The following is a 57,258-nucleotide window of genomic DNA, read 5'->3' as shown; positions in this document are numbered from 1 at the left end:
TATGAACTAGCAGACGAAGGAAATATAGTAACTTTAGTTTATAGAAAAGATGAGTTTACAAGATTAAACCCAGAAAATGAAGATATTCTTTACCAATATAATGGTCAAGAGAAACTAAGGCTTAGAATGGATACAGACATTTTATCTTTAGAAAATGAACATGGGAAAGTAAAAGTAAATTTTAATGATGGCTACTATACTATTTATGATAGAATTGTTTATGCAATAGGTGGAACAGCTCCTATTGACTTTCTAAAAAAAGTGGGAATAGAAGTGGACGAAAAGGGTAAACCTATTTACAATGAACATTACGAAACAAATATTCAAGGTTTGTATGTAGCTGGAGATATTGCTTTTAATACAGGTGGTTCAATAGCAGCTGCACTTAATCATGGTTATCATATAGTAAACTCTTATTTACAAAAAAGTGGGAAAATCTATTCACATACTCAAAAAGTTGAAGAGTTTTTTGAAAACAACCCGCAATTCAAGGCATAAATTATGGAAGAAAAGCTTTCATCACTAAAGCTTTTTTTCTTAATAGTTATTACACTATTTTTCTTTTCAACCAGCTCTTTATTAGCAAGAGCTGCCTTACTTAATAATAATATTGATGCCTATAGTTTTACTTTTTTTAGATTATTATTTGGAACTATTACTTTATTTATTATCTTTTTTTTCAAAAATAAAACAATCGATTTAAAACTAAAGAGCAATTGGTTTAGCTCTAGTTTTTTATTTATTTATGCCTTAACATTTTCATATGCATATATTAATTTGGATGCAGGGATAGGAACTTTAATACTTTTCGCAGTAGTACAACTACTTATAATGCTTGTTGCTATTATAAAAAAAGAAGTAATAACAAAACAAAAACTGCTTGGTCTAAGTTTTGCTTTTATGGGACTTATTTATTTATTATTACCGGATGAAAAACTAAATATTTCTATATTTCATGCAATACTAATGATAGTATCAGGTATAGCCTGGGCATTTTATACAATACTTGGTAAAAATACAAAAACTGCGTTAACACATACAAGTGACAATTTTTTAAAGGCTACATTTATTAGTATTGTTTATTATCTTATATTTGTTGAAAGTATTAATTTTAATTTCTATGGAGTTTTTTTGGCATTTCTTTCTGGTGGAATAACTTCCTCAATAGGTTATTTGATGTGGTATTATATATTACCTAAAATTACAATGGTAACATCTGGTATTGTTCAATTAATAGTTCCACCACTATCAATCTTTTTAAGTGTATTTATTTTAGATGAACTATTTACTTTTAAACTGTTTTTATCAACAGATTTAATACTGTTTGGAATAGCTATTGCTATACTAAACTCAAAAAGTAAGTGATGCGTTAGTTATTTTCTCACATCCAGTACAAATTAAATCTCTTTCATCTTTTAAACAATCAACACAAGCAGTAATTATAGTATCACAGAAATCTCTTTTCAATTCACATTTTGGATTTTTTGATGCTATATAACTAACATTTAATACAGGATCCAAAGCAAGATTATTTGCTATTTTTGAGTCAATATTAATATTTTTTGCAACAGCTCTTCTAACATTCATTGATGGTGATTTATGTAATATCCATAACTCTTTAAGGTCATTACTTACTGTTGCTCTTTCAAGCTGATGATCTCTTGTATTTTCATGCATTGTCATCTTTTTTCCTTAAAATTTAATAATTAATTTTATTCTTACTGAACTTATGTTCAGTTTAAAAAATAATACATTTTGGTAACAAATCATAAATTTAACTTAAATTTATATAGTAATATTAAAATATAAAACACTTTAATCTTTATAGATATAATATTAATAAAAAGGATAATCAATGCCACATTTACAATTTGAAATTAACAAAAAAATTGAAAATAGTATAAAAGAGCAATTTATAATAGATATTCAGAATACATTTGCAGAAGTTATGAACACAAAAACTGACCATATAGCTATTTCAATTAGAGAATATGACAAGTATTCTATATCTATAGGACGAGCTAACAATTTAGATAATATTTGTCTAATGAATCTTGATATCAGAGAAGGTAGAACTGTAGAACAAAGAAGAGAATTAGCTTTAAGATTTATGAGTATAGTTAATACACTATTAAAAATAGAAAATAAAAATCAATATATTACTTTTACAGAACATAAAGGGGAAGATTTTCATTTAATAGAAAAATATTTATCAGAATGGAAAATAGGAGAAGACCCTCTTGTATAACAATTAGAAACTGTAACTTTAAGTAAAATAATAAAAAAATTTATCTAGTTAGGATATATTAAAATAAACTTTAAATGAAATTCTAATATTATAATGAAACTTATTGTAAAGGAATTAAATGAGAAATTCGGAAAATCTTGTATTATATAATTCTTTTAATACTAAGATTAATGAATTTATTAAATCTCCTACAGAATATAGTTTTGATTTAAAATCTCGTTTTCTAAGACAAATATACAATGAAAAGAACTGTTTTATTATTTGGTTTTTTATCTCCCTTTTTATAAATCTAATATTTTTTTTAATATTTTTTAAATCAACAAATAAAATTGATTCAGCGTCACTATTTGCTATTTTTTCTTTATTAATAACTGTACTTGCAAGAAATAATACTGTAAATTTTATACTATTTGAAACTATAGGAGCAAGAGGGAAATATTATGTATTTCATCAACTTTCAAACTCAATTGGATATTTACATAAAATAATGGCCGTATCTGCTTTAGTATGGTTTACTGTACATTTATGTTATGCACTAGACAAGGTAGCACCTGAATATCTTTCAATTGGAATTAACCTTTTAATTTTATTTATGATTATAATAGGAACTTCTTTAGCATTTTTTAGAAGAAAATATCATAATACCTTTGAAAATATACATCGATATTTTGGTTATATTGCTATATTTTTACTAACAATTTATTATTTACAAATAAACTTTGCATTAGGAAATAATCTTTCACAAATATTATATAAGCCTCAATCTCTTTTAATATGCATAATAGTTTTATTACTAATTACTCCTTGGATAGGTACAAAAAAGATATATCCAAAAATAGTTCACACTGCACCCCATGTAATAGGGATACAAATTTCTGGAAAACCATCATTTGGTACTTATTCAAAAATAACCTTAGCAAATGGTTATTACCATCCATTTGGAGATTCTATGATAAATTTTAGTGATTTAAAAAATAGAACCTTATATATAACTCCCGCTGGAGATAGAACAAAGAAAATCGTTAAAGATCTAAACAAAGGGCAACATACCCTAAACAAGTGCATTATTAAAAAACAAAGAAACAGAGGTTTTATGTACAATCATAGCGTTTATGACCATGTACTAATAGTTGTAACAGGTGGTGGTATTGCTCCAATTATTCCTTGTATGGTATTAAATAAAAAAACAAAAATGGATGTAATATGGATTGGAAGAGCACAAGATAAAGAGTTTACAACAGAATTATTATCAAAACTTACTCAAAGTATCTCAAATCATGAGATTGGTTTACATATATTGGATACTACAAGTAATGAATTAAAAAATTTTAAAACAGCAAATTATATTAATTTAGCACTAAAAGCAGTTAAACACTATAAACCTGAAGTTGTGTTTATAATGTCTAACCAAAAATTTACTATAGATATGACATATGCATTAAAAAAACAAGGGGTAAAAACTTATGGAGCAAATTTTGACTCCTAGTTTTTCATTTAAAAGATATATAAATATTAATCACAATATAATTGCATATGGAAGAAAAAATATTTACAAAAATTTTTACAGATGAAAACTTACCCTATTTAGAACTTCGATACTCAAATAATACAAAACACTATAAAAAACACATACATGATACCTTGTCAATTGGTATAAATATAAAAGGTAAAACTGTATACACAAATAAAGATAGAATTTATGATTTTGATATTGGGATGATAGCTTTAGTAAATCCGAATGAGATTCATTCATGTAATCCCATAGATAAAACCCCAAATCTTTATTATATGCTCTATTTAGATCAAAACTGGTGTTTTGGTATTCAAAAAACTATTTGTGAAGATATAGAAGAGTTTATACCCTTTAAAAAAGAGTTTTTAGATGATATGAGCACCTATGAAGAGTTTAAAACTTTGTGTAAAACAATTTTTAGTGAAATCACATACCAAGAAAAAGAGGAAGAGTTAATTCTTTTTTTTACAAAACTTTTTAAAAGCTATTTAAAAGATTTTCATAAAAAACCTACTAATGAAGATGATATGAAGTTTAAAAAGATACAAGAGTATATTCAAAAAAACTATAAAAAGAATATCTCATTAGATGAATTATCAAACGAATTTCAATTAAACCAGTTTTATATTATTAAACTATTTAAAAACAAACTAAATATGACACCCCATGCTTATTTAATAAATTTAAAAATAAACAAAGCAAAAGAGTATTTAAAAGAGGGTAATAGTTTAGTAGATACAGCTTTAGAGTGTGGATTTGCAGACCAAAGTCATTTCCATAGAAATTTTTTAAAAATAGTTGCAACTACACCAAATCAATATAAACTCAATTTTGTACAAGATTAAAATAAAAATATAATCTATAATTCCCTTTAAAATAAGGGGATTTATGGATAATTATTTAATGGGTTTTTTAGCCCTTGCACTTGCACACTTTATGGCCTTGTTAAGTCCAGGAGTTGATTTTTTTATCATTCTATCAAACTCTTCAAAATATGGAAGAGTAAGTGGCATTGTCACATCTGCTGGAATTGCAATAGCAAATTTAGTATATATTTTACTTGCATTATTTGGAATAACTCTTATAAAAAACAATGAATTGATTTTTATGATAATAAAGATTCTTGGGTCTATTTATCTTTTATATATTGGGTTATTACTACTTAAATCTAAAAAAAGAAAACTTTTTGAAGAAAAGATTGAAAAGAAAAAAAATAAAAAAGATATTCTAAAATACTTTTCTATGGGATTTTTTTCTGCCATATTAAATCCAAAAAATTCAATATTTTATTTTACAATGTTTTCAATCTCTATTCAAAATAGTACGCCATTTTTTGTTCAAACATTTTATGCAGCTTGGATGTTTTTTGCTGTACTTTTTTGGGATATATTTATTGTTTATCTAGTTACAAATAAAAAAAGTAAAAACTTTTTAGATAAATACTCAAATCATATTGAAAAAATATCTGGTTTAATCTTATTTTGTATTGGTACTTCAATACTAATAGGTACAATTATTTCTTAGAATGTGGACAATTGTTACAATCTAATTTTAATTCATCAACATCACATTTTACACATTGTGTCAAAATTTTTTCATCAAAAACTCTTTTTTGTGTTATATTAGGATTTAGTGAAGCTATATATGATACATTTAATACTGGATCAAAAAGTAATTTATTTGCAATAAATGCATCTATATTATTGTTTTTAGCTAAGGCTCTGCGAACATTCATATGCTCAGAATTAGAAAGTTTTCTAAGTGTATTTATATTGTCACTAGCTATTGCCACTTTTATTTGTTCAAAAATAGTCTTCTCATTTATACTCATAATAGACTCCTTTAAATAAATATATGCAAATATTATTCCAATAAATAAAAGTTCTAATCTAATAATCTTTTTCTTTTTTGTTCTAAATTAGATTTATAATAAATTTAACTATAATTCTAAAAAAGGGAAAGGAAGATTATGAGTATAGGATTTATAGGATTAGGTAATTTAGGAACTGCTATTGCAAAAAGACTTACAGACACAGGTGAAGAATTAACAATTTACAATAGAACAAAATCAAAAGTTGAACATTTAGGATATCCAATTGTTGATTCACCAAAAGAGCTAATTGAAAAATGTGACATAATATTTATATGTTTATTTGAATCAAGTGCAGTTGAAAATATATTTAAGATGGAAAATGGTTTATTAAGTGCTGATTTAACAGGAAAAACAATTATTGACTTGACTACAAATCATTACGAAAAAGTATTAGAGTTTCACAAACTTGTAGATGAAAAAGCTGGAGAGTATCTAGAATCACCAGTTTTTGGAAGTGTTGCACCTGCTTTACAAGGTTTAGTTACAATAGTTACATCTGGTAAAAAAGAAACTTTTGACTCTTGTAAACCACTATTAGAAAAAATTGGTAAAGAGATATTTTATCTTAAAGATGAAGGGAAAGCTTCAAAAATGAAACTTATCAATAATCTTTGCCTTGGTTCATTTATGGCTACAATTGCTGAATGTACTGCATTAGGTGAAGCTTGTGATATTGAAAAAAGTTCTCTACTTGAAATCTTAGGTGTAGGTGGTGGACAATCACTTGTATTAAAAGCAAAAACACAAAAACTTTTAGAAGAGGACTTTTCTGCACACTTCTCAAACAATGCAATCTACAAAGATTTACATACTCTTCAAGATTTAGCATATAGCTTAAATCAACCATTATTTACAGCTTCAGTTCCTAAAGAATTGTTTGGAAAAATGAAAAAAGATGGTAAAGGTGAAGAAGATTTCTGCTCAATTTACCAATTGTTTAAAGATTAAAACTTATGTTAAAAGGTTTGATAACACTACTAATCTTCCAATTTCTTGGGGGATGTGTAGTTAAATTTTTTGATTTAATTGTACCAGGTCCAGTTGTAGGAATGGTATTTCTTTTATTTTTTCTTATGATTAGAAAAGGAAGTTTTCATTCACTTGATAATGCAGCATTTTTACATTTAAGATATCTACCACTTTTATTTATTCCTGCGGCAATGGGGATTATTACACAAGTAGACACTATTTCAAAAGAGTTTTGGGCAATTGTAGTTTCCCTATTTTTTGGAACACTTATTGCCCTTGCATTTAGTGCAAAATTAATAGATATTTTAACTATAAGAAAAGAGAATAAAAATGAATTATGATGCATTAGTGGAATATATCACTTCAACTCCTCTTACTTGGTTAATCTTTACACTTGGCTCATATAAATTAGGAATAATAATCTATGAAAAAGCAAATAAACATACTTTGCTACAACCAATTGTAATAGCATATATTTTAATTATGAGTGCTGTTTTAATAACAGGAACTTCCTATAAAGAGTATTTTAAATCTGTAGAGATAATACATTTCTTTTTAGGACCAGCAACTGTTGCTTTAGCTTTACCTCTATACAAAAATTTAAAATATATAAAATCACTTTTTTTCCCTATAGTAATTACTCTTTTTGTAGCTGGAACATTTTCTGTATTTATAGCACTTATATTACTTTGGTCTTTAGATGCAAGCTTAAGTACAATGTTATCAATGACAACAAAATCTATAACTGCACCAATTGCAATAATTACTTCAGAACAAATAGGAGCAATTCCATCTTTAGCGGTTGGATTTGTGATTATTACAGGTATTATTGGAGCACTTTTTGGAAGTTTAGTTTTTAAAGTGATGAAAATAAAACACGATACTTCAAAAGGTTTTGCATTAGGTTTAATCTCTCATGGAATAGGTACAGCAAGAGCTGTAGAAATGGGAGAAAAGACAGCAGCCTTCGGAGCACTTGCTATGGGTCTTTGTGGAATATTTACAGCTATTTTATTACCCATTGTAATAGGATTTCTAAACTAATATATTTTTATATTAGTTTAGTTATATTTTGTAAATATAATTAGAAATCTCTATTAAATTTCCATCTGGATCTCTTAGATAAATAGAATTAATCTCACCCATTGCTCCTGTTCTTTTTACAGGCCCTTCAATAACTTCTATTTTGTTATCTTCAATATGCTTTTTAAACTCTTCTACACTAGTTTCAGTGATAAAACACAAATCAGAACTTCCCTCTTTAACATTTTGTGCTTTTGGCTCAAATTCGTTTCCTAGTTGGTGTAGGTTTATTTTCTGATGACCAAATTTTAAAGCAACTCTTGTTTCTTTAAAAATCTCTTTTTCCATACCTAAAATATTTGTATAAAACTCTACAGTTTTATCGATATCTTTTACAGTTAGAACCAAATGGTCTAAAGATTTAATTTTAAACATAAAATCTCCTTTTTTATTTTCTAATTACATCATATATATCAGTTCTTCTATCTTTTAGATTATTTACACTTCCTATATTATGTAATTCATTTAAAAGTTCTAAGTCTACATCAGCTATTAATATCATTTCAGTATTTGGTGTTGACTCTGCTTTGATACCATTTGCAGGAAAGGCAAAGTCACAGGGTGTAAATACTGCTGATTGGGCATATTGAATATCCATATTAGCAACTTTAGGAAGATTTCCTACGCAACCTGCAATTGCCACATAACACTCATTTTCTACTGCCCTTGCTTGAGCACAAACTCTAACTCTTGAGTATCCATTTTGAGTATCTGTTAAAAATGGTACAAATAAAATATTCATCCCATCTTGGGCAAGTATTCTACTTAACTCTGGGAACTCTGAATCATAACAAATCAATACACCAATTTTTCCACAATCCGTATCAAAAGTTCTAATCTCATTTGAACCTTTTAGACCCCAAACTTTTTCCTCATCTGGAGTTACATGAATTTTTGAGTATTTTTCAACCGTACCATCTCTTTTACATAAAAATCCAACATTATATAAAACCCCATCAACAAGTTGTGGCATACTTCCTGTTATGATATTTATATTATAAGATATTGCTAATTTTGAGAACTCCTCTTCAAACTTTGGAGTAAATTCTGCTAGTTTTCTAATTGCATCTGCTTCACTTAGATGGTTATATTTTGCCATTAAAGGAGCATTGAAAAACTCAGGGAATAGGGCAAAATCACTTCTATATGAGGAGATAGAGTTTACAAAATATTCTGCTTGTTCTAAAACCTCCTCTATATCATTATAAGGTCTTACTTGCCATTGAATAAGTCCTAATCTAATAACTGTTTTTTCAGACATTGGCTCTTTTGTAGGTTTTGAGTAATAGATATTATCCCATCTTAAAAGACAAGCATAGTCTTTACTATGAATATCCCCTTCAAGATAGTTTTTTATAACCCTTTTTACATAAAAATCATTTGACAATTGGAAATTTAAAACTGGGTCATAAATCTCTCTTGATTTTACTTTTTGAATATACTCTTTTGGGGATATTTTATCTGCATATTTAGAATAATTTGGAATTCTACCACCAAAAATAATACCTTTTAGGTTTTTCTCTTCACAAAGCTCTTTTCTAAACTCATAAAGTCTTCTTCCAAGTCTTAAGCCTCTATATTTTTTATTTATAAAAATATCAACACCATAAAGTAGATTTCCCTTATCATCATGGGTATCAAAAGTATAATTTCCAGTAATCTCTTTATAACTATGGCTATCATCAAATTTACTGTAATCAACAATAATACTTAAGGCAAAACCCGCTAATTCATCATTTATTTTGATTCCAGCTTGACCATCTGGAAACTTTTCTATTAAAGAATAGAACTCCTCTTGTGTCCATACAGAATCATCAAGATATCTATACTCATCTTCCATAAGTTTTACAATATCTTCATGGTCTTCTTTTGTTAAATATACTAATTCTATTTTATCTATTGGTTCTTGTTCATTCATAAAAACACCTTTTTTCAAAAGTTAATATTATAACTATTTTATCTCTTATTTTATAAATTATATAACAACTTTTTTATATTTGGGAATAAACAGTTAAAAAAGCTTGCTCTTGATATTTCATAAGTTTTTCTGGATATTCAATGATATTTTTTTTCTCAAAAGATGAGATTGATTGTGCTGAGATTAATTCAACCTCACATAAGGGATTTAATTGTATTAAACCTTCCATTTTAAAGGTAACGGCCCCACCTGCAAAATTTCCCTTTTTTGCTCTTTTTTTTATATATACTTTTTCAATATTGTTTTTTTCTAAAAAAACTAAGAACTCATTACAAAATTTTCTAATATCATCTTGTTTTTCATCATCTTCTAAAACTATTTTTTTTATTTTTAAATCTATAAACTCATTTTCTTTTATAACTGCTAATATTAATTGATTACTTTTTAATTCTATTCCACAAATATTCAAAATACTTCCTTTAAAATTTTAGAAAGTATATACTAATAAAAAAATTTAATTGGATTTAATTACAAATTGTAAGAGATTTATTTTTTGTTTTTTTGTTTTAAAGGTAAGATGATTTTAAAATGGGCTCCAATATACTCTTTTTCTTCATAAATAAATTTTTTATTTTGAAGTTCAAGTTTTCCATCCATATGTTTTTCTACTATTTCTCTAGACATATATAGACCTATACCTGTACCTTTCTCTTTACCTTTAGTTGTAAAATATGGTTCAAATATTTTATCCATAATATGTGCAGGAATTCCTCCTCCACTGTCTTTAACAGAAAAAATTGCATTATTTTTATCTTTATAAATAGATATAAACATTAGTCTATTCTCTTTATTTTTTTCAACAAGGGCATCTTTTGTATTATTCAAAAGATTCATTATTACTTGAGTAAATTCGTTTTCGTATCCTAATACATTTACATCTTCAAGTCTTTGAGTAACTTTTATATTTAATACACTAAATTTAGTATTTAAAAGTTTTAGTGATTTTTCATAACACTCTTTTAAATTAAATAACTCTTTATTTCTATTTGGATTAAAATAATTTCTAAAATCTTCAATTGTTTGAGATAAATATTTAACAGTATCTCCAATTTTCTCTAAATCAGCAACTTCATCCTCTTTTGGTATCTCCATACCCATATCTTTTCTTAATAAAAGTCCACTTGATGTTGTAGAGATGATAGATAAAGGTTGTCTCCATTGATGAGCAATATTCTCAAGCATTTGCCCCATAGAAGCCATTTTTGATTTTTGTATTAACAACTCTTCTTTTAATTTTAACTCTGCTTCTGCTCTTTTTTGTAAGGTTATATCGCTAAAAGAACTTACATAATATAAAACTTCATTGTTATCATCTATTATTGAATGGATAATTAATAACTCATTTACAACTGTGCCATCTTTATGTTTATTATTAATTTCACCCATCCAAAAATGATTTAATTGTAAAGATTTGTACATTTTCTTATAAAACTCTTCACCATGCATACCTGATTTAAGTATGCTTGGAGTTTTTCCTTCTGCTTCTTTAGCAGTATATCCAGTAATATTTGTAAAGGCTTTATTAACTTTTAATATTTTTTGATGTTTATCTGTAATAACCATTCCATTTTGTGTATCAAAAGCCGCAGCAGCTATTTGAAGTTCCAATTTAGCTTTTTCCAGTCTATCTAACATAATATTTACTTCATTATATAGCTTACCAAATTCATTATTTTCGCTAGTATGAATCTCTTTATTTAAAGAGTGTGAAAAATCAACATTTTCCAAAAATGTCACAAGTTTTAAAATAGGTTTGGTAAATCTTCTTGCAGAAAGAGTTGCCAAAATATAAGAAAAAATCAACATTATTAATAAAATAGTTAAAATTGAATAAATATCTTTTTTTATCACATCATAAATTGATTTAATTGAAAACTTAAATTGAATATATCCTAAATGGTTATTTTGATAATTTGCATCTACATATAATTTTAAAAATTGTTTATCTACTGTAGTATTTCTATTTTCCATATTAGGTAATTTATCAACTACAAAACTTTTTCCATTTTGCGAATATTGTAAAATGGGAGTATTATCTAATTTATATAATACCATTGAATCTAAATTTTTAAATGATTTTAATTTTGTAGTAATATCGGCTGCAACTGATATATCATTTAACAATACTAGTTTTGCAATATCTTGTCCTAATACTAAAGCTACAGATTTTGAAAGTTTTAATACATTGTTATATTGGTTAGTCATATACCAGTATACAAAACTACTATACCCTATTAAAGCAGTTAAAATTGTAACTGAAACAATTATTGATGTTAGTCGTTTTTTAATAGAGCCTTTATATTGCATATTTTAACTACTTTGATGGATTTTCAATAGGAACTTCTTTATCATTCCCCCATTCAAGCCAAGAACCGTCATAAACAGATACATTGTAACCCAATTCTTGAAGTACAATATAGTTTAACGCAGCTTCTGCACCACCATCACAATATAGAATTATCTCTTTATCTTTTGAAACATCTTTATAAACCTCTTTTAATTGGTCTAAATCCTTCATTGCATTACCATTTTCTGTTACTTGATAGTTTTGTGTACAAGCATAATTTTTAGCAGTTGGAATATGACCAAATCTTTTTGCTAAAGACTCTTTCCCTTCATAATGAGACCTTTTTCTACCATCAATAATAGTTTTTTTACCAATTGCTAAAAGAGTACTAAGTTTAGTTTGGATTTTTTCATTGTCAACTCTAGGAATAAACTCTTTCTTTTTTGGTTTATATTCATCATTTGAAATAGTAAACTCTTTTTCTATAAGTGGTCCATAAGCAACTTTTAAAAGACCAACCTCGTCATGTCCTAATGTTTCCAATATCCAATAAAATCTTGCAGCCCAAATAAAATCACCATTGTCATAAGCAACTACTTTACTTGTACTATCTATACCTGCGTTACTCATTAAATTTCTTAAAAAATCAAGTTTTGGCATCATGAATTTTTCATCAAATAAAGATTTTAATCCTGGGATATTTACTGCATTTTTAATATGCCCTTTTAGATATTCCTCTTTATCCCTTAAATCAACAATTACTAAATTTGGATTATTATAATTTGTTTTTAACCAATTTACACTGACAATTGCAGGAATTTCTTCATTTGTTTTTAATTCAGATGAAAATAATTGAGTCAAAAAAAGACATAAAACTAAAAAATATTTTAAAAAATTCATTTAATTCCCTTATTATAATAAAATTTTATCATAAAAAATATTTTAAAATAATGAATATATAATTATATCTTCATCATTTTTTTTCTAATTACTCTTTCTATCTCTTTTTTAATATTTAAAGATGATCTTGAAACATTGTTACTATAGGGTATTGATGTTACAACTTTATTACATTTATCACAAATAAAATCTAATTTTTGAAGTTTTAAATTATTTTCATTATATAAATTATCATAATACAATTCTTCATCACAAATTGGACAAAAACATTGTAAATTAACTATTTTATCCCTTGACCATTCCCATTTCCATTTAACATTATAAATAATATCTTCTTTATAATCTGATCTATTTTTTCTTATTTCAACAATTAATGTATAAATTAACACAGGAGAAACAAGTACTAATATATCTATCCATAAAGGATACTTTTCTAAATATTTAGTATAAAAATTTTTTAAACTATTTTCAACTGAAAAAAAATAATCAGAAATACTAAATGGCAATAATATAATTGTAATAAGTATTATTACACCTAAAATTATCTTAGCTTCATAAGATAAAAATTTTTTGTTTTTCATAAATCTCCAAATATATTGAGAATATTTGATAGGAAAGTAAAAAAGAGGAGATAACCTCTTTTTTATTTATACATCTAAGTGTTCTACGTCTTTTGCGTGCTCTTCTATGTAGTTTCTTCTAGGCTCTACTTCATCACCCATAAATAGTGTAAATGTATCACTTGCAATTTCTGCATCTTCTATATTTACTCTTAAAAGTCTTCTATCTTCAGGTGTCATTGTTGTTTCCCAAAGTTGTTCAGGGTTCATCTCACCAAGACCTTTATATCTTTGAATATAAGCACCTTTTTTAGCTAAACCTTCAATATCTTCAAGAACTTCAACTAAATCTCTACCTTCAAACATTGAAATATCTCTTTCAACAAGTTTAGAAAAGATATAAGTTGCTTCACTAAAATATGGTGAAGCAAATAACTCATCATCAATAACAAGCTCTTCTAAACCTTCATTTGTTTGTACAAATAATTGAATATACTCTTCTGTAATTGTTTTAGTTAAGATATTGTAACCTTTTTCTTCAATAAAGTTTTTAACTACCTCATAAAGCTCTTTTTGCTCTAGTTTAACTAAATCTGGATTTTCAACAAGATGTTTTAATACTTCAATTAATGAGTATCTTTTTTCAAGTTGAAGTAGCATACCTCTATATCTAGAAACAGTTTTAAATAAATCGATTAAATCATTTACACCTAAACCATTAAATTCAAAACTTTCTGCACCATTTTCTATTAAGAAATTTGATAATGCTGTTTCATCTTTTAGATAAGTTTCATTTTTACCTTTTTTATATCTAAATAATGGTGGTTGTGCAATATATAAATAACCTTTTTCAATAATAGGTCTTAAAAATCTAAAGAAGAATGTTAATAGAAGTGTTTGAATATGGCTTCCATCAACGTCGGCATCTGTCATAATAATAACTTTATGATATCTGATTTTTTCTTCATCAAAATCTTCACCAATACCACAACCAAGTGCTGTAATCATATTTCTAATCTCATCAGATTTTAAAATCTTATCAAGTCTTGATTTTTCAACATTTAAAATCTTACCTTTAAGTGGTAAAATTGCTTGGTAAACTCTATCTCTACCTTGTTTTGCTGAACCACCTGCAGAATCCCCTTCCACCAGGTATAATTCCCTAACTTCAGGATCTTTACTTTGACACTCTGCAAGTTTCCCTGGAAGTGTACCAACAGTCATAGAATCTTTTTTTCTAGTTAAATCTCTAGCTTTTTTAGCTGCTTCTCTACCACGTGCTGCCATTAAAGCTTTATCCATCACAGCTTTAGCTTGTTGTGGATTTTCTTCAAAATATTTATCTAACATTTCAGAAGTCAATTTTTGACAAATAGGTTTAACATAAGATGAACCTAATTTACCTTTTGTTTGACCTTCAAATTGTGGTTCAGGAACTTTTACAGAAACAACAGCAATAAGACCTTCTCTTACATCATCACCAGTAATTTTAGTATCTTTTTCTCTAGCAGCTGCATTATTATTTACATATTTAACAATACTTCTTGTAAGTCCAGCTTTAAAACCAGCTTCATGAGTACCACCATCAATAGTTCTAATATTATTTACAAAAGATAAAGTTTTTTCTGTATATGTTGAGTTATACATTAAAGCAATATCAACTTCTACATCATCAACTTTATCTGAAAAAGCTACTGCATCAGAAACAGGAGTTTCTTTATTTAAATCTTCTGCAAATTGTTTAATACCACCTTCAAAATGATAAACTTCTTTTGTTTTTCTAATTTCATCTTCTAAAGTAATAGATATAAATGAATTTAAATATGCAACTTCTCTAAATCTTTTTGCAAGAGTTGCAAAATCATAAGCAGTTACTTCAAAAATAGAAGAATCAGCTAAAAATTCAATTGTAGTACCTGTTTTTCTTGGAGCATCACCTATTACTTCTAAAGGCATTTTAGGAATACCTTTTGAAAACTCTTGATAATGAATTTGACCTTCTCTATAAATAGTCATTTTTAATTCTTCTGAAAGAGCATTTACAACAGATACACCAACACCGTGTAATCCACCAGATACTTTATAGGTATCCTTATCAAATTTACCACCTGCATGAAGAACTGTTAAAACAACAGTTGCCGCACTCATTTTTTCCGTAGGGTGTTCAGTAACTGGAATACCCCTACCATCATCTTCTACTCTAATCCAATGATCTTTAGTCATAGTAATTTTAATATTTCTACAGTAACCTGCCATAGCTTCATCGATAGAGTTATCTACAACTTCATAAACCATATGATGTAAACCATTGATGTTTGTATCACCAATATACATACCAGGTCTTTTTCTTACAGCTTCTAAACCTTTTAAGACTTTAATATTACTAGCGCCGTATTCTTGTTGACTCATTATAAATTTCCTTCTTTAAATTTATTTTTCTAAAACGATTGGCATTACAATTGTAAAGAATTTTTCATCTTCTAAATAGAATGGTAAATTTGATTCATTGAATCCAATCTTAACATCTTCGTTGTTTGTTTGACTTAAAAAGTCAAGCATATATTTTGCATTTACTGCAAGATAAAACTCTTGATCAATATTTAATTCAATATCAATTTGAGTTTTAGACTCTGTATCCTCATCTAATGATTCAAATACAATAGAGTGTGGTCTAAAAGTAATTTTAATATTTGAGAATAGTGAAGTTACTAATTTTATAGATTCTACTAACATACTTTTAGGAATAGTCATATTGTATTTTAAACTTTGTGGAATAATTCTTTCATAATCTGGAAATCTTCCATTAATAAGTTTTGTAAAAAATTTCATATTTGAATTAGAAACAATTAAATTGTTTTCATCATACATCACATTTGCTTCATCTAAAAACAGTTTTTGAATTTCTATGATAGCTTTTTTAGGAATAATAAATTGTGCTTCGGCATTTGAAATATTTTGTAAATGAGAAATTGCTAATCTTCTAGTGTCAGTTGATACAAAATTTATTTTTGAACTTTTGATATCAATTAATGCACCATTTAATTCAAATTTTGGATTATTGTTATCAATTGCAGGAGTAATTTTTCTAATAGAATTAATTAAATTAATAGTAGATATCTCTAAATGTTTTAAATCATTTTGTAAGTTAAGAGATGGATATTCATCTGCATCATACATAGGAAGTTTAAATGTAGACTTGTTTTGTTTAATAATAAGATTGTTATCTGCAGTTTCAATAATAATATCTGCATCTTTTAATCTTTTAATAATACCAAGTAGATTTGAACCATTTACTGTGGCTTTTCCATATATAGCTTCAGTAATAGATTCAATAGTACATTCTAGTCCTATTTCATAATCTGTTGCTTTTAATGTTAATTTAGAATTATTTACTTCTAAGTATATATGTGAAGTAATAGAACTTGCATCTTTTTTTTCTAAAAAAGGTTGCATTGACGAGACAATATTTTCAAATATGCTTTTTGTTATTATGAACTTCATTTATTAGCTCCTATTTATTTATATTAATTAGTGGAAGTAGTAGACAATGTGAAAAGATGAAAACATTACTTACGGTATCTATTCTTGGTACTTTGTGTATGTGAATAAACACTCTTAATAGTTCACACCTTTTCACACTTTTACTTTAAACTTTTTTTTCCACTCCTTAATGTATGATTTTATTTTTTAGATTTTGGATGATTAATTTAAAGTTTTCATCCGTTTCTATTAACTCATTTGTTTTTTGAATATTTTTAGATATTGAACTATGATCTTTCATACCTAAAAATTTAGCAATATCTGGCATAGAGTTATGAGTTAATTCTCTAGCAAGATATATTACTACTCTTCTAGCATTTGCTACTGTAGCAGTTCTTTTCTTAGATTTTATATCACTTGGTTTGATATTTAATTCATTTGCTACAAGTGATATTATATCAGGTAATTTGATATTTTCTTTTTTTTCTTTAATTTGTTCTTTTAAAAGATTTTGAGCAAGTTCTAAATTTATCTCTTGATTAAGTAGTGAAGCACTTGCATTTAGTTTGATTAGAACACCCTCTATTTCTCTAATAGAATTATCTAAGTTAGTAGCTATGTAGTTTACGATTTCTCTACTTAGATTAATACCGTTTAATTCACTTTTCTTTTCAATAATCGCAATTTTTGTTTCAAGACCTGGAATTTGGATATCTGCTGTAAGTCCCCATTCAAATCTTGATTTTAATCTATCAACTAAACCTGCAATTTGTGAAGGAAGTCTATCACTTGTCATCACTATTTGTTTTTTTGCATTATGAAGTTCATTAAAGGTGTGAAAAAATTCCTCTTGAGTTTGCTCTTTCCCACTTAAAAATTGGATATCATCTATTAATAAAACATCGCATTTTCGGTATTTACTTCTAAAATGTTCCATATTTTTATTTTTGATTGAGAAGGTAAAATCGTTCATAAACTGTTCAATTGTTACGTAGATTACAGTTTTACCTTTTTCAATTGCATCATTACCAATAGATTGTAAAAGGTGAGTTTTACCAAGTCCAGTTCCACCATAAATAAATAAAGGATTGTATTGAATACCTGGTTTTTCCGATACTGCCAAAGAGGCATTATATGCCATTTGGTTAGAACTTCCTAAAACAAAAGAATCAAATGTATATGAAGGGTTTAGGATAGTACTTTCAGTTGCTTCACTTTTTGCTTTTTCTGAAATTATCTCTTTTTTACTTTTCTTTTCACCTGTTATTTTTATTTCAATATCTGGTTTAGTACCATCATAGATTTCAAAACAGTGCTGAATTAAAGGCTTGTATTTACTTTTTATCCAAGATGCTAGATATCTATTTGAAACTTCAAATACTGCTAGTTTATCATCAGAAGAAATTTTTTTGTAGCTTAATTGTTTTAGATATCTTTTATAATCTGTTGGATTAGCTTCTTTTTTAATAATAGTTAAAAACTCTTTACTTGTCATTAAATACTTACTCTTTATATATAAATTGATAGATTATATCTAAATAAACTTTAAAAGTTTTTCACAGGTGAATAAAAATTTTTTATAATGTGAAGAACTTTTTGAACTTAAGTGAATATTTATGTAAAATGTACGATTATAGAGCACTTACATAGTGTGAATAGTTTAAAATTAAGGAAATGTGAAAAGTTGAAAATATTAGGAATTGACCCGGGAACAAGAAACTGTGGATATGCAGTTATTGAAAAAGTGGGAAATAATGTGAAATTGATAGAAGCAGGCTTGATTAAAATTAAAACAAAAATCCTTCAAGAACAGATTGTGGAGATGTGTGAAGGGCTTGAAATGATTTTTAAAAAATATGATATTAATGAAGTTGCAATAGAGGATATGTTTTATGCTTTTAATCCAAAAACAGTTATTAAACTAGCACAATTTAGAGGTGCAATCTCTTTAAAAGTTTTACAAGAGTTTGGACATTTTGCAGAATATACGCCTTTGCAAGTTAAACAAGCAGTTACCGGAAATGGAAAAGCACAAAAAGAGCAAGTAGCTTTTATGGTAAAAAGATTACTTGGAATAAAAAAAGAGATAAAACCATTAGATATTACAGATGCAATAGCAATAGCACTTACTCATTCTCAAAGATTAAAATAGAGTTTTGGGATTTAAAAAAATATTGTTATAATTCGCCTCATAAATTTATAGGGAAAAAAATGAAAAGAATTGGAATTTTAGCCTCACACAATGGTAGTGGCTTTGAAACTATACAAAAAGCGTGTGAAGAAAAAATTTTAGATGCGCAAGTTGTACTTGTAATATCAAACAATAGTGATGCAAATGTATTAAAAAAAGCAGAAAATAAAAATGTGCCAAATTTTATAATAAATTCAAAAAAATTTCCAGATGAAAATTTAGATGAAAAAATTACAAATCTTATGCTTGAGTTTAAAGTTGATTTCATCTTTTTATCTGGATTTATGAAAAAATTGGAAAAAAATCTTATTAGTACTTATGAAAATAAAATTATAAATTCCCATCCAGCACTTTTACCAAAATTTGGTGGAAAAGGAATGTTTGGAACAAATGTACATAAAGCAGTTATTGAAGCAAAAGAAAAAGAATCTGGTTGTACTATTCATTTCGTAAATGAAAATTATGATGAGGGTGAATATATATTACAAAAAATGTTAGATATTTCTAATACTGAGACTGTAGAATCACTAGAAAATAAAATTAAATCTTTAGAATCAAAAGCTATTGTAGAAGCACTACAAAAAGTTATAAAATAGATGTGATTGATAATGTTTGATCTAGCTCTTCAAAATCAACATTATGTATTTATATTTATAATTTTTGCCTTAGCACTTGTATTTTTTATAATTTCAAAAATAAGTTATAATAAAAAATTAGAAAAAGAGGTAAATAAACAACTTAATGAATTAAGAGATAAAGATAAACTTTTAATTGCCCAATCAAAACTTGCGGCAGTTGGGGAAACTTTAGCTCATATAGCCCATCAATGGAAACAGCCCCTTTCACAAATAAATTCTGTAGTTGCAAATATAGAAGCAGATTTTGAAGATAAAAAACTTGATAGTGAAAAATTAGAAGAGCATCTAAATGAGATAGAGAAATTAACCTTTTATATGTCAGATACTATTGAGAGTTTTAATAACTATTTACAACCAAATGAGGAAAAAGAGGTTTTTTATATAAAAGAGGCTTTTGATACTGCTTTTGCACTTGTATATAAACTTTTTGAATCAAAACAAATTGAGTGTAAATTTGAGATTCAAGAGGATTCAAAAGTACTAGGTGTAAAAAAAGAGTTTGTACAAGCTATTTTAGTAATACTTAATAATGCAAAAGATGTTTTAGTAGATAACAATATAGAAAATCCAAAAATCCAAATTTTTATAGGAATAGTTGACAATAAAGCTTATTTAGAGATAAGTGATAACGGCGGTGGAATACCCCAAGAGTTTTTTGAAAAAATTTTTGACCCATACTTTACAACAAAACCACACTCACAAGGGACTGGTCATGGACTTTGTATGGCAAAAATGATAGTTGAAAAATCTATGCATGGGGAACTAAAAGTTGAAAATGAAAATTTAGGAGCTAAATTTTCTATTATATTATCTAAGGAAGAGAATGAATAGTTTGACTCTTTTATACGCAGAAGATGAATTAGAAACAAGGGAAAACTATGGAAGGTATCTAAAAAGATATTTTAAAGAGGTTTATATTGTTTCAAATGGAAAAGAAGCTTTAGATGTTTATAAACAATATAAACCAAATATTATGCTTCTTGATATAAATATGCCTATACTAAATGGTCTTGAACTAACAAAACAAATTAGAGAAGAAGATAATCTAACAAGAGTTATAATCTTAACAGCACACTTAGAACAAGATAAACTTTTATTTGCAGCTGAATTAAATCTAACAAAATATCTTCCAAAACCAATCTCAAGAATGGAGTTGAAAAAAGCTTTAAATGAAGCTACAAAGCAGTTTAAACAATTAAACAATGAAAATGAATACTTATACTTTAAAAATGGTTTAAAATGGAATAAGAGCTCTAAAATACTATTTTTTGAAAACAATGAAATAAAGCTTACTAAGCATGAAACACTTCTAATAGAATTGCTTACATCAAAAAAAGATAAGGTGTTTTCAAGTGATGAGATAGCACTTTACCTTTGGGATGATATTATAGATTTAGAACATAGTTCAAAACTAAAAGATATAATCAAGCGTCTTAGAAAAAAACTTCCTAAAGATACAATTGAAAATATATATGCAGCAGGGTATAAAATATTGTAGCCTAATAGTTGCGGTCTATAAAATTTAGTTAGTAACAGATTATTTACGACCGCAACTATTAAGTTAAATAAGAAAAACCTATTTTAGGCTTTTCTCATATTTGATAGAGGAGATTTTGTTTTCTTCTAGTTCTATAATTGTTAGATTATTTTCATCTTTTTTTGGAAAACTTTCAGCTACTTTTTCATCTCTTATTAGTCCTATAGAATAATTATATTTTTTAAATTTTGGAACCATAAATAAATTTGTAACAAATCCTGGTGCAGCGCTAACATCTGCAAAATATAAAGCATTGTTTGTTTTTAAATAATTTGGATTTGTTTCTAAAAAACTTTTTATTTCATCCCCTTTATCTTTCGAAAAAACTATTATTATTTTTTTTATATTTTTATTTATTTCTAGTATTTTATCAAATTGATCTTCAACCTTTAAACTTGACAAATCATCACCAATTTTTAGGCTTGATGCAAAGCTCAAATTTATAAATAAAAATAGTGTTATTAAAATTTTCATATTTACTCCGTTTAAAAAGGTTAGTAAAAACTAACCTTTTTATGACATAATCTCTTCAACAGTGATATAATCACCAACTCTACCTGTCATTTGCTCAACATCAGTGTTAACTGGAAGTGTTTTCTTACCTGGAACCCATCCAGCTGGACAAACTTCACCAGTTTTTTCTGCATGTTGCCAAGCTTTTACTTGTCTTAAGAACTCATTTACGTTTCTTCCAACCATTGGTGCTTGAACCTCTTGAGCTACTACAGTTCCTTCTGGGTTGATTAAAAATCTTCCTCTTAAAGCTATACCTTCTTCTTCAATCATAACACCAAATGCTCGACTTACAGCACCTGTTGAATCAGCACCAATAGTTAGTTTTAATCCTTCTAATAAAGGTTCTGTTTCTACAAATCTTTTGTGAGAAAATTTTGTATCAGTTGATACAGCTAAAATCTCTACACCTAACTCTTGGAATTCATCATATTTTGCATTCATAGCTGCAATTTCTGTTGGACAAACAAATGTAAAGTCTGCTGGATAAAAACAAACTACGTGCCATTTACCTTTGTAATCTTCACTACTAACTTCTGTATAGTGTCCTGATTTTGCATCGTATGCTTCCATTTTAAACTCTGGTACTTTTCTTAATACTAAACTTGAACTCATTTTTTCTTCCTTTTTATTTTCTATAATATTTTGATTTTCACTTGATTCTTCTTTTTTTTCAATTGGTTTTGCACCTGTATCGCAAGCCATAATCACTCCTTATAATTTATATCAAAGGATAATTTTTTTCCTTTGGATAATGAAAGTATACATTTTATATTCTTATATAAAACTTAAACTATCATTAGATTTACTTATAATTAAATCATAAATAGAACTAATAATATTTTGATTATTTATTTATTAGGATTTAATATCTGTATAAATCCTAAACAACAAAATTGCAAAGAGTAATTTTTTTGATACTTTTTTGCCCCTTTTCTCTTTTAAAATATAATCATAAAAACTTTTAGCTTTATTCTTAAGCTCTTTAGGTTTGCTTCTTTAAAGATAACTTGTTTATCTTGTTAAAAGAAGTTAAAAAATAAAGGTTCCCTTGAAATTGTGGAACAATTTAAAAGGTAAAAGATGGAAAATCTATTAAAAACGGCACTTTATGAAAAACAATTAGAAACAAAGTGTAAGATGGTTCCTTTTGCTGGATGGGAAATGCCTATACAGTTTGAGGGAATCATAGCTGAACATGGTTATTGTAGAAATGATGTTGCACTTTTTGATACTTCCCATATGGGGGAGTTTTTTTTTAAAGGTGATATAAAAACTTCAGGGATAAATGAAGCAACATCTATAAATATTGATGCGCTAAAAATAGGAAAATGTAAATATGGCTTTTTGTTAAATGAGAAAGGTGGGGTTATTGATGATCTTATTATTTATAGACTTAGTGTTGATGAACTTATGATTGTAGTAAATGCTTCAAGGGCTGCAATCGATTTTAAAACTATTACAAGCAGACTAAAAACTGGTTCTTTAGATGATAGGTCTAAAGAGGTTTCTAAACTGGATGTTCAAGGTCCACACTCAAAAAAAGTTTTACAAAAATATTTTGATATAAATCTAGATGATTTAGGTTTCTTCTCTTTTGTTCAAACTAAAATTTTTGGAGAGGATTGTTTATTGAGTCGTACTGGATATACGGGAGAGTTAGGATTTGAACTTTATGTTGATGCTTCTACAGCAGTAGAGATCTGGGATACTTTAATAAATACAGAAGGTGTAAAACCAGCTGGACTTGGAGCAAGGGATGCTTTAAGGCTTGAGATGGGTTATAGTCTTTATGGAAACGATTTAACTGAAGAGATTACACCACTTGAAGCAAATCTTTCTATGTTTGTAAATCTACAAAGGGAATATGTTGGATGTGAAGCCTTAGCAAAACAAAAAGAGCAGGGTGTAAAAAGATTGTTAATCCCTTTTAAAACAACTTCAAGAAGAAGTGCAAGAAAAGATTTTGAAGCTTATCAAGATGACAAAAAAATAGGTTTTGTAACTTCTGCTGCTTTTTCTCCAACTTTAAATGTTGGAATAGGTTTAGTTATGGTTGATGTTGATAAATTTGATGGGAATAGTAGTTTTGAATTAAGAGACACATCTAATATGAGCAGGGGAGCAATAGAGGCAAACAAAGCCTCTTTGCCATTTATAAAAAAATAAGAAGGAGATAATATGAAAAAATTTAGTCAAGAGCATGAGTGGGTTGAAGTTGATGGAGAAAATGGTGTTGTTGGAATTTCTAAATATGCAATTGAACAATTAGGTGATATTACATTTTTAGAGTTGCCAGAAGTTGATGAGGAGGTTAGTGCTGAAGATAGTGTTGCTTTTATTGAGTCAGTAAAAGCTGCAAGTGATATTTATACTCCAGTTTCAGGAACTATTACAGAAGTAAATGAAGCTTTACTTGATACACCAGAACTTTTAAACCAAGATGCAAATGTAAACTGGATTTATAAAATGATTATTTCAGATGAGAGTGAACTTGAAAACCTTATGGATGAAACATCTTATAACGAATATACTGAATCATTGTAGGAGATAAATATGCCATATACTCCCCATACTAAAACAGAAATAAAACAGATGCTTGAAACTATAGGTTTACAACAGGAGCATCAACTTTTTGATTCTGTGCCAAGTAATCTTAGAATAGATTCATTAGATATAGAAGATGGTTTAGATGAGTTTACAACATTTGAGAAGTTTAAAACATTAGCTTCAAAAAATGTAACTGATAAAACTATCTTTTTAGGTGGTGGTTACTATGACCATATAGTTCCAAGTGCAGTTGATGCTTTATCTGGACGTGCAGAGTTTTATACAGCATATACTCCATATCAAGCAGAAGCTTCACAAGGAACACTGCAAGTATTGTATGAATATCAAAGCTTAGTATGTAAACTAACAGGAATGGATGTGTCAAATGCCTCTATGTACGATGGTGCAACTGCTTTGGCTGAAGCTGCACTTATGGCTGTTAGAATCTCTAAAAGAGATAAAATTTTAGTTGATGGTGGAGTAAATCCAATTTATATCAAAGTTGTTCAAACTTACTTAAAATTTAGAGATATAGAGGTTGAAATCATACCTTTAAATGGTGACCACAGTGATTATGAAACTATTGAATCAAAAATAGATGATAGCGTGGGTGGTTTTTTATTCCAAAACCCAAATTTTTTAGGTTCAATAAACTCTTATGAAAAGATAATAAAAAAACTCCATGAAAATAAAGCAATAGCTGTAATGTCTGCTTATGCAGTTTCATTAGGAGTATTAAAAGATCCTGCTTCAATGGGTGTTGATATAGTTGCAGCAGATGGACAATGCTTAGGAAACTATCTTTCTTTTGGTGGACCATCATTTGGACTAATTGCTACAAAACAAGATTTTATTAGAGCTCTACCTGGAAGAATTATTGGTAAAACTTTAGATAAAGATGGTAAAGAGATATTTGTTTTAACAATGCAAGCAAGGGAGCAACATATTAGAAGACACAGAGCAACTTCAAATATTTGTTCAAATCAAAATCTATTGGCTTTAAGAAGTACAATTTTCCTTTCACTTCTTGGAAAAGAGGGTTTTGAAGAGTTAGCTTCAACTTGCCATAGTAAAAGTGAATATCTAAAAAATGAACTTTTAAAACTAAAAGATGTAGAGATTTTTAATAGTGGCGAAACCTTTAATGAATTTGTTATAAAAACCCCTTGCGATGCTACAGATTTACTTGAAGCTATGAGTAACAAAGGTTTTTATGCAGGGATAAATCTTGGTAACCTTTTTGAAGGTTTTGAAAACTCTATTTTAGTAACAGTGACAGAGAAAAGAACAAAAGAGCAAATGGATTCGTTTGTTAAATCTTTAGCTCAAATTTTAGGAGTACAAGCATGAGTAAGGTATTAACTATATTTCATAAGAGCCAAGAGGGAAGAAAAGGTATATCTTTACCTAAACTTGATGTTCCAAAAAGTGAAATCAAAAAAGAGTTTACAAGGGAAACTAAAGCACAACTACCAGAGCTTAGTGAGTTTGATGTGGTTAGACACTTTACAAATTTGTCAACAAAAAACTTTGCTATTGATAAAAACTTCTATCCACTTGGTTCTTGTACTATGAAGTATAATCCAAAAATAGCTGAAAGAGTAGCAGCACTTGAAGGTTTTACAGGACTTCATCCACATTTGATTACAAATAATATGAGTGAAGATGTACAAGGGGCACTTGAGGTTGTAGATATGTTGGAGCAAAAGCTTTGTGCAGTTACTGGGATGAGTGCTTTTACAACAACTCCACAAGCTGGAGCTCATGGTGAGATGCTTGGTATTATGATGATTCATAAATATCATGAAAGCAAAGGAGATAAAAGAAAATATGTAATTGTTCCAGACTCTTCCCATGGAACAAATCCAGCAACAGCAGCGATGGTTGGATATGAGGTTATTACTATTAAATCTGATGAAAATGGAGCTATGGATTTTGATGCTTTTAAAGGAAAAATCTCTGATGAAGTAGCAGCTGTAATGCTTACAGTTCCAAACACTTTGGGTATTTATAATAAAAAGATAAAAGAGATTTGCTCTTTAGCTCATGAGTATGGTGCAATGATGTATTATGATGGAGCAAATATGAATGCTATCATGGGTGTGGCAAGACCAGGAGATATCGGTTTTGATGTTATTCATATAAATGTTCATAAAACCTTTGCAACTCCACATGGTGGTGGAGGGCCAGGTTCTGGTCCTGTTGGAGTAAATGAAAAATTAAAACCATTTTTGCCAGATCTTGGAATAAAAAAAGTTGATGGAGAGTATCAATTTTCAAAGGGTGGAAGTGATTCAATTGGAAAAATCTCACCCTTTTTTGGAAATTATGGAATCTCTTTAAGAGCAATTGTTTATATGACAGTTTTAGGTGGAAATGGGATGAAAAATGCCAGCTCAAAAGCTGTATTAAATGCCAACTATATAAGAATGAGATTAAGGGATTATTTTGATATGCCTTATGATACTTTATGTATGCATGAGTGTGTATTCTCTGCTAAAACACTTGCCAAAGAGTATAAAGTAACAGCAATGGATATAGCAAAATATCTTCTAGATTTTGGTCTTCATGCACCAACTGTTTATTTCCCTTTAATTGTAAAAGAGGCAATTATGATAGAGCCAACTGAAACAGAAAATAAACAAATTATAGATGAGTTTTGTGACAGGATGATTGAGGCTGTTAAGTTGGCACATGAAGATGCAACAGCCTTCAAAGAGTATCCAAAAACATTGGGTGTATGTAGACCTGATGATACAAGAGCTATAAAAGAACTTGATGTTTGTTTTGACTGCTAATATAAGGGCAACACGTTGCTCTTTTAAACGGGACATTAAAAAGGATTAGAGATGACTAAGAAGATGAATACTAGAGATTTTATTAAAAATAGTGACAATGGCAGAAAACCAGAGTGGCTAAGAAAAAAACTTCAATTTGGAGCACAAAAAGAGATGGATCAACTTCTAAATAATGTTGGTATCCATACAATTTGTCAAGAGGCAAAGTGTCCAAATATAAGTGAGTGTTTCTCTAAAAAGAATGCAACTTTTCTAATCCTTGGGGCAATTTGTACTAGAAGATGCTCTTATTGTAATGTGGCAACAGGAAAACCTCTTGAAGTAAATAAAAAAGAGATAGAGCAAGTAACAAGTTCTGTTAAATTACTCGGTCTTAAATATGTGGTTATCACAAGTCCAGCTAGGGATGATTTAAAAGATGGAGGAGCAAAACAGTTTTATGAAGTAACTCAAAATATAATAAAAGAGTTACCAGATACTAAAGTTGAGCTTTTAATCCCTGATTTTCAAGGAAGTCTAGACTCTTTAAAACTTGTTGCAAATAGTGGAGCACTTGTATTAGGACACAATATGGAAACAGTTCCAAGCCTTTATAAGATAAGAAAAGCAGCAAATTATAAAAGGTCACTACAAGTTCTAAAAAAACTAAAGACCTTAGCACCTAAAACTGCAAAAACAAAAACGGCACTTATGGTTGGACTTGGTGAAACCCAAGAAGAGATGATACAAGTATTTAAAGACCTAAGAGATGTAGGGTGTGATTACTTAAGTATTGGTCAATATTTGGCACCATCAAATGAGTTTCAAAGAGTTGTTGAGTATGTTAGACCTTCACAATTTGAAAAATATAAACAGATAGCTTTAGATTTAGGCTTTGAGTATGTTCATTCAAGTCCATATACAAGAAGTTCATATTTAGCACATGAGTATGTAGGAGAGTAATATGTATGATGTAATAGTAATAGGAGCAGGACCAGCAGGATATGAGATAGCTTCACTTTTAGGTGAGGGTGGAAAATCTGTATGTTTAATAGAAAAAGATGAAGAGCATTTAGGTGGAACTTGTTTAAACTGGGGATGTATTCCAGCCAAAAACTTTTTAGAAAGTGCAATATATACAAAAAAAGCCTCATATTTCAAAGAGTGTGGAGTTGATTTTACTTTAAATAGTTTTGATATGGAAAAACTTAAAAGCAATAGTTGTAGACTTATTTGTGATACAAAAACTGGAATTTTTAAAAAACTAAAAAAAGCAAAAGTTGAGATTAAATATGGTCTTGCTTCATTTGTAGATGAAAACTCTATTCAAGTAGGTGATGAGATTATAGAAGCCTCTGAGTTTATAATAGCAACTGGTTCTAATCATAGGGAACATCCATTGATGAAAATAGATAAAGATAAAATCATCTCTTCTAAAGAGGTTTTTACCCTTGATAAACTACCTGAATCTATTTTAATAGTTGGTGGTGGAGCTATTGGGTGTGAGTTTGCTACATTTTTTCACTCACTAGGAGTTAAAACACATATTGCAGAGTTTACACCAAAGCTTCTTCCTATAGAAGATGATGATATGGGAAAAACCATCAAAAGAGAGTTTGAGAGAAGTGGAATAAAAGTTGATGTAAAAGCAAATATTATTGAATATGAGGTTTTAGAAGATGGGGTTCAAGTTACACTTGATTTAGGGAAAAAACAAGAGGTGTTAAAATTTGATAAGGTTTTAATCTCTATTGGAAGAGTTCCTAATACAAATGAGCTAAATCTGGGAAAAGCAAATGTAGCAAGTGACAATGGTTTTGTTGAGGTGGACTCAAATTTACAATCAGAAACTAATAAAAAAGTATATGCAATAGGTGATGTTATAAGATCTCCTGCTTTAGCCCATGTGGCTTATTATGAAGCAAAAAGGGTTGCAAACAAAATTTTAAACCATGAAGCCTTACCTCAAAAAGCTATTTTCCCATCTGTTACTTTTTGCTCTCCACAAGTTGCATCAATAGGGGAAAGTGAATACTCTTTAAAAGAGCAAGGTGTAAAATTTAAAACAAAAAAAGTGTTTTTTAAAACAAGTGCAAAAGCTAAAATAAAAGGTGATGATAGTGGGTTTATAAAAATCATCTATGATGAAGAGGCTGAAACTATTTTAGGAGCTGGTATTGTAGGAAATGAAGCAACTGAGTTGATACATCAATTTTTAGTTGTCATAAATGCAAAACTTACTTTAAAAGATTTATCAAAAATGATTTTTGCCCATCCAACACTTAGTGAATCTACTTTGGAGGTTTTTTGGCATTAAAATAATCTTCTTAGGATAAAGTTGGTAGATGCCATCTTTTTTTGTAAGCAATTAATCTTAATATTACACCAAATATAAATATGGAAAGAAGGGTGATTTTGTTTATCTCATAGAAAGAATCAGCGGCAATTATTACAAAAGAGATGATTATGGCAATTGCACCATAAAAATCACTCATAAGTACAGCGGGAATTCTATTTATTACTACATCTCTAAGTGTTCCTCCACCAATTGCTGTTAAAAGTGAAAGTAGAACAATACCAATCATATTAAAATCTGATTTCATAGCTATTAAAGCTCCTGAAATAGCAAAAGAGACTAAGCCTATTGTATCTGTTAATACAAAAGCTAATTTCCCTTCTAAATCGGGTATTTTATGAAGTTTAAAAACTATTGCAATAACAAGTGTAGATAAAACTAATATTATAGGTAGATTGTTTGTAAATATATATGGGGTTTTATTGGCAATAACATCTCTAACCATTCCTCCACCAAAGGCAGTTAAAAAAGAGGAAATAAATATTCCTAAAATGTCTAATTTCATATGTACAGCAATTAAAAAACCACTAATTGCAAAAGATATTATTCCTACGATATCTGCTATTTCTAATGCAGTCATCTAAACCTTTCTTTTTTGTTGTGATTATACTTTATCTTTAGTAAGTACTTTCTGATGAATATCAATAAAATATTCAAAGCTTTTAAGGATATCGTATCTGTGTTTTTTCTTTTTAGAAGCTTTTGAGAGTTTTTTTCTAAATTGCTTTTTTTCGTATAATTTTGTTATAGCTTTTTTCCATTTTTCTTTATCAATTTTTTTTACAATTCCACTTTTTGGTTCTTTTTTTATAATCTCTTTTGGACCACCAATATTTGAAACAATGGCAGGTAATCCTGAAATTTGAGCTTCTATTACAACTTGCCCTAAAGTATCAGTTATTGAAGGGAAAAGAAAAACATCACTTATAGTATAAACACTTAAAAGTTCCTCTTTTTGCATTTCACCAAAATAGTAAGCATTTTTAAGGGGATAATTTAAGTATTTGCCAGCACCTACCATTATAAGTGCAGCATCTAATCTCTTTTCTTCTATTAACTCATTCCAAGTATCTATTAAAAATTTAATATTTTTTTCATCAGTTAATCTTCCCACATAAAGAAATTTTACTTTCTCTTTTATTTTATATTTTTCTATTAGGTATTTTCCATGATTTATATTGTTAAATTTTTGAAGATTTATACCTATAGGGATTTTTTTTATTTTAGATGAGTCAATTTTTATATCATTTATCATCAACTTTTTATTCTCTTTTGAGCGGGTGAAAACAAGGGAAAAGTCCTTATAAAAATTGATTAATACCCTTTTTGAAATATTTTCTAAAAACTTTGAGTGAGTATTTTCATAAATATATGAGGGGTGATTTGTATGGTATGTTCCTACAATAGGGATAGCAAGTTTTTTTGCAGCTCTTTGGGCGCAAAAACCTAAAGGACCTGGTGTGGAGATATGAATAATATCAGGTTTTTCTTCCCTTAATAGTTTTTTTATTTGAAAATAACTTGGAAAAATAAGTGAAAATTGGGGATAAAAAGGCATCTTAAACTTAGCAATTTTTTTTACACTCGTTACATTTTTGTAAAAAGAAGAGGGTGTTTTTTGATTTGAAAAAAAGACTTTTAAATTTATATTATGAAGCTGGCTCATCCTTGCAATATCTTCAATAAAAGTTGAAGTACCATTTGTATCATAAAATGTATCAGTAAATAGATATATTTTCATATTTTAACCTTATACAAATAAAATAGAATGCTTATAAATATTATCATTGCAATTAAGATAGCATCTTTTATAATCACTTTTTTATCTATAATCATTGCAGCAATAATTTGTGAAACTCTTTTGAAAATTGTAATAAATTCAACTGCAATCAAAGAAGCTGCAATAAAGTACAAAAAATATATAAATGGCCAAACTGTATAAAGTAGAATCTTTTTAAGAGTAATTGTTTTTGATTCCTTTCTACTTAGAATAAAAAAATTTATAGCAATAAGAAATTGAATAAATGAATAAACCAAAAAGCCATTGTAAGTTTGTACAATTTTGACAGAAAAATACATGGTATTAAGTAGTGTAAACAATAAAAGTAAAAGCAAGGGGAGGTTTTTTATCTTTTTATTTTTAATTTTATCAACATAATAAAAAAGAGTTAAAGCAAATAAAATAAAACTAAAAACTGTAGCTTCAAAAAAAGAATCATATTGTATATCAAGATTTTTATTAAATATAAATATTGAATTATAGAAAAAAGCAAGTATAGGCATAAGATAAATTGTTGAAAATACAAACATATTTATCATAGTGTAGTTGTCACTATTTTGATGATAGTTTTCTCTATATAGATAAAATACAAAAAGTTCTAATAGGTTTAGAAGATAAAATTTCCATTCATAAATAAATGAAAAATCTTCTTTATTAAAATCATACATGAAAGAATAGATTATCAAAAGTATAATTGATGAGATTAAAAACATCAAAAATGACTGAAAATTTCTATTTTCATAACTATTAATTTTTTTGTATAAAAAACTTTCTAAAAAGGCTGATAAAAACATATATATAAAACTCATAATTATATTATGACAGAAAAAAGTGGATTAGTTGATTACAATATTAATTATTTTATATGTATAGTAAAGATATTTTCTTTATTTTTATATGAATATTCCAATTCAAATTTATGTTTAACCAGGATTTTATTAACAATACTTAGACCAAGACCAAACCCGTCTCTTTGGGAAGATTCTTGAATAAAAGGTTTTAAATAATGCTCAATATCTTTTGAAAGTTTATCTGCACTATTTTTTACGATAATTTTATTTTCAACAGCTTCAATTTTTATTGGATAATTAGTAGTATATTTTAAAGCATTGTCAATTAGATTTTTTAAAGCAATACTTAAATACTCTAAATCAGCATAAATCTTAAAATCATCAGAAATATGTAATTTTACTTTTGATTCATCTTTTATATACAATTTATTTAATGCTTCTAAAATTAGTGTTTCAGCACTAAATTTTGTGAAATTTAGATTTGAAGAGTTTAATTTTTCCAATTGAATTAGTTCATTAGTAAGAGTTTCCAAATCTAAAAAGATTCTTTTTAAAAGCTCTTTATTTTGGGAAGGATTAAATTTCTCAATAACAAACTTCCCTTTTGCTATAGGGGTTCTAAGTTCATGCCCTATATCTCTTAATAGGTCTTCTCTTGTTTTAATTAATTCTTCCAAGTTTTTTGCCATTGAATTAAAAGTATTAGCTAATGTACCAATCTCATCATTTGAATTTATATCTATTCTACAAGAGAAATCTCCATTTGAAAAGTGATCAATCTCTTTTGTGATTTTTTTAAGTGGTGATAGAAGTTTTAGTATATATAAAAATATGATTATTAGAACAAATATATCTAAAAATACTAAGATATTTAGAGTTAGTTTTTCATTTATGTTTCTTTCATCTTGGCTTTTTAATATATATTCATCATCTAAATATTTTATGTGAATTATAAATTCATCTTCAAAGGGTATTTGTGAAATAGATATAAATCCAAAGGTATGTTTTTTATAATATATTCTACTAAGTGTATTATCAGATTTTTCTAATTGTTTAAGTCCATATTTTTTTATAATCTCATCAATTTTATTTTTATCATCAATATTTAGAAATATCTCATTTGATATTTTTAGATATTTGTCAGTTGCTAAATCTTCAATCCTTTGAGAATTGATTTTATCTATCCATAATCCTATTATTATCATTAAAATAAGACTAATTATAAATAAAATTGATATTTTTTTTCTAATACTCATTTTATCCTACAAATTTGTAACCAATGCCCCAAACAGATTTGATATATTTTGATTCCTTAGGATCATCTCCTATCTTATATCTTATATTTGAGATGTGCATGTCAATGGTTCTATTTTTTGTATTTTCATCTAAAGAAGTAGCATGAAGAATTTGCTCCCTTGATGAAACTTTATTTAGGTTTTCAATTAAAAAAATAAAAATATCAAATTCTATTTTTGTAAACTCTATAGGGTAGTTGTTTAAACTTACTTCATAATTTAATTTATCTATTATAAATTCATTAATTTTAATTTTGGAAGAGTGGCTCTTTTTTAGTATGGAGTTAATTCTAAGTACTAATTCTCTGGGTTCATAAGGTTTGGCTAAATAATCATCAACTCCCAACTCAAAGCCATGGATTTTATTTCCAATATCTCCCCTTGCGGAAGATATAATTACAGGAATATCTCTTGTTTTTTTAAGTTTTTTAAAAAGGTCAAACCCATCCATATTAGGAAGCATTAAATCTAAAATAACAATATCAAAATTTAGAGAATTTTTTTCAAACTCTTTTAATGCTTCTTTTGGATCATGAAAACTTGTACAGTTAAAATCATAATCTTCTAAATACTCACATATAAAACTCTCCATTTGTTTGTCATCTTCTACTAAAAGAACATTTTTATTCAACTCTCCACTCCTTTAGATAAAAAGAAAATTTTTCCCTTTGTTCAGGTGTTAAAATAGAATGAATTTTTTTTAATACTTTTATTTCTAATTCTATTTCATCTTCTAATATATCTTCTAATATATCTTCATATTTTTCTTCATTAAAGTTGTCTGCTTTGAAAAGTTCTTTTAATCTTAACTCTTTAGAAGCTCTTTTTTTAGTATATTTTGCATATTTCTTTCTATATTTGATTAGAGTTTTTTTTATCTTTTCAAGCTGATTCTCATTTAGATTTAAATAATCGAGATTTTTATGAATATGCTCTTTTTTGTATTCGTGAAAATCAAAATTGTGTTTACTAGCATATAAAGAGGTAAACAAAAATAAACTACATAAAACTGTTAATATCTTTAATTTTATCATCTTCAATTAAACCCTTTTCTATATCCATGTGACAAGCACTGCAGTTTGCTTTAGTTTTTACTTCACTATTTTTAAAAATCTCTTTTGGAATATTTTTATGTTCTTTTTTCCAAAAAGATGTTTGTGTTATAGTTATTATATCTTTATTTTTAATAGAGTTCAAAACCTTTACACTTGCCTCTTTTGTACTTTTTTCAGCACTATTTTCCAGCAAAAAGTTAAGTATATTTTGAGTATCTTCTTCATCTAAAGAAGCATCATCTCCAAAATGATTTTTTAAATCTGACATTAATATTTTCCAAGATTTTTCAGGCAAGATATTTGGAGGGATACAGAGTGTGGCACGATGCACACTCACTTACAAAAAGCTCATTTTTCTTTTCATAATTTATGGGTTCATATTTTGAAACTAGAAGTAAATTCCCTTGATTTGTAAAACTAAAAACTAAAAATAAAATAAAAATAATCAAAAATAAAAACCCTAAGGCTTTTTGAAAAATATTTAATTTTACATTTTTTACTATATTTAAAGTTTTATAACCTGTAAAAATTGAATTTAGTGTTTGTGTCTCAGGCTTGAGTAATCTATCGCTTAAAACTCCTCCAATATGGGCAACAATTAATATAATTAAAAGGGTTGAACAAAATTCATGTATCTCTTCAAATATCTCCATCTCTTTATAATAAGAATTATTTAGAAAAGATAATAAACCTTTTCCTTCTTGAATACCAAATGTTAAAACACCACTTATAATAGTTAAAGCAGTTACTACAAACATTGCAATCATTACATATGAAGCAGCAGGATTATGTCCTGCATACTCTTTATGTGAAAAAATATTTGATAAAAATTCTTTTAAAGCTTTTATACTTAATGGAAAATCACTAAATCTAGAGTATTTAGGTCCAGCAATTCCCCAAAAAAATCGAAAACCTAAAAGAATAAAAATTGAATAACCAATTATTGCATGATAGGTTAAAAGATTGTCATCATCAGTTAAGAAAGCCAATAAAATAGATGTTGCAAATAACCAATGAAACACTCTTGTTGGAAGTGTCCAAATATAAGATTTCATAGAACTCTCCTTAATCATCCCATTTACCATAATTTGGAATTAAAATATCCCTTTCTGAATAAATCCCTTTTTGTGCAGTTGTATGACAAGCTGTACAATTAAAAAGCCCTTTTACCTTTTTTTGATTAATAAATCTTTTTGGAATCTCTCTATGTTCTTTTATAAAATAGGGTGTTTTACTAATGGCAATTATACTTCCATCATTTCTCATTGTTCTAGCTATTTTTTTACTTCTTTTATAAGCTAAAGCTTTTTGGGCACTATTATCATCTAAATATTTTGATATAACTTTAAAATCTTCATCAAGCAGTGTTGCATCAACGCCAAAGTGATTATCTAAACCAGCCATCATTTTTTTCCAAGAATTACTTGGCAAAAGTCCTGGCTGGTATGCAAAGTGACAAGCTGCACATTCATTTATATAAAGTTTATTTTGAACAGGAGCAACTCCAGGTTTTTTATAACTATACCAATCTGCAAAAAGAGTTGATATAAAAATGGTAAATAAAAATATTAATCTCATTTTATCCTCCTTTATTTTGACATGATGTAAGTAAGTACATCACCTTTTTCTTTTGCTGTGCCTTCTCTATTGTAGACATCATTAAAATTTCTTTTGAGCCATTTTCTTATTTTTTTCTCTTTAGTCAGTCTTTTAGGGTTTATTTTTGGTGATAGTGGTTCAATAATCTTTGCAGTAAAAAAGTTTTCATGGGATTTTGTTAAATCTATTCCATGACACGATGTACATGAAACCTCTTTACCTTTTTTCCCCATATGTGTAGAGGTAAATATCTTTTCACCTCTTTTTAGATCAAAGCCTTTAAAGTTTGGTTCTACTTTTATAACTTCATTTTTTAGATTAGTTAAGTAGTTATCTATCACACTACTAAATGAAAGAGTTGCAATAAGTGCAGGAATAATTATCTTTTTCATCTCTTCTCCTTTTTATTTCTATTGAAATTATAAAAGAAGAGTATAAAGTGTAAGTGGGAATGTTCTTGACAATTTCTTTACAAATTGTCTTTAAAAGTTTCTCGTATTTTTAAAAATTCGTCTAAATGTTCAAAAAAGATATCTATAAGTTTTGGATCAAAATGTTTTCCACGTTCCTCTCTAAAAAGATTAAAGATTCTTTCATCATCCCAAGCTTTTTTATAACATCTATCACTACCTAAAGCATCAAATACATCGGCTAAAGCAGTAATCCTTCCATATATATGAATATCTTCCCCTTTTAGTTTTCTAGGATATCCTGTTCCATCCCACTTCTCATGGTGTTCAAGGGCTACAGTGGAAGCACATTTAAGAAGAGGTCTATTTGAATGTTTTAACATCTCAAATCCTAATTTTGCATGGGTATCCATAATTTTTCTTTCTTTTTCATCAAAACGCCCAGGTTTATTTAAAATGGCATCAGGGATAGCCACTTTCCCAATATCATGCATAGGACTTGCTTGTTTTAACATCTCTGCTTCTTTTTCAGGTAAACCAACATATAAAGCAAGAAGTTTTGAATACTCAGCAACTCTTTTTACATGATTTCCTGTTTCTTTACTTCTGGTTTCACCAATAGCACCCATAGTAAAAACAACTTCTCTTTGGGTCTCTTCAATCTCCTTATTTAGGTTTTTTATTGTACTTAATCCCTCTTGTACTTTATTTTCAACTTCATTAAAACTTAAGGCTACATTTTTATTTACTTTTATTGATAGAAAAATAATTATTAAAATAGTAATTAAAAGTAGTATTATCATAAAAGTGAAAGTATTAGCGATAAATTCTGAGGTTATAGTTTCTATCTCTTCTTCAATTTTTAGATTTAACTCTTTATTTCTATTTACAATTTCATATATAGTTCTTTGTAAAGATTTTTCATTTAGTTCTAAAATATTAAGTCTTATTACATAATCACCTATAACTTTAACTATTTCTAAATAATCTTTTATTTTTCTATTTTCATAAGAGTTGCTAAGGGATTCAATTTTTTCAATCCAAGTATCTAAATATTCTTTTTCTTTATATTGAAAAAGAACCTCTTTACTGTAATATTTTATGTCAGAAAAACTTTTTATTAATCTTATATTTTTAGTTTTTAGAATATCTTGTTCTAGGTTTGTTCTTAAAATATTTTCTTTTGGATAATTTTCTGAAAAAAGATTTTTTAATTCTATTTGTTCTAATTGTAAATTATATATATTGTCAAAATTCTTTTCTATCTCTTTTTCAGATTTTGAGAGTAATGCTAAGTGATTTAAAATTTTTGAATTTTTATGAATATCTTTTATAAAAAAATCTAAAAAATCATCTTTATCTTTTATTATTAATTTGTTTTTTAACTCTTCAAACATTTTTTCATATTTATGAAACTCTTTTTTTGTATCATATAATTCTTTTTTATTAGTTGTTGTAGTCGCATCTTTAACAAGTATGTTCATATTCTCTTGCATCAAAACAAGTTTAGATATCTCTTTTCTTGATTGGTTATTTTCTTCCAATTTAGTAAGTAAAACAGCATTTAGGAAAAATGTTGCCAAAATAAGAAGAATAATTACAACAAATGTAAGTGTTACTATTTTTTTTATGTTCACAGTGATCCTAGGTATATAATTATTTATTGGATTATATTTAAATATAAATCTTATTTTAACAAAAAATGATCATTTTAACAACAATATAGTACAATTCTGTTTTTTTTTAATCAAATCAAACAACTTTAAGGAAATTAAATTGAATAAAATTAAAGATATTATTGATAGTTATACCCATACTACTGTATTCCTTTTAATTGTTGGACTTTTAGCTGCAATATTTTTTACAGCTACCTTTTTAATAAATAGAGCAATCTCTTTAGATGGGGGACATTGGTATTTTTCTGGTTCTTTAAGGCTTGTTTATCTTATCTTATTTTTTAGTATAGGTTTTATTATTTTTAGAGGAATTTCATATTTCAAAGCTGTTTTAAAAGAGTATATTGATAATTTTAGATTTTGGACAATTGCTGGAACTATTGGTTTTGGATGTTTTTATTCTCTTCTATGTTATGCAGCAGATTTTTCACCTGCTTGGGTGGTGGCAACAACTTGGCAGATTACACTTATCTCCTCACTTTTTGTTTTATCTTTTTTTGGTAAAAAATTATCAAAAAAGATTTGGATTTTTACTTTAATAATATTTGTAGGCATCACTTTAGTAAATATTAGTCATTTTGATATAAATAATATTGAGCCACTTCTTTTAGGTTTTTTACCTGTTTTAGTGGCATCTTTTTGTTACCCTTTTGGTAATCAATTGGTTTGGGAAGAGAAAAAGAAAAGAATAGATAAAAATAAAGACTATAAGGTTTTAAATAACACTTTTGTAAAAGTGTTTTTGCTAACTCTAGGAAGTTTTCCTTTATGGATAGTCTTATATTTTACTACAGATGCAACTGTACCTTCAACATCACAATATATCAATGTAGCTATTGTGACTTTATTATCAGGAGTTATAGCTACTTCACTTTTTTTATATGCAAGGAATCATGCAGATACTTCAAGTAAACTAATGCTTGTGGATGCTACACAGTCAGGGGAAGTATTTTTTGCTTTAGTTGGAGAGCTTTTATTTTTAAATGCAGCCTTACCAAACGCTACAGGTTTTGTAGGTTTAATAGTTACAGTTACAGGACTTATTTTATTAACAAAATCAAAAGAGTAGATTAATAGATAAAAGGGTTTGTTTTATCTACTATTAAATATATTAAAAAACTAAAAAATATAATTAAAAATAAAAAAGCATAAAGTTTTTGAAAAATATTTAATCTTACTTCTATTTTTTCTTTGCCATACTTAAAACCATTTATTATAGATTTTAGAGTTTGATTCTCTTTATGTAGTAATCTATCCATTGCAATTCCACTAAGATGTAAGAAAATAAGAAGGTAAAGAAAATTTGCAAAAAACTCATGGATATGTTTATAGGTTTTGATTTTTTCTAAGAAGCCAAAAAAACCTTTTGCTTCTTGGGAACCATAAGTTAAACTTCCTGTAAATATTATTATAGTAACTACTATTAACATACTTATCATTACATAGGAAGCTAAAGGGTTATGTCCATTATAAAACTCTTTTGGACTAAAGATATTTTTTGCAAACTCTTTTGCTTTTTTTGTATCTAAGGCAAAATCTTTAAACTTTGAATATTTTGGACCAAAAAATCCCCATCCAAATCTAAAAAATAGAGTAACAAGTAAAAGATAACCTGAAATAGCATGGATTAAAATTGTATCATCATCTCCTGTTAAATAACAAATAACTATAAGTAGTACAAAACTTGAGTGAAATACTCGTGTGGGTAGTGTCCAGATATAGTTTTTATTCATCTATATTTCCTTTAAAAATAAACTTTACAGTAGTTCCTTTTTTTTCTTCACTAGATAATTCTATTTTTGCATTATGAAGTTTTGTGATTTTTTCCACAATAGACATTCCAAGACCAGTACCACCTGACTCTTTATTTCTACTTTTATCTGTTCTATAAAATTTTTCAAAAATCTTTTTTTGTTCATCTTTTGGTATTCCTATACCTTTATCACTTATGGTAATAACATAGTTGCCATCTTCAATAGAGTTCTTTATCTCCACTGAGGATTCTTTGTAGCTGTAAGTTATTGCATTTTTTAGAATATTTTTTATAGCTATTTTTAGTAACTTACTATAACCTTTAACTTGAAAAACGTCATTGATCTGAGTTTTTAAATCAATTGCTCTAATATTGGCAAAGGGTTTTAACTCTTTAACTGCTTCAAATGTAATCTCATCAATATATACATCTTCAAGATTGTTTGAAGTGTTTTCTTTTTTTGCTAAAAATAGTAAATCATCTATTGTTTGTTGGATAATCATCACTTCATTTAAACAGGTTTGAAGACTCTTTTTATATTCACTTGAATCTCTATCTTTTCTAAGTGTTATCTCTATTTCCCCTCTAATAATAGTAAGGGGAGTTTTAAGTTCATGGGATGCATCAGAGCTAAATTGATTTATTTTTTCAAATGAGATTTCAAGCCTTTCTAAAAGGGAATTAATCTCAATTGCCAGCATATTTATCTCATCTTGTTTTTGACTAGTTGTAAGTCTTTTTGAGAGGGTTGTTGAGTTGATATTTTTTAGATTATTTAAAATCTCTTCAATAGGTTTAAATGATTTGTAAACTAAAAAATATCCCCCTGTAATGGAAAAAATTAAAATTATAGGGATAATAAATATTAAAATATAAAAAAGATTTTGCATGGTTTCATTTAATATTTTATAATCAGTAGCAACTTGAAGTACATAATCATCTTTTAACATTGAGAATTTGATTTCACTAAGGATATAATTATCAAATTTTTTAAAATTAATAATATCTTTTGAAAGTTTTCGAAAGTTCTTATGAATTTCATCAGGGAAATAGGTAGATTTTAATATTTTCTGATTTTTATCTATTAATCTTATATAAAGTGGTTTAAATTTATATTCTTTCTCTTCATTGAAATCAACAATTAGGTAATTGTCTTGGTGTTTTACTAAATCATCTACAATATCTAAAACAATAACTTTTAAAGAGGTTTCTATTTTATCCAATGTTGAAATTTGAAGGGTCTTATATATTGATAAGGCTAATATTATTAATATAAATGTTTGGATAATTATATTATAAATTAACAGTTTTCTTTTGATACTTAAATTATTCATCACTTATTCTAAACCCCATTCCTCTAACTGTTTTTATAAGCTTTTTTTCATATGGTTTATCTATTTTGTTCCTTAATCTGTAAATATAAACATTAACTACATTACTTATATTTATCTCATCCATATTGTTTAACATTGAACCTAAAACTGTTTCTGAAAGAACTTTGTTTTTATTTTTTATTAAATACTCTAAAAGTGCAAACTCTTTTGCTGTAAGTGTGATATTGTTATTTGCTCTTTTTGCTGTTTTTGAAAGTAAATCAAGTTCTAAGTCAGCTATTTTGAGTTTTGTTTGTTGTTGATTATTTGATCTTAGTTGAACTCTCATTCTTGCAAGAAGTTCTGAAAAAGAGAAAGGTTTAGGAAGGTAATCATTTGCTCCTATATCCAAACCTTTTATGGTATCTTCTACACTATCTTTTGCCGTTAACATGATAATTGGAGTAGTAATATTTGATGTTCTAAGCCTTTTGCAAACTTCTATTCCATCAATTAAAGGTAACATAATATCAAGTAGTATCAAATCATAAGTGTTTACACTAGCTAGGTATAAGCCTTCTTCTCCATTTTTAGAAAAATCTACACTATAAGATTCTTCCTCAAGTCCTCTTTTTAAAAAGTTTATGATTTTTTCGTCATCTTCGATAATTAATATTTTCATAAAATTATTTTACCTTAATTTTAGTAAACTAATTTCATTATTAGCTTTAAACCTAAAATCAATTCCCCAATTTCCTATCCCCTTACTAACATAAATGGCAGTATCTTTTTTATAAATAAGACCATTAAGAAAGGGTTGAAAAAGTTTTACTACATAGTGAAAAGGGTATATTTGTCCCCCATGGGTATGCCCACATAGAAAAAGTTTACTATTTGATTTGAGTGCATAGATATAATCTTTTGGTTGATGTGCTAAAAAAATTGAGTTTTCATATTTACTTAGAATTTTCACTATTTTATCCTCTTCTCTTTTTACCCTAAAAAATTTTGAAAATCTATCACTTAATCCACCTATAGCTATAGTTTTATCCTTTATCTGTAAAATCTCATAGTTATTGTCTAAACAGATTAAATTTGTCAAAATATTTTTCAATTCTTTAAATCCATAAAACAAATCATGATTACCACTTATATAATAGGTCTTTTTCTCTATCTTATTTAGTAATTCCAATCTCTCTTTTATAAACTTTACTTTGCAGTCAATAATATCCCCTGTAATAACTATAAAATCAGCCTCACTTCTATTACAAAGTTTTACCAATTGATTTATACTATTAGTAGAGGTTTTTTTATTTATATGTAAATCACTTAAATGAAGAATTGATAACTCTTTTATTTTAGAATTAACAACAACCTCATTTATTTGTGGTAGTTTCATCTTATTTAAAAACCTCTTCTAAGTCATCTTTGGTGATATAGGAAATAGATTTTATAACACCATTTTCAAGTTTATAAAGAGTTGACTTTTCCTCTTTATTTACAAACCTATCATCTGCATCATCATAGATTAAAAGTATAGAGTGTTTATAATCTCTCATTTTTGGCATAGCAAAAAGCTTTGTAATAATTGATGGCATACCTGAAATATTGGCTATGAAAACAGCATGGTGTTTATTTAAAAAATCTGCTTTTTTTGAAGCAAGAAATGTATTTATATCTTTTCCCGTATCTTTCTCAAAAGAGACAATAATAGTTTGAATTTTAGAATCCACATCTTTCTTTTCATCAAACTGATTGGGTAATGAAAAATGTCCTATATCATCTCCAACTTTAAAACTGTTAGCAAAAAGATATATTGATGAAATAAGGGTTAAAACTAGTATGTTTTTTAACATTAGTTATCCTTGAAGTTAAAATCATATTTTATATCTATTTGATCTCTTACCGTTAAAAAGAACATTGTAGGAGGTTCCATACCAAAATCAGTTAACTTAATTGAAAAATCACCATTTAGGTTTATATTTTTTTCAACTTCTTTTATTGTAGCTTTAGAGGTGATAGGTTTACTGATATTATTTAAAATCAATATTCCTGAAAGTAGATAACTATCTTCTTGTTTTGAAATAGAGTTTAAAATAAAAACAATTTTGGGAGAGTTCTCTACATTTAAGACCTCATACATATGTTTATCTCTATCTTTATTATCACTAATTAAAGAGATAGCTTCTATTTCAAACTTACCTTTTATTGATTCTAAAGAATCACTTTTTTCTAATTCTGTAACAATATTTTCTGTTTGGGGATTAATAGTACTATCTCCAAAAACTTCCGTATGGGCTTGAATCTTCCCCTTAACTAAACTAAGACTATTTGCATTTGCAAAAACTACAGTAAATAATAAAACAAACACTAATTTATACATTTTTTCTCCTTTATAAGTAGGTTTTTTTGTGAATTTATTATTTTTATAAATGCTATTAAAAAAATAAATGGAACAAAAATTGTTAAGTTTTCTAAAGCTATAAATAATCCCATCCCTGAAGCAATCCAACCTATAAATACCATATATAAGGCTATTTTCTTTAGAGGTTTTTTTACTAAGCTTCTTAAAATATTTACATTGTAATAAGAGATTACAAAAGGGTATATAACTGATAACGCAAGGGGTTCTTGTAAAAAATAAAAAAGATAACTTAGTGCAAAAAGTATCATTATAAATAACTCATTTTCCATTCTTTGAATATTTAATTTAAGTGCTGCAATAACTCCAATTATGTGAAAAACTATAATCTCAAAAGTGAAGCCATCTCTCCAGATAGATACACTTAAATCTCTTGATAAAGTTTCAAATAAAGCAGAATCTAAAAATATCCATAAAACCATCACAAAGATGGGATATGGAGTAAAATTTTTAATCTCTTTATTTGTTTTAATTTTTTGCAAAAAATATGAGCAGATTAAAACTATAACTGTAAATATAATTGCAATAAACTCTCTTTTTGCAGGATCATAATTAAAAAGTAAAGTTCCTACACTATAAGAGATAGCAAGAGCTAATCCTAAATCTACAGTTGAAGCTTTCTTTAATTCATTAATTAAAAGAGGAGCTAATGCTCCAACACTTATCCCAAGAATAAAGAGTGTAATAGGTGAATAATTAGGATAGAAGAAAGTTAATATTAATTGCATCATTAGAAAAATTTTGATTTTTTTATCATTTGATAAAGAGATTTTATAACACAAAATTGAACCAATAATTCCACCTATTGGCAGAGGAGCTATATAATAGATATTTGAGGCAAAATATTCAACAATACCTGTTTGTGCTATAAGTAAGTAGTAACATAATTCAAATGCAATAAAAAATATAAGTGCTATTTTTGGCATAATAATTCCTTTTTGAAAATAAATAAAAATGTAGAAGCAAATAAAACATCAAATAAAGATATTAATAAAGCTTCTACACCTAAAGTTTTGTTATAAAAAAGAGCAAAAAAAACTGAACTTATAAAAACTCTTGTAATAACTGTAAGTTTTGTTAAGATGATCTCATGCACTTTATTTGTGAGAGCTAAGTAATGAATTACCCCTGTAATACTTACAAAAGCAAATACAATATATTCGTAACTTCCAGCAAATTTAAAACCAATAAGTGGATATAGAAAACTACTTAATAAAAGTAAAAAAATACCACCTACTCCATCAGCTAATACCCCTAAGAGATTATATTTTTGAAGTAAAGTAAATTTGAATTTAAAAGTAATAAAACTAAATAGTGATATAAGTGCAATAACTCCAAAAATACTTCTTGCTATCCATAAATTATAAATATCTGCTTGAAATATTTCTGCTTGAATAAGTCCAGAGATACTTAAAACTGTAAATATCCCTAATAATCCAATTAGATAAAGGGTATAAAAAATAGTTTTTTTAAGTTCTTTAATATAGTTAACAAACATTGCAATTACCATAAAAAATACACCAATTCCCATAGCTACATGAGCATGGGCAATAATTAAATCATTTCTATGAAAAAGCCATCTAAGTTCAGGTATAAATAAAATATTCCCTTCAATATCTACAAAAAGAAAAGCAAGTATTGATATAAGAAGTGCTTTTTTAGCAAATTTTTCTATGTTTGAATCCTTATACCATCTATATAATATCGGTACATAAAGAAAAGTTAGCCATTGGAAAAACCACTCTTGCTCATAACTTAAGTGTCCTATAAAACTTCTATATAAAACAGAAAAAGCATAAAATATAGTTGGAATAATCCAAAGAACATTCCATCTAGCTTTAAATTCACCTTTGTTTAGCAGTTTTATAATAAGGTAATAAATAGGGATTAAAGCTAAACTCATACCTAAAGTGTTATCTCCATGGGGTCCTGAAATTGTACTTTCAACTTGTCCAATTGTAGGATTCATTAATATAAGTAAAGCAATAGGTGCAATAATAGTAATTCTTAGACAAACTTTTATCCATAGGGGAATGGTCTCATAGGCTTTTATATATTTAATAAGGGCAATAATATAAAAAACTCCAGATATGGCAAGTATGAAATTTAACTCATATGGGAAGTCATAAAATGCTAGTCCTCTAGTATTCCCAAAAAGGATTGAACTAATCATAAAAACTAAAAATATATACCAAAATATTGTATAAAGGTTTAGATATTGTAATCCCACTTCACTTTTTACACCCTCTTTATTTATCAATAAAAAAGGAAGATATGAAAGCATTAATGGAACAAAACCATAAAGCATTAAACTAATATGTAGTGATCTCATGCTTGCTGGGATTAGTGTTTGAGAATCAATATAAAATCCTAATAAATTTAATGAATAGAAAATTCCAAAAACCATCCCTAAAAATAAAAATATTAATGAAATCTTGAAATGTTTATTAATAAAAAAACTAAAGTTATCTAATTTGTCCATCTTTTACCTCGTAAATTGTATCTGCTGTTTTAGCAAGCTCTTTGTTATGTGTTGCAACAATAATTGTAGTTCCATTTTTTGACAACTCTTTAAATAGTTCAAAAACTTTTTGTGCATTTTTAGAATCTAAATTACCCGTTGGCTCATCAGCAAAAAGTATTTTTGGATTGTTTATTAAAGCTCTTGCTATTGCAGCTCTTTGTCTTTGTCCTCCAGAAATCTCTGTTGGAAACTTGTTTTTTAATGTTTTTATATTTAAGATTGAAAGTATTTTTAAAATCTCATCATCACTAGCTTTAGGGTTTGCAAGTTTTATATTTTCAAATAGGTTTAAATAGTTTATTAGATAATGAAATTGAAAAATAAAACCTATGTTTTTTTGTCTAAATTCATCTATGTTTTTTATAGTTGAATAACTACTACCTTCAAAAAATAGTGTTCCCTCTTTTGGTTTAAGTAGGGTAGATAACACAGACAATAAAGTTGTTTTACCACTACCACTCTCACCTATTAAGCACACAAACTCGGCTTCTTTTATCTCAAGAGAGACTTTGTTTAAAGCTTTGTCACCATTATAATCATGGGAAATATTATCTGCTTTTAGTATCATATTTTATCCCCTTGCATAAGAATAATAGGGTCAATTCTTGAAGCATTTATTGCAGGAATAATTGAACCTAAAATAGCCATTGATAGTGAACAAATAAATAGATATATTGCAAGGGTAGAAGATATTTCTCCATTTACATATCCATGAAAAAGTGAAGAGTTTTTTATTAGTGCTAGTGCAATATAAGAGATAAAAAAAGAACTAATAAAACTTAGTATTCCTAAAATTGAACTTTCTAAGATTATTTGTGAAACAATTTTTTTAGTTGAGATTCCAATTGCTCTTTTTATACCAAATTCAGTTTTTCTTTGATTTATTGTGATACTCATGATACTTACAATCCCTAAAAGACCCATACAAAAAGAGATTAGACCAATAAGGTTTGATGAGGTTTTGATAATTTTAAATTGATTATAATTATCCACAAAATTTTGAGTAGATTTTACTTCTATATCTTTACTCAGGTTTTCTATATCTTTTACTAGATTTTCAATATTTGAATCTATCTTACTGTTTACCATTAACATAGAAGCACTTTTGTTAAAAATTTTACTTGCATCTTCAAGTTTTAAAACAACTCCACCATTTTCAAATCCAATATCACTTTTAAAAACACCAGAAACATTAAAAGTTTTGTCTGCTATTTGAATACTGTTTTTGTTTTTTAAAGATTCATAAATAGAGTTACCAACTAATACTTCATTTAGTTTTGGGTAAGTGCCTTTTATAAGTTTATAGTTTTCAAATCTATTATCAGACATACCATAAACTGCAACAATAGGAAGCTTTTCAACTGGGCTTGCTCCAACAATTATTGCAGAGGTTTTTTTTACATTTTCTAACTTATCTATTTTTTCTAATAGTTTGACATCTACATTTGAAAAAAAGGTATCAGAGATTTTTGCTTGAGTTATTATAATATCTCCATCACTTTTTAACATATTTGAATACATAGATATAACTCCATTTGAGATAGAGCTAATTAAAAATATTGATGTGATAGAAAAGATAAGACTAATAAATATTAATATTGTTTTTAATTTGTTTGCTTTTAAAGCTTTAATTGCAAGTATAAACAAAAAAATCCTTTCATCCAATTTTTGTAAATTTACAAGAAATTGATGAAAAGATTATGAATTTAATATGAAATAAAATTCATATTTGATTAAAATATAGAAAGATTTGTTTTTGTAGTAAATAGCTCTAAAGCTTTTGTTCCAACTAAAGAGTTTCCTTGTTTGTTTAACTTTGGTGAATAAACACAAATTGCCATTTTTTGAGGAACTACTGCAACTATTCCTCCACCAACGCCACTTTTACCCGGAAGTCCCACATGAAAAGCAAAATCTCCTGAAGCATCATAATGGCCACAAGTTAGCATTAAAGAGTTTATCCTTTTTGCTTGAGGTTCTGTTACTATAGCTTCATTTGTATTTGGAATTGTTCCATGATTTGCAAGGAAAAGCATCGATTTTGCAAGCTGTTTAGTATTCATCATTATTGAACACTGTTTAAAATAAGTTTCAATAACATCGTTTGTATTATTTTCAATATTATTAAAACTTTTCATCATATTTATTAAAGCAAGATTTCTATATCCATGTTCAAGTTCAGATTTATAGATATCTTGGTCAAAATTTATAGTTTGACATCCTGATACTTTTTTTATAAATTCTAAAATAGTAGGAAATGTATTTTGTTTATATTTTGAAACTAAGGTATCAGTTGTAACTATTGCCCCTGCATTTATAAAAGGGTTTCTTGGTATTCCTTTTTCATATTCAAGTTGAATTAAAGAGTTAAAAGGGTTTCCTGAAGGTTCATGACCAACTCTTTTATATAAATCTTTTCCATATAAATCAAGGGATAGAGTAAAACTAAAAACTTTTGAAATACTTTGTATAGAAAAAAGTTTTTGGCATGAACCTATATTATACTCTGTTCCATCAAGTTTTATAATACTCATAGCAAAATCATCTACTTCAACTTTTGCTAAAGCTGGAATATAATCAGCTACTTTCCCTTTTTTTAAAAAAGGTATAATCTCTTCTTTAATCTCTTCAAGAACTTTTTGATAATTCATAAAACACCTTTATTGATATTTATAAAATAGTAACAAAATTTAGAGTTTAAAAAGTGTCTTTTAACTGAAACTTATTTATCTAGATCTTTTAATGCTGCTTCAATATTTTGTCTTAAAATTAATTCTTTGGTATCAAATGTGATACCTAATTTATGAAATTTTCTTAATATTCTATTGTTTACACCAGTGATTATTAGTTTTTTTTCATTTTTTTGAAAGTTATCTATAATAGATTTAAAAGCAACAAGAGCAGTCATATCCATCATAGAAACGTTTTCCAAGTTTACTATTACTGTTTTAATCTCTTCTTCTGTATCTAATAAAGTTTTTAATGCTTGTTGGGCTGCTCCAAAAAACATAGGACCATTTATATTATATATTAAAGTATCTTCAGGAATATGTATCTCTTTTGAATTATGTTCATTATTAACTAAGTTTATTGAATATAAATCTATAGTTCTTTTAATAAATAAAATAGAAGCCAATCCCATACCAACTCCAACTGCAATCTGCATATCTAAAAGAATAGTTAAAATAAAACATGTCAATAAAACATAAACATCGTATTTAGGAGCAACTTTTATAATATTAATAAAATGTTTAAATTCAGACATATTCCAAGCTACTACCAAAAGTAAAGCAGATAAAGAAGCCATTGGTAAATAAGATAAATAAGGAGCGAAAAAAGCAATAGATAAAAAGATAAAAAAAGCATGAATTATTGAAGATATTTTTGAATTAGCTTTTGATTTGATATTTACTACTGTTCTTGCAATAGCTGCTGTTGCAGGAATACCTCCAAAAAAAGGAACGGCTATATTAGCTAAACCTTGACCTATTAACTCTTTATTTGGATCTGTTTTATGTCCTGTCATACCATCTGAAATCACTGCACAAAGTAGTGATTCTAATGCCCCTAAAATTGCAATTGCAACACTATGAGGAAGAAGTTTATAAAACATATCCAAATTTAAATCCTCTATGGTATAACCTTCCCAAGGAAGTGAAAATTGTAAAGGTATGGGAGGTATTCCATTTCCTTTTATTTCTCCTATTTGGTAATGAAAGCTTGAATATATTGTAGAGATTTGGAATTGTGGGTAATAATTATTGAATAAAACAACAGCTATTGTAACAATACCTAATGCTACCAATGGTGCAGGGATTTTACTTTTTGTTTTTGGCCAAAAAATTAAAATAAGTAATGTGCTTAACGCAACTATAAATTCATTTGGATTGAATGTGTGAAAAGATTCAAATATTGTGATTACTTTTTGATGAAAATGTCCTGTAAAATCATTTATCTCTAAACCAAAAAAATCTTTTATTTGAAATGTTGCAATAACAACTGCAATACCAGAAGTAAACCCAACAGTTACAGGATATGGAATAAGCTCAATCAAATTTCCAAGTTTTAAAACTCCCATTAATAAAAGAAAAAAACCTGATAATAATCCACATACTAATAAACCTTTTAATCCAAAATCTTGAACAATAGGTATTAAAATGACAACAAACGCTGCCGTTGGACCTGAGATATTAATTTTGCTACTACCAAAATAAGCAGCAATGATACCTGCAATAATTGCAGTATAAAGGCCATTTTGTGGTGGTACACCAATTGCAATAGCTAAAGCCATTGATAAAGGTAAAGCTATAATCCCTACAATAATTCCTGATAAAAGGTTTAATTTAAAAGTTTTCATTTTTTTCTTTTAGATTTTGATCTAATAAGTTTTTTTGATTTAGCATTTTTTAGTTTACTAATTACTTCGGATGATATTTTATACATAAATCTTATACTCTCTTTTAGATCATCTTTTGAATTATTATTTCTTACATTTTCAAAATAGCTTAAGAGTTTTAAGTAGTCAATCTCAAGTAAAAAAGGGTATCTTTTGACTGATTTTTTCTCTTCATATATCCATTCACTAAGTAGGGCAAATATTATTTGTTCAGGAATCCAAAATTCTCCTGTTTTAAAATTTTTGTCAAACTGTAATACAATAATATTATAATAGTTCAATAAAGCTTCATATTGAGGAGGAAGGTTTTTTTTCTTTGTTTCTTTCATATATGAATCAATAAAAGTTTTAAGTTCATATGCATCAAAAATAGATTCTTTTAACTTATCTCTTAAAAAAAATATTGTTTTTGTAATATCTTCATTGTAAGAATCCTTTCCTAAATTAACTTTGTACTCTCCTTTATCTATTTTTTTAATATAGTCGTTGCATAAAGTTTTTATATAAATAAGAAGTGCTTCTGTTTTAATATCTCTAAATATTTTCATGATTTTTCCTAAAATGGAATTTTATACCATAAATAATTAATAATGAATTAAGTTCAAATAAATATATATAATTCATTTATTATGCTTTTATATTAATATAGTTAAAATTTAAAAAAATAAAAATGGAATAAATTGAAAGCTATAGTTGATAAACAAATCAATAAAATAAAAAGAGATTTATATTTAAATGCAGCAGTAGAGTATATTGACAACAACGGATATAAACAATTAAAGATTTCACAATTGGCAAAAAATTTAGAGGTATCTATAGGTACTATATATAATCTGTTTGGATCAAAAGAGGAGTTATATTTAGAGTATCTAATTTTAAAATTTGAGAATTTCTTTAAACAATTAGTTGAAAATGAAACAGATAGTCCTATGAAAAATTTGGAACTCTATTTAAAAGCAAAGTATAAAATTTTTATTCAAATTGATAAAAAGAGTAATTATCCAATTATAGATGATCCTTTTTTCTTTCACAAATTAGATGTTATAAATCATCCCGTTGTTACAAAGATTTATCAGTTTTTAGAAAAACAGTTTGAAAAAATATTTAAGAATAAACAAAAAATAGATGCAATGCATCTTACTATACTTTTTAAAAAGCTCTCAGATGGCTATATTGAAAGTTATATGTTGAAAAAATTTGATACAACAAATATTGTTGAGGATACAATGGAACATTTTTTTCATGGGTTAAATCTATCTAAAGTATAAAGTTTTACTTAATTAATAGTAACTTAATTGAAACTAATTACTTGACTTAGCATATTTTTAAGTATATTTAAGATATAATCGCCAAAAATTATAGAAATTATCATAAAGAGTATAAATGAGAGACATTAGAAACATTGCCGTGATTGCACACGTTGACCATGGAAAAACAACACTGGTTGATGAATTATTAAAGCAATCTGGAACTTTCGCAGCACACCAAGAGGTTGACGAAAGAGTTATGGATAGTAATGATATTGAAAAAGAAAGAGGAATTACTATCCTTTCTAAAAATACTGCAATTGACTATGAGGGTGTGAGAATTAATATTATCGACACTCCAGGACACGCCGATTTTGGTGGAGAAGTTGAAAGGGTTTTAAAGATGGTTGACTCAGTGCTTCTTTTAGTAGATGCACAAGAGGGAGTTATGCCTCAAACAAAATTTGTTGTTAAAAAAGCATTATCTTTAGGTCATAGACCTATTGTTGTTGTTAACAAAATCGATAAACCAGCTGGTGAACCTGATAGAGTTGTTGATGAAGTATTTGATCTATTTGACCAAATGGGAGCAGATGAAGAGCAACTTGAATTTCCTGTAATCTATGCTGCAGCTAGAGATGGTTATGCAATGCATGCATTAGAAGATGAGAAAAAAGATTTACAACCTTTATTTGAAACTATTTTAAATGAAGTTCCAAAACCAAAAGGTAGTGAAGAAGAGGGATTACAACTTCAGGTATTTACACTTGATTATGATAATTTCATTGGTAAAATTGGTATTGCGAGAATTTTTAACGGAACAATTTCTCAAGGTGAAACTGTTTTATTATGTAAAGCAGACGGTGAAAAAGTAAAAGGTAGAGTTACTAAGCTTATTGGTTTTAAAGGTTTAGAGAGAATTGAAATTAAAACTGCTGGTGCAGGTGATATCTGTGCTGTTGCTGGTTTTGAAACTATTGATGTTGGAGATTCTTTATGTGATCCAGCAAATCCAATGCCTCTTGACCCAATGCATATTGAAGAACCAACACTTTCAGTTACTTTTGCAGTAAATGATTCTCCATTAGCTGGTACTGAAGGTAAGTTTGTTACTTCAAATAAAATTGATGAAAGACTTGCTTCTGAAATGAATACTAATATTGCTATGAATTATGAGCAAATTGGTGAAGGTAAATTTAAAGTTAACGGAAGAGGTGAACTTCAAATTACAATTTTGGCAGAAAATATGAGAAGAGAAGGTTTTGAATTCTCAATTGGAAGACCAGAAGTTATTACAAAAGAGGAAAATGGTGTTACTTTAGAACCATTTGAGCATTTAGTAATTGATACTCCAGATGATTATACTGGAACAATTATTGAAAAATTAGGTAAGAAAAAAGCAAATATGACAAATATGGTGCCAATGGGTGCTGGATTTACAAGATTAGAGTTTGAGATTCCAGCTAGAGGACTTATTGGTATTAGAACTGAGTTCTTAACTGATACAAAAGGTGAGGGTGTAATGAACCACTCATTTTTAGATTTTAGACCATACTCTGGAAATGTTGAATCTAGAAAAAATGGTGCACTTGTATCTATGGAAAATGGAGAAGCTTTAGGTTATTCAATTTTCAATTTACAAGAAAGAGGTGTAATGTATATTAAACCTCAAGATAAAGTATATAACGGGATGGTTATTGGTGAACATGCTAAATCTAACGACTTAGATGTAAATCCTATTAAAGGGAAGCAACTTACAAATGTAAGGTCATCGGGTGCAGATGATGCTATTAAGCTTGTTCCACCAAGAGTGATGTCCCTAGAAAATGCTTTAGAGTGGATTGAGGAAGATGAGTTAGTCGAAGTTACACCAATTTCGGTAAGAATAAGAAAAAGAGAGCTTGACCCAACTGCTAGGAAAAGAGCTGCTAAGAAGGCGAAATTCGCTGACTAGTATCGAAACTAGTAAGGTTAAAAAGGGGAAGAGCTTCGGTTCTTCCCCTTTTTTTTTGATTAAAATTTAATATTGGAGATAAAAATGAAAACTATTGTAAAAAAACAAACTATTAGAAATGAAGAAAAACTATTTTATAAACAGGAGAAAAAGAGTATGAAAACTATTATTGTTAAGAAAATTATTGTACCCGCTAAGGAAGAGATTAAATCGATTAATAGTTGGAGTAATAATAACTCCTGGCAAGTAAAAAGATGCAATGAGGGTGTTATTAGGTCACTCTTAGAAATGGCTACAAGTAAGAAAAAAACCATGCAAATCTTATATGAAGATTTGGATTATTTTGAAGAGGAGTTAAATCTATACGCAGAATCAATTTAAAGGTTAAAAAATGATTCATATAGATTTTAAAATTAATAAATAAAATAGGAGAAAACCACTTTTTCTCCTATTCACAAGGAGAAAAAGATGGAAATAAATACAACAAAAAAAGATTATTTAATAGTGGTAGCAATATATTTTTTAACTATAGCTACAACATTTATAGCAATAGCATAAATTATCACATAATAAATTATTTAACAAATTGAGATTAATCTCTTTTTGTTAAATTAATTAAAATCAATTAATTCTTTAAATTAGCACTTATATATAAATATTGCTAAAAATATTAGCAGTTGCTATTGACAAGTGCTAAAATATTTGTTATAATTCTTTCAACTTGATAAATATTCTATCAAGAATAATTTTTTAGGAGGAAAAGATGTTATTAACAAGATTTGACCCTTTTAAACAATTTAAAGAGTTAGAAAAAAATTTTTATAATTATCCGAGTAATGAAGGTGTAAATGGTTTTGTACCAGTTGTAAATACAAGAGAAGCAGATGGTGCATATCATATTGATGTAGATTTACCAGGTGTAAAAAAAGAAGATATTTCTGTAGATATTGATAAAAATATTTTAACAATCTCAGGAGAGAGAAAAACAAAAGAGGAAGTAAAAGAAGAAGATTATTATAAAGTTGAAACTTCTTTTGGAAAATTCTCTAGAAGTTTTACAATCCCTGAAAATGTAGATATTGAAAATATAAATGCAAAAAGTAACGATGGAGTTTTAGAGGTAGTCATTCCTAAGGTTGAACCTACTAAAACTAAAAAAACTATTGCCATAGAATAAGCTTTAAAAGAGGAAGAGTATTCTTCCTCTTAACGAAAATAGATATAAGAGGTATTAGTTATTTCATAATTGTGTATATTTTTTTTATTTTAATACCTCTTTTCTCTATTTTTTATAATATTTCTCATTTGGTAATATTCATTTTACTTTTTATGTTCATTTTTAGTTTAATTATTCTACTATTCCTATTACATCAATATGAAGGTATCTTATGAATTTAAAAGATTATTACTTTTTTAATTCACTGAGTGATGCAGAGATAAAAAGATTGGAAGAGATCTCTTTTTTAAAAAAGTTTTCACGTGGTGAAATTTTATTTTATGAAAAAGACCAGTCAAAATATTTGCATTTGTTAGTAAAGGGAATAGTAAAAATATATAAACATGATTATAAAGACAATGAGTTAGTAATTCATAATATAAATGCCTTATCATTTATTGCTGAGATTGCAAATTATGAAGAAAAACCTTTTCCTGCAAATTGTTCTTTTGAAACTAAAGGGGAAGTATTACTTATAGATTATGAAAAGTTTAGAGATGAATTTTTATATAAAAAAGATATAGCCATGCTTTTTATTAAATCTTTAAGCCAAAAAATTAAATACTTAGAGGGGTTTATAAACAATAGTGTAAGTATAGATGTAAATGCAAAAGTTGCTAAATTTATTTATGATAATGAAAATACTATTAACAGTATGAAGCAGATTAAAATAGCTGAGATATTAAATATCAGAGAAGAGACACTTTCTAGAAAAATTAGTGCTTTTGTAAAAAAAGGTATTATAAAAAAAGAGAAAAGAGATATAACAATATTAGACCATGAAAAACTTTTAGAGGAGTTTGTTTAAGAGATGTTTATTAGGGTGATTTCTGAACTTGCTCCTAGTCTCATTGGTGGTCCCCAAAATCCTGTTCCTTTGTTTACATATATTTGTGTATTTTCATCATGTTTATTCAAACCTTTTACATAAGGTTGTTGTAGTTTAACAAGAAAATTAAAAGGAAAAATTTGTCCTCCATGAGTGTGTCCACTTAAGACTAAATCGATTTTTTCATCTTTAATCTCTTCGATAAATTTTGGTTGATGGGCTAAAAGAATTTTTGGAGAGGTATCTGTATTTATTAGAGCTTTTTTAAGGTCAGGTATATATGCATTTACACTATTTCCCATCACATCATATACCCCTAGAAGATTAAAACCTTCTCCTTTTTCCCCTATATATACATTTTCATTTTCTAGAGTTTTTATTCCTAAATTATTAACATAATCAATTATTGATTGTACTCCATGGAAGTATTCATGATTTCCAACTATAAAGTATGTTCCAAATGTAGATTTCAAATATCTTAATTCTTCTAAAGCCTCTTTTGCATATTTTATATCTGTATCAACTAAATCTCCTGTTATTACAACAATATCTGCTTTTAAGAGATTAACTTGTCTTACAATAGATGATATAAACTCTTTATCAATAAGTCCACCAATATGAATATCACTTAATTGAACAATTTTGTATGGTTTTTTTAGATTTTTAATTTTGATATTAACTTTTTCAAGTTGTATATTTCTAGCATTGTACATGGCTTTTGCATTTACAGCACTTGCAAGAGTAAGTGCTGAAATATCAAGACTTTTTTTAAAAAAAGTTCTTCTATTTTCATTTAGTGGGGCTTTTTTTAACAAACTTGAGGATATATCATAAATAATAGTTGCTATAAATAATAAAAATATTAGTCCAATAGGAACTGAAAGTAAAAAATATACTAGATTGGGAACTACTGGGTTATATCTTACTATTAAATAGGATAAAACACCAAAAAGATTAATGATTAAAAATATATTTATATATCTTTTTATTTTATTTGAAAAGTGAAGTTTATTTACAAGTCTTTTTGATATATATAAAGTTAATAAAGACATTACTGTTAAAAAAATTGTTGCAAATATAATAAATCTCATAGAAAAATTATACAATTAGAGTTTTAACAAAAAGTTAATATTTTTATATAGAAGTTTATATTAACAGTGCATTTGCACTGTTAATAAATATTATTTAGAAATAACTGGAAGAGGTCCAATATAACCAGTATATGCTCTCATATCAGAAGCACTCTTTGCTTTGTTTGGCATATCATCTTCTTTTGTCATTGCATCACCTTCTCCATATGGGTGTTGAACAACAGACATAATATAACCATGACCACCTATATTGTTGTAATAATATGGAGATGTTGTTTCACTTCCATAAGGAGTAGTTTGGATTCTTGTTAATTGTTTTTCACCAATATTATAAGACCAGATATAGTCATTTTGATGACCTGACCCTGTATCTTCACCTATAATAATTGTATTTGTATTTGGAATAAATGTAATATTATCTGGATTTGCTAAAGATTCAACTGAGCAAGTATTT

64 protein-coding genes (2 of these 64 cut by a window edge) are annotated in these 57,258 nt (G+C 27.2%); 25 read left to right on the top strand and 39 right to left on the bottom strand.

From position 1 onward, the window contains the following. Nucleotides 1–498: the 3' portion of an NAD(P)-binding domain-containing protein gene (locus ACKU4C_RS14640; protein ID WP_321313273.1), read on the top strand. It extends 531 nt beyond the left edge of the window; 498 of the gene's 1,029 nt are visible here — the last part of the coding sequence; its start codon lies off the left edge, out of view; the stop codon is at nt 496–498. Nucleotides 499–501: 3 nt separating this feature from the next. Then, nucleotides 502–1,365, top strand: coding sequence for a DMT family transporter (locus ACKU4C_RS14635; RefSeq protein ID WP_321313271.1), 864 nt, complete (start codon nt 502–504; stop codon nt 1,363–1,365). Here ACKU4C_RS14635 and ACKU4C_RS14630 read toward each other — a convergent pair. Beyond that, nucleotides 1,351–1,683 (bottom strand): hypothetical protein, encoded by a 333-nt coding sequence (locus ACKU4C_RS14630; RefSeq protein WP_321313269.1) that lies wholly within the window; start codon nt 1,681–1,683, stop codon nt 1,351–1,353. The two genes, ACKU4C_RS14635 and ACKU4C_RS14630, sit on opposite strands and share 15 nt — an antisense overlap. Nucleotides 1,684–1,855: 172 nt before the next feature. On the opposite strand from ACKU4C_RS14630, the gene ACKU4C_RS14625 reads away from it, so the two are divergent. The 4 genes from ACKU4C_RS14625 to ACKU4C_RS14610 all read left to right on the top strand — a co-directional run bounded on the left by ACKU4C_RS14625 (nt 1,856) and on the right by ACKU4C_RS14610 (nt 5,285). After that, nucleotides 1,856–2,248: a tautomerase gene (locus tag ACKU4C_RS14625; RefSeq protein WP_321313267.1), complete on the top strand. Its 393-nt coding sequence runs from the start codon at nt 1,856–1,858 to the stop codon at nt 2,246–2,248. Nucleotides 2,249–2,366: 118 nt separating this feature from the next. Next, on the top strand, nt 2,367–3,734 hold the full coding sequence (locus tag ACKU4C_RS14620; RefSeq protein ID WP_321313265.1) for a ferric reductase-like transmembrane domain-containing protein: 1,368 nt from the start codon (nt 2,367–2,369) through the stop codon (nt 3,732–3,734). Nucleotides 3,735–3,781: 47 nt separating this feature from the next. Continuing rightward, complete coding sequence (locus ACKU4C_RS14615; RefSeq protein WP_321313264.1) at nt 3,782–4,606, top strand: AraC family transcriptional regulator; 825 nt, start codon at nt 3,782–3,784, stop codon at nt 4,604–4,606. Between the two features lie 43 nt (nt 4,607–4,649). Further along, nucleotides 4,650–5,285, top strand: coding sequence for a LysE family translocator (locus tag ACKU4C_RS14610; protein WP_321313256.1), 636 nt, complete (start codon nt 4,650–4,652; stop codon nt 5,283–5,285). Here ACKU4C_RS14610 and ACKU4C_RS14605 read toward each other — a convergent pair. Further along, entirely contained in the window at nt 5,275–5,592 is a 318-nt protein-coding gene (locus ACKU4C_RS14605) for a hypothetical protein (protein ID WP_321313251.1), read from the bottom strand. The two genes, ACKU4C_RS14610 and ACKU4C_RS14605, sit on opposite strands and share 11 nt — an antisense overlap. A gap of 138 nt (nt 5,593–5,730) precedes the next feature. On the opposite strand from ACKU4C_RS14605, the gene ACKU4C_RS14600 reads away from it, so the two are divergent. The 3 genes from ACKU4C_RS14600 to ACKU4C_RS14590 are packed head-to-tail and all read left to right on the top strand — an operon-like array spanning nt 5,731 to nt 7,647. Beyond that, nucleotides 5,731–6,582, top strand: a complete 852-nt coding sequence (locus ACKU4C_RS14600; RefSeq protein ID WP_321313245.1) for an NAD(P)-dependent oxidoreductase — start codon at nt 5,731–5,733, stop codon at nt 6,580–6,582. Between the two features lie 5 nt (nt 6,583–6,587). Then, on the top strand, nt 6,588–6,944 hold the full coding sequence (locus tag ACKU4C_RS14595; protein WP_321313243.1) for a CidA/LrgA family protein: 357 nt from the start codon (nt 6,588–6,590) through the stop codon (nt 6,942–6,944). Continuing rightward, complete coding sequence (locus tag ACKU4C_RS14590) at nt 6,934–7,647, top strand: LrgB family protein (RefSeq protein ID WP_321313241.1); 714 nt, start codon at nt 6,934–6,936, stop codon at nt 7,645–7,647. Before ACKU4C_RS14595 ends, ACKU4C_RS14590 begins: the two co-directional genes overlap by 11 nt. Nucleotides 7,648–7,668: 21 nt before the next feature. Here the strand turns inward: ACKU4C_RS14590 and ACKU4C_RS14585 are convergent, their stop codons facing one another. The 9 genes from ACKU4C_RS14585 to dnaA form a co-directional block, all read right to left on the bottom strand. Beyond that, entirely contained in the window at nt 7,669–8,061 is a 393-nt protein-coding gene (locus ACKU4C_RS14585) for a VOC family protein (RefSeq protein ID WP_321313239.1), read from the bottom strand. 13 nt (nt 8,062–8,074) lie between these two features. Next, nucleotides 8,075–9,604: a carbon-nitrogen hydrolase family protein gene (locus ACKU4C_RS14580; protein WP_321313237.1), complete on the bottom strand. Its 1,530-nt coding sequence runs from the start codon at nt 9,602–9,604 to the stop codon at nt 8,075–8,077. A gap of 73 nt (nt 9,605–9,677) precedes the next feature. Then, nucleotides 9,678–10,073, bottom strand: a complete 396-nt coding sequence (locus ACKU4C_RS14575) for a DUF3010 family protein (RefSeq protein ID WP_321313235.1) — start codon at nt 10,071–10,073, stop codon at nt 9,678–9,680. 77 nt (nt 10,074–10,150) lie between these two features. Further along, complete coding sequence (locus ACKU4C_RS14570) at nt 10,151–11,971, bottom strand: PAS domain S-box protein (RefSeq protein WP_321313234.1); 1,821 nt, start codon at nt 11,969–11,971, stop codon at nt 10,151–10,153. Between the two features lie 7 nt (nt 11,972–11,978). Next, a complete protein-coding gene (locus ACKU4C_RS14565) occupies nt 11,979–12,851 on the bottom strand; it encodes a rhodanese-like domain-containing protein (RefSeq protein WP_321313232.1) in 873 nt (290 codons plus the stop codon). Between the two features lie 62 nt (nt 12,852–12,913). Then, on the bottom strand, nt 12,914–13,432 hold the full coding sequence (locus ACKU4C_RS14560) for a hypothetical protein (protein ID WP_321313230.1): 519 nt from the start codon (nt 13,430–13,432) through the stop codon (nt 12,914–12,916). 66 nt (nt 13,433–13,498) lie between these two features. Continuing rightward, the gene (gene gyrB, locus ACKU4C_RS14555) at nt 13,499–15,820 is read right to left on the bottom strand and encodes a DNA topoisomerase (ATP-hydrolyzing) subunit B (protein ID WP_321313229.1); all 2,322 of its coding nucleotides are present in this window, start codon (nt 15,818–15,820) and stop codon (nt 13,499–13,501) included. A 21-nt stretch (nt 15,821–15,841) separates the two neighbouring features. After that, the gene (gene dnaN / locus ACKU4C_RS14550; protein ID WP_321313227.1) at nt 15,842–16,912 is read right to left on the bottom strand and encodes a DNA polymerase III subunit beta; all 1,071 of its coding nucleotides are present in this window, start codon (nt 16,910–16,912) and stop codon (nt 15,842–15,844) included. Nucleotides 16,913–17,078: 166 nt separating this feature from the next. Next, the gene (gene dnaA / locus ACKU4C_RS14545) at nt 17,079–18,386 is read right to left on the bottom strand and encodes a chromosomal replication initiator protein DnaA (protein ID WP_320035566.1); all 1,308 of its coding nucleotides are present in this window, start codon (nt 18,384–18,386) and stop codon (nt 17,079–17,081) included. 189 nt (nt 18,387–18,575) lie between these two features. Here dnaA and ruvC point away from each other — a divergent pair, with 189 nt between their 5' ends. The 4 genes from ruvC to ACKU4C_RS14525 are packed head-to-tail and all read left to right on the top strand — an operon-like array spanning nt 18,576 to nt 21,218. Continuing rightward, the gene (gene ruvC, locus ACKU4C_RS14540; protein WP_321313224.1) at nt 18,576–19,043 is read left to right on the top strand and encodes a crossover junction endodeoxyribonuclease RuvC; all 468 of its coding nucleotides are present in this window, start codon (nt 18,576–18,578) and stop codon (nt 19,041–19,043) included. A gap of 59 nt (nt 19,044–19,102) precedes the next feature. Then, nucleotides 19,103–19,678, top strand: coding sequence for a phosphoribosylglycinamide formyltransferase (gene purN / locus ACKU4C_RS14535; RefSeq protein ID WP_321313222.1), 576 nt, complete (start codon nt 19,103–19,105; stop codon nt 19,676–19,678). Nucleotides 19,679–19,690: 12 nt separating this feature from the next. Further along, nucleotides 19,691–20,551, top strand: coding sequence for a HAMP domain-containing sensor histidine kinase (locus tag ACKU4C_RS14530; RefSeq protein WP_321313220.1), 861 nt, complete (start codon nt 19,691–19,693; stop codon nt 20,549–20,551). Continuing rightward, nucleotides 20,544–21,218, top strand: coding sequence for a response regulator transcription factor (locus tag ACKU4C_RS14525; protein ID WP_321313218.1), 675 nt, complete (start codon nt 20,544–20,546; stop codon nt 21,216–21,218). The genes ACKU4C_RS14530 and ACKU4C_RS14525 overlap by 8 nt, the downstream gene beginning before the upstream one ends. A 78-nt stretch (nt 21,219–21,296) precedes the next feature. Here the strand turns inward: ACKU4C_RS14525 and ACKU4C_RS14520 are convergent, their stop codons facing one another. After that, nucleotides 21,297–21,731 (bottom strand): hypothetical protein, encoded by a 435-nt coding sequence (locus tag ACKU4C_RS14520; protein WP_321313216.1) that lies wholly within the window; start codon nt 21,729–21,731, stop codon nt 21,297–21,299. 39 nt (nt 21,732–21,770) lie between these two features. Beyond that, nucleotides 21,771–22,475 carry a peroxiredoxin gene (locus ACKU4C_RS14515; protein WP_321313214.1) on the bottom strand — a complete coding sequence of 235 codons (705 nt, stop codon included), beginning with the start codon at nt 22,473–22,475 and terminating at the stop codon, nt 21,771–21,773. A gap of 378 nt (nt 22,476–22,853) precedes the next feature. Here ACKU4C_RS14515 and gcvT point away from each other — a divergent pair, with 378 nt between their 5' ends. The 6 genes from gcvT to lpdA are packed head-to-tail and all read left to right on the top strand — an operon-like array spanning nt 22,854 to nt 29,414. Then, complete coding sequence (gcvT, locus tag ACKU4C_RS14510; protein WP_321313212.1) at nt 22,854–23,939, top strand: glycine cleavage system aminomethyltransferase GcvT; 1,086 nt, start codon at nt 22,854–22,856, stop codon at nt 23,937–23,939. 12 nt (nt 23,940–23,951) lie between these two features. Continuing rightward, entirely contained in the window at nt 23,952–24,317 is a 366-nt protein-coding gene (gcvH, locus tag ACKU4C_RS14505; RefSeq protein WP_321313210.1) for a glycine cleavage system protein GcvH, read from the top strand. Nucleotides 24,318–24,326: 9 nt separating this feature from the next. Next, on the top strand, nt 24,327–25,670 hold the full coding sequence (gcvPA, locus tag ACKU4C_RS14500; protein ID WP_321313208.1) for an aminomethyl-transferring glycine dehydrogenase subunit GcvPA: 1,344 nt from the start codon (nt 24,327–24,329) through the stop codon (nt 25,668–25,670). Next, complete coding sequence (gene gcvPB, locus ACKU4C_RS14495) at nt 25,667–27,118, top strand: aminomethyl-transferring glycine dehydrogenase subunit GcvPB (RefSeq protein ID WP_321313206.1); 1,452 nt, start codon at nt 25,667–25,669, stop codon at nt 27,116–27,118. The genes gcvPA and gcvPB overlap by 4 nt, the downstream gene beginning before the upstream one ends. A 51-nt stretch (nt 27,119–27,169) precedes the next feature. Further along, entirely contained in the window at nt 27,170–28,060 is an 891-nt protein-coding gene (gene lipA / locus ACKU4C_RS14490; protein WP_321313204.1) for a lipoyl synthase, read from the top strand. 1 nt (nt 28,061) lies between these two features. After that, nucleotides 28,062–29,414: a dihydrolipoyl dehydrogenase gene (gene lpdA, locus ACKU4C_RS14485; RefSeq protein ID WP_321313202.1), complete on the top strand. Its 1,353-nt coding sequence runs from the start codon at nt 28,062–28,064 to the stop codon at nt 29,412–29,414. Nucleotides 29,415–29,424: 10 nt separating this feature from the next. Here the strand turns inward: lpdA and ACKU4C_RS14480 are convergent, their stop codons facing one another. The 11 genes from ACKU4C_RS14480 to ACKU4C_RS14430 form a co-directional block, all read right to left on the bottom strand. Further along, nucleotides 29,425–30,033 (bottom strand): TRIC cation channel family protein, encoded by a 609-nt coding sequence (locus ACKU4C_RS14480; RefSeq protein ID WP_321313200.1) that lies wholly within the window; start codon nt 30,031–30,033, stop codon nt 29,425–29,427. A gap of 24 nt (nt 30,034–30,057) precedes the next feature. Continuing rightward, nucleotides 30,058–31,194, bottom strand: a complete 1,137-nt coding sequence (locus ACKU4C_RS14475) for a glycosyltransferase (protein ID WP_321313197.1) — start codon at nt 31,192–31,194, stop codon at nt 30,058–30,060. Beyond that, nucleotides 31,191–32,042: a hypothetical protein gene (locus ACKU4C_RS14470; protein WP_321313195.1), complete on the bottom strand. Its 852-nt coding sequence runs from the start codon at nt 32,040–32,042 to the stop codon at nt 31,191–31,193. Before ACKU4C_RS14470 ends, ACKU4C_RS14475 begins: the two co-directional genes overlap by 4 nt. Before the next feature lie 47 nt (nt 32,043–32,089). Beyond that, nucleotides 32,090–33,280 (bottom strand): ArsS family sensor histidine kinase, encoded by a 1,191-nt coding sequence (locus tag ACKU4C_RS14465; RefSeq protein WP_320035549.1) that lies wholly within the window; start codon nt 33,278–33,280, stop codon nt 32,090–32,092. 1 nt (nt 33,281) lies between these two features. Beyond that, complete coding sequence (locus tag ACKU4C_RS14460) at nt 33,282–33,950, bottom strand: response regulator transcription factor (protein WP_321313191.1); 669 nt, start codon at nt 33,948–33,950, stop codon at nt 33,282–33,284. Next, on the bottom strand, nt 33,943–34,353 hold the full coding sequence (locus ACKU4C_RS14455) for a Spy/CpxP family protein refolding chaperone (protein WP_321313189.1): 411 nt from the start codon (nt 34,351–34,353) through the stop codon (nt 33,943–33,945). Before ACKU4C_RS14455 ends, ACKU4C_RS14460 begins: the two co-directional genes overlap by 8 nt. Next, on the bottom strand, nt 34,319–34,642 hold the full coding sequence (locus tag ACKU4C_RS14450; protein WP_321313187.1) for a cytochrome C: 324 nt from the start codon (nt 34,640–34,642) through the stop codon (nt 34,319–34,321). The genes ACKU4C_RS14455 and ACKU4C_RS14450 overlap by 35 nt, the downstream gene beginning before the upstream one ends. A 19-nt stretch (nt 34,643–34,661) precedes the next feature. Beyond that, entirely contained in the window at nt 34,662–35,429 is a 768-nt protein-coding gene (locus ACKU4C_RS14445) for a cytochrome b/b6 domain-containing protein (protein WP_320035545.1), read from the bottom strand. A gap of 10 nt (nt 35,430–35,439) precedes the next feature. Then, entirely contained in the window at nt 35,440–35,952 is a 513-nt protein-coding gene (locus ACKU4C_RS14440; protein ID WP_321313185.1) for a diheme cytochrome c, read from the bottom strand. An 11-nt stretch (nt 35,953–35,963) separates the two neighbouring features. Further along, nucleotides 35,964–36,365, bottom strand: coding sequence for a DUF1924 domain-containing protein (locus ACKU4C_RS14435; RefSeq protein WP_321313183.1), 402 nt, complete (start codon nt 36,363–36,365; stop codon nt 35,964–35,966). Nucleotides 36,366–36,442: 77 nt separating this feature from the next. Next, complete coding sequence (locus tag ACKU4C_RS14430) at nt 36,443–38,020, bottom strand: HD domain-containing phosphohydrolase (protein ID WP_321313182.1); 1,578 nt, start codon at nt 38,018–38,020, stop codon at nt 36,443–36,445. 139 nt (nt 38,021–38,159) lie between these two features. Here ACKU4C_RS14430 and ACKU4C_RS14425 point away from each other — a divergent pair, with 139 nt between their 5' ends. After that, the gene (locus tag ACKU4C_RS14425; RefSeq protein ID WP_321313179.1) at nt 38,160–39,128 is read left to right on the top strand and encodes a multidrug resistance efflux transporter family protein; all 969 of its coding nucleotides are present in this window, start codon (nt 38,160–38,162) and stop codon (nt 39,126–39,128) included. A 1-nt stretch (nt 39,129) separates the two neighbouring features. Here the strand turns inward: ACKU4C_RS14425 and ACKU4C_RS14420 are convergent, their stop codons facing one another. The 13 genes from ACKU4C_RS14420 to ACKU4C_RS14360 all read right to left on the bottom strand — a co-directional run bounded on the left by ACKU4C_RS14420 (nt 39,130) and on the right by ACKU4C_RS14360 (nt 51,015). Continuing rightward, nucleotides 39,130–39,792 (bottom strand): cytochrome b/b6 domain-containing protein, encoded by a 663-nt coding sequence (locus ACKU4C_RS14420; protein ID WP_320035540.1) that lies wholly within the window; start codon nt 39,790–39,792, stop codon nt 39,130–39,132. Continuing rightward, complete coding sequence (locus ACKU4C_RS14415) at nt 39,785–41,146, bottom strand: HAMP domain-containing sensor histidine kinase (protein WP_321313176.1); 1,362 nt, start codon at nt 41,144–41,146, stop codon at nt 39,785–39,787. Before ACKU4C_RS14415 ends, ACKU4C_RS14420 begins: the two co-directional genes overlap by 8 nt. Then, complete coding sequence (locus tag ACKU4C_RS14410) at nt 41,139–41,807, bottom strand: response regulator transcription factor (protein ID WP_321313175.1); 669 nt, start codon at nt 41,805–41,807, stop codon at nt 41,139–41,141. The genes ACKU4C_RS14415 and ACKU4C_RS14410 overlap by 8 nt, the downstream gene beginning before the upstream one ends. Before the next feature lie 9 nt (nt 41,808–41,816). Continuing rightward, on the bottom strand, nt 41,817–42,524 hold the full coding sequence (locus ACKU4C_RS14405) for a metallophosphoesterase (protein ID WP_321313173.1): 708 nt from the start codon (nt 42,522–42,524) through the stop codon (nt 41,817–41,819). A gap of 1 nt (nt 42,525) precedes the next feature. Next, a complete protein-coding gene (locus ACKU4C_RS14400) occupies nt 42,526–42,981 on the bottom strand; it encodes a hypothetical protein (protein ID WP_321313170.1) in 456 nt (151 codons plus the stop codon). Beyond that, complete coding sequence (locus tag ACKU4C_RS14395) at nt 42,981–43,508, bottom strand: YceI family protein (protein WP_321313168.1); 528 nt, start codon at nt 43,506–43,508, stop codon at nt 42,981–42,983. Before ACKU4C_RS14395 ends, ACKU4C_RS14400 begins: the two co-directional genes overlap by 1 nt. Continuing rightward, entirely contained in the window at nt 43,496–44,473 is a 978-nt protein-coding gene (locus ACKU4C_RS14390; RefSeq protein WP_321313166.1) for a hypothetical protein, read from the bottom strand. The genes ACKU4C_RS14395 and ACKU4C_RS14390 overlap by 13 nt, the downstream gene beginning before the upstream one ends. Continuing rightward, nucleotides 44,461–46,029, bottom strand: a complete 1,569-nt coding sequence (locus ACKU4C_RS14385) for a hypothetical protein (protein WP_321313165.1) — start codon at nt 46,027–46,029, stop codon at nt 44,461–44,463. Before ACKU4C_RS14385 ends, ACKU4C_RS14390 begins: the two co-directional genes overlap by 13 nt. Next, nucleotides 46,013–46,639, bottom strand: coding sequence for an ABC transporter ATP-binding protein (locus tag ACKU4C_RS14380; RefSeq protein WP_321313163.1), 627 nt, complete (start codon nt 46,637–46,639; stop codon nt 46,013–46,015). The genes ACKU4C_RS14385 and ACKU4C_RS14380 overlap by 17 nt, the downstream gene beginning before the upstream one ends. After that, nucleotides 46,636–47,718, bottom strand: coding sequence for an FtsX-like permease family protein (locus ACKU4C_RS14375; protein ID WP_321313161.1), 1,083 nt, complete (start codon nt 47,716–47,718; stop codon nt 46,636–46,638). The genes ACKU4C_RS14380 and ACKU4C_RS14375 overlap by 4 nt, the downstream gene beginning before the upstream one ends. Nucleotides 47,719–47,804: 86 nt before the next feature. After that, a complete protein-coding gene (locus ACKU4C_RS14370) occupies nt 47,805–48,722 on the bottom strand; it encodes a glutaminase (RefSeq protein WP_321313159.1) in 918 nt (305 codons plus the stop codon). Nucleotides 48,723–48,793: 71 nt separating this feature from the next. Then, nucleotides 48,794–50,428: a C4-dicarboxylic acid transporter DauA gene (gene dauA, locus ACKU4C_RS14365; RefSeq protein ID WP_321313157.1), complete on the bottom strand. Its 1,635-nt coding sequence runs from the start codon at nt 50,426–50,428 to the stop codon at nt 48,794–48,796. After that, a complete protein-coding gene (locus ACKU4C_RS14360) occupies nt 50,425–51,015 on the bottom strand; it encodes a hypothetical protein (protein WP_321313155.1) in 591 nt (196 codons plus the stop codon). The genes dauA and ACKU4C_RS14360 overlap by 4 nt, the downstream gene beginning before the upstream one ends. Before the next feature lie 132 nt (nt 51,016–51,147). On the opposite strand from ACKU4C_RS14360, the gene ACKU4C_RS14355 reads away from it, so the two are divergent. From ACKU4C_RS14355 to ACKU4C_RS14335, 5 genes are all read left to right on the top strand, one after another. Further along, nucleotides 51,148–51,735, top strand: a complete 588-nt coding sequence (locus ACKU4C_RS14355) for a TetR/AcrR family transcriptional regulator (RefSeq protein ID WP_320035527.1) — start codon at nt 51,148–51,150, stop codon at nt 51,733–51,735. Between the two features lie 115 nt (nt 51,736–51,850). Then, entirely contained in the window at nt 51,851–53,668 is a 1,818-nt protein-coding gene (typA, locus tag ACKU4C_RS14350) for a translational GTPase TypA (protein ID WP_321313151.1), read from the top strand. Nucleotides 53,669–53,752: 84 nt separating this feature from the next. Further along, complete coding sequence (locus ACKU4C_RS14345; protein WP_321313149.1) at nt 53,753–54,049, top strand: hypothetical protein; 297 nt, start codon at nt 53,753–53,755, stop codon at nt 54,047–54,049. A 382-nt stretch (nt 54,050–54,431) separates the two neighbouring features. Next, nucleotides 54,432–54,845 carry an Hsp20/alpha crystallin family protein gene (locus ACKU4C_RS14340; RefSeq protein WP_321313147.1) on the top strand — a complete coding sequence of 138 codons (414 nt, stop codon included), beginning with the start codon at nt 54,432–54,434 and terminating at the stop codon, nt 54,843–54,845. A gap of 211 nt (nt 54,846–55,056) precedes the next feature. Then, nucleotides 55,057–55,692: a Crp/Fnr family transcriptional regulator gene (locus ACKU4C_RS14335; RefSeq protein WP_321313145.1), complete on the top strand. Its 636-nt coding sequence runs from the start codon at nt 55,057–55,059 to the stop codon at nt 55,690–55,692. Here ACKU4C_RS14335 and ACKU4C_RS14330 read toward each other — a convergent pair. Together ACKU4C_RS14330 and ACKU4C_RS14325 are read right to left on the bottom strand one after the other, a co-directional pair. Then, nucleotides 55,689–56,804, bottom strand: coding sequence for a metallophosphoesterase (locus ACKU4C_RS14330; protein WP_321313143.1), 1,116 nt, complete (start codon nt 56,802–56,804; stop codon nt 55,689–55,691). The two genes, ACKU4C_RS14335 and ACKU4C_RS14330, sit on opposite strands and share 4 nt — an antisense overlap. A 90-nt stretch (nt 56,805–56,894) precedes the next feature. Beyond that, nucleotides 56,895–57,258: the end of an alkaline phosphatase PhoX gene (locus tag ACKU4C_RS14325; RefSeq protein ID WP_321313141.1), read on the bottom strand. The gene runs 1,448 nt beyond the window's last position; 364 of the gene's 1,812 nt are visible here — the last part of the coding sequence; its start codon lies off the right edge, out of view; its stop codon occupies nt 56,895–56,897.

The sequence above is a fragment of the Halarcobacter sp. genome, from assembly GCF_963676935.1.
GTDB lineage: Bacteria > Campylobacterota > Campylobacteria > Campylobacterales > Arcobacteraceae > Halarcobacter.
The sequence above is the reverse complement of the archived record's forward strand: the minus strand, read 5'-3'. Positions and strand labels throughout refer to the sequence as shown.

What these genes read in the sequence shown, in the direction of transcription:
- ACKU4C_RS14635 (WP_321313271.1), top strand. Translation starts at nt 502, where the DNA reads ATGGAAGAAAAGCTTTCATCACTAAAGCTTTTTTTCTTAATAGTTATT.
- ACKU4C_RS14630 (WP_321313269.1), bottom strand. Translation starts at nt 1,683, where the DNA reads ATGACAATGCATGAAAATACAAGAGATCATCAGCTTGAAAGAGCAACA.
- ACKU4C_RS14625 (WP_321313267.1), top strand. Translation starts at nt 1,856, where the DNA reads ATGCCACATTTACAATTTGAAATTAACAAAAAAATTGAAAATAGTATA.
- ACKU4C_RS14620 (WP_321313265.1), top strand. Translation starts at nt 2,367, where the DNA reads ATGAGAAATTCGGAAAATCTTGTATTATATAATTCTTTTAATACTAAG.
- ACKU4C_RS14615 (WP_321313264.1), top strand. Translation starts at nt 3,782, where the DNA reads ATGGAAGAAAAAATATTTACAAAAATTTTTACAGATGAAAACTTACCC.
- ACKU4C_RS14610 (WP_321313256.1), top strand. Translation starts at nt 4,650, where the DNA reads ATGGATAATTATTTAATGGGTTTTTTAGCCCTTGCACTTGCACACTTT.
- ACKU4C_RS14605 (WP_321313251.1), bottom strand. Translation starts at nt 5,592, where the DNA reads ATGAGTATAAATGAGAAGACTATTTTTGAACAAATAAAAGTGGCAATA.
- ACKU4C_RS14600 (WP_321313245.1), top strand. Translation starts at nt 5,731, where the DNA reads ATGAGTATAGGATTTATAGGATTAGGTAATTTAGGAACTGCTATTGCA.
- ACKU4C_RS14595 (WP_321313243.1), top strand. Translation starts at nt 6,588, where the DNA reads ATGTTAAAAGGTTTGATAACACTACTAATCTTCCAATTTCTTGGGGGA.
- ACKU4C_RS14590 (WP_321313241.1), top strand. Translation starts at nt 6,934, where the DNA reads ATGAATTATGATGCATTAGTGGAATATATCACTTCAACTCCTCTTACT.
- ACKU4C_RS14585 (WP_321313239.1), bottom strand. Translation starts at nt 8,061, where the DNA reads ATGTTTAAAATTAAATCTTTAGACCATTTGGTTCTAACTGTAAAAGAT.
- ACKU4C_RS14580 (WP_321313237.1), bottom strand. Translation starts at nt 9,604, where the DNA reads ATGAATGAACAAGAACCAATAGATAAAATAGAATTAGTATATTTAACA.
- ACKU4C_RS14570 (WP_321313234.1), bottom strand. Translation starts at nt 11,971, where the DNA reads ATGCAATATAAAGGCTCTATTAAAAAACGACTAACATCAATAATTGTT.
- ACKU4C_RS14565 (WP_321313232.1), bottom strand. Translation starts at nt 12,851, where the DNA reads ATGAATTTTTTAAAATATTTTTTAGTTTTATGTCTTTTTTTGACTCAA.
- ACKU4C_RS14560 (WP_321313230.1), bottom strand. Translation starts at nt 13,432, where the DNA reads ATGAAAAACAAAAAATTTTTATCTTATGAAGCTAAGATAATTTTAGGT.
- gyrB (WP_321313229.1), bottom strand. Translation starts at nt 15,820, where the DNA reads ATGAGTCAACAAGAATACGGCGCTAGTAATATTAAAGTCTTAAAAGGT.
- dnaN (WP_321313227.1), bottom strand. Translation starts at nt 16,912, where the DNA reads ATGAAGTTCATAATAACAAAAAGCATATTTGAAAATATTGTCTCGTCA.
- dnaA (WP_320035566.1), bottom strand. Translation starts at nt 18,386, where the DNA reads ATGACAAGTAAAGAGTTTTTAACTATTATTAAAAAAGAAGCTAATCCA.
- purN (WP_321313222.1), top strand. Translation starts at nt 19,103, where the DNA reads ATGAAAAGAATTGGAATTTTAGCCTCACACAATGGTAGTGGCTTTGAA.
- ACKU4C_RS14530 (WP_321313220.1), top strand. Translation starts at nt 19,691, where the DNA reads ATGTTTGATCTAGCTCTTCAAAATCAACATTATGTATTTATATTTATA.
- ACKU4C_RS14525 (WP_321313218.1), top strand. Translation starts at nt 20,544, where the DNA reads ATGAATAGTTTGACTCTTTTATACGCAGAAGATGAATTAGAAACAAGG.
- ACKU4C_RS14520 (WP_321313216.1), bottom strand. Translation starts at nt 21,731, where the DNA reads ATGAAAATTTTAATAACACTATTTTTATTTATAAATTTGAGCTTTGCA.
- ACKU4C_RS14515 (WP_321313214.1), bottom strand. Translation starts at nt 22,475, where the DNA reads ATGGCTTGCGATACAGGTGCAAAACCAATTGAAAAAAAAGAAGAATCA.
- gcvT (WP_321313212.1), top strand. Translation starts at nt 22,854, where the DNA reads ATGGAAAATCTATTAAAAACGGCACTTTATGAAAAACAATTAGAAACA.
- gcvH (WP_321313210.1), top strand. Translation starts at nt 23,952, where the DNA reads ATGAAAAAATTTAGTCAAGAGCATGAGTGGGTTGAAGTTGATGGAGAA.
- gcvPA (WP_321313208.1), top strand. Translation starts at nt 24,327, where the DNA reads ATGCCATATACTCCCCATACTAAAACAGAAATAAAACAGATGCTTGAA.
- gcvPB (WP_321313206.1), top strand. Translation starts at nt 25,667, where the DNA reads ATGAGTAAGGTATTAACTATATTTCATAAGAGCCAAGAGGGAAGAAAA.
- lipA (WP_321313204.1), top strand. Translation starts at nt 27,170, where the DNA reads ATGACTAAGAAGATGAATACTAGAGATTTTATTAAAAATAGTGACAAT.
- lpdA (WP_321313202.1), top strand. Translation starts at nt 28,062, where the DNA reads ATGTATGATGTAATAGTAATAGGAGCAGGACCAGCAGGATATGAGATA.
- ACKU4C_RS14480 (WP_321313200.1), bottom strand. Translation starts at nt 30,033, where the DNA reads ATGACTGCATTAGAAATAGCAGATATCGTAGGAATAATATCTTTTGCA.
- ACKU4C_RS14475 (WP_321313197.1), bottom strand. Translation starts at nt 31,194, where the DNA reads ATGAAAATATATCTATTTACTGATACATTTTATGATACAAATGGTACT.
- ACKU4C_RS14470 (WP_321313195.1), bottom strand. Translation starts at nt 32,042, where the DNA reads ATGAGTTTTATATATATGTTTTTATCAGCCTTTTTAGAAAGTTTTTTA.
- ACKU4C_RS14465 (WP_320035549.1), bottom strand. Translation starts at nt 33,280, where the DNA reads ATGAGTATTAGAAAAAAAATATCAATTTTATTTATAATTAGTCTTATT.
- ACKU4C_RS14455 (WP_321313189.1), bottom strand. Translation starts at nt 34,353, where the DNA reads ATGATAAAATTAAAGATATTAACAGTTTTATGTAGTTTATTTTTGTTT.
- ACKU4C_RS14450 (WP_321313187.1), bottom strand. Translation starts at nt 34,642, where the DNA reads ATGTCAGATTTAAAAAATCATTTTGGAGATGATGCTTCTTTAGATGAA.
- ACKU4C_RS14445 (WP_320035545.1), bottom strand. Translation starts at nt 35,429, where the DNA reads ATGAAATCTTATATTTGGACACTTCCAACAAGAGTGTTTCATTGGTTA.
- ACKU4C_RS14440 (WP_321313185.1), bottom strand. Translation starts at nt 35,952, where the DNA reads ATGAGATTAATATTTTTATTTACCATTTTTATATCAACTCTTTTTGCA.
- ACKU4C_RS14435 (WP_321313183.1), bottom strand. Translation starts at nt 36,365, where the DNA reads ATGAAAAAGATAATTATTCCTGCACTTATTGCAACTCTTTCATTTAGT.
- ACKU4C_RS14420 (WP_320035540.1), bottom strand. Translation starts at nt 39,792, where the DNA reads ATGAATAAAAACTATATCTGGACACTACCCACACGAGTATTTCACTCA.
- ACKU4C_RS14415 (WP_321313176.1), bottom strand. Translation starts at nt 41,146, where the DNA reads ATGAATAATTTAAGTATCAAAAGAAAACTGTTAATTTATAATATAATT.
- ACKU4C_RS14410 (WP_321313175.1), bottom strand. Translation starts at nt 41,807, where the DNA reads ATGAAAATATTAATTATCGAAGATGACGAAAAAATCATAAACTTTTTA.
- ACKU4C_RS14405 (WP_321313173.1), bottom strand. Translation starts at nt 42,524, where the DNA reads ATGAAACTACCACAAATAAATGAGGTTGTTGTTAATTCTAAAATAAAA.
- ACKU4C_RS14400 (WP_321313170.1), bottom strand. Translation starts at nt 42,981, where the DNA reads ATGTTAAAAAACATACTAGTTTTAACCCTTATTTCATCAATATATCTT.
- ACKU4C_RS14395 (WP_321313168.1), bottom strand. Translation starts at nt 43,508, where the DNA reads ATGTATAAATTAGTGTTTGTTTTATTATTTACTGTAGTTTTTGCAAAT.
- ACKU4C_RS14390 (WP_321313166.1), bottom strand. Translation starts at nt 44,473, where the DNA reads ATGCCAAAAATAGCACTTATATTTTTTATTGCATTTGAATTATGTTAC.
- ACKU4C_RS14385 (WP_321313165.1), bottom strand. Translation starts at nt 46,029, where the DNA reads ATGGACAAATTAGATAACTTTAGTTTTTTTATTAATAAACATTTCAAG.
- ACKU4C_RS14380 (WP_321313163.1), bottom strand. Translation starts at nt 46,639, where the DNA reads ATGATACTAAAAGCAGATAATATTTCCCATGATTATAATGGTGACAAA.
- ACKU4C_RS14370 (WP_321313159.1), bottom strand. Translation starts at nt 48,722, where the DNA reads ATGAATTATCAAAAAGTTCTTGAAGAGATTAAAGAAGAGATTATACCT.
- dauA (WP_321313157.1), bottom strand. Translation starts at nt 50,428, where the DNA reads ATGAAAACTTTTAAATTAAACCTTTTATCAGGAATTATTGTAGGGATT.
- ACKU4C_RS14360 (WP_321313155.1), bottom strand. Translation starts at nt 51,015, where the DNA reads ATGAAAATATTTAGAGATATTAAAACAGAAGCACTTCTTATTTATATA.
- typA (WP_321313151.1), top strand. Translation starts at nt 51,851, where the DNA reads ATGAGAGACATTAGAAACATTGCCGTGATTGCACACGTTGACCATGGA.
- ACKU4C_RS14345 (WP_321313149.1), top strand. Translation starts at nt 53,753, where the DNA reads ATGAAAACTATTGTAAAAAAACAAACTATTAGAAATGAAGAAAAACTA.
- ACKU4C_RS14340 (WP_321313147.1), top strand. Translation starts at nt 54,432, where the DNA reads ATGTTATTAACAAGATTTGACCCTTTTAAACAATTTAAAGAGTTAGAA.
- ACKU4C_RS14335 (WP_321313145.1), top strand. Translation starts at nt 55,057, where the DNA reads ATGAATTTAAAAGATTATTACTTTTTTAATTCACTGAGTGATGCAGAG.
- ACKU4C_RS14330 (WP_321313143.1), bottom strand. Translation starts at nt 56,804, where the DNA reads ATGAGATTTATTATATTTGCAACAATTTTTTTAACAGTAATGTCTTTA.